Below are 57033 nucleotides of genomic sequence, written 5' to 3' on the forward strand. Positions count from 1 at the left end.
GATATCCAGGCCGACGAAGTGCATGGGGTGGAAGCGCTGGTACGCTGGCAGCACCCGCGTCGCGGTTTCCTGCCGCCGGGCGAGTTCATTCCCCGCGCCGAACGCGCCGGGCTCATGCACGACCTGTCGAAATGGGTCCTGCGGCGCGCCTTGGAATACAACGCCGCCTTGCGCAAGGAAGGCTGGTCGATCGGCGTGTCGGTGAATCTGTCGGCGCGCTCACTGCTCGATCCGGAGTTCCCGGACGTGTTGGCGGCCCTGCTGGCCGAATACGATGTGCCCTCGGAAGTGCTCACCATCGAGATTACCGAAGATACGCTGATGTCCGATCAGCGCCGTACCATGGATGTGGTCACCCGCGTCTCGAATATGGGCATCCATATTTCGATCGACGATTTCGGCACAGGCTATTCGCAGCTGACCTATCTCAAACGTCTGCCGGCCAGCGAGATCAAGATCGATCGCTCGTTCGTGACCGACATGCTCGAGTCCGATACGGACCTGGCCATCGTCAAGGGCACGATCGAACTCGGCCATGCGCTGGGTCTGCGTGCGGTTGCCGAGGGCATCGAGCACGAAAACCAGAGCGTGCGTCTGCGTGAGCTGGGCTGCGACATCATCCAGGGCTACTACATGGGCCGGCCGATGCCTATCGACAAGCTGCGCGAATGGCTCGCCGAGTGGCAACTGCATCATCAATCGCGGGCGGTAGCGATCGGCGAGTCATCGCACAGCCGGTAAGCGCCGGGCGGCCCGGGGCCAGGCGGCGGGCCTTGCCGGCTGGCTAGCCGGTCTTATGCGCGACGGGCGCGATGGCCAAGGCCTGGCCGAATGTCGGGACGATAAAACGGTCTGTGTTCAGCCCGGCCGCATCGCGGGCGCGCGCCAGTGCTCGGGCCGGTTCTGCCTGGCCCTCGTCGGTCAGCTTGAAGGTGGCAAAGTGAATGCCGATGCTCTGTTGAGCGTCCAGAATCTGATGGGCGTCGACCGCATCGGCAGGATTCATATGTTGTTGTGCCATGAACCAGCGAGGCTCATAGGCGCCGATCGGCAACAGGGCGACGCGCGGTGCACCCAGGCGTTCACGAATGGTGCCGAAATGCGGCCCCATGCCGGTATCGCCGGCGAAATAGACGGCGCCGGCCGGCGTATCGAACCAGAAGCCTGCCCACAAGCTCCGGTTGCGATCGAGCAGGCCGCGCCGTGACCAGTGTTGGGCTGGCGTGACGGTCAGGCGCAGCCGATCGTTCAATTCGACATCCTGCCACCAGTCGCCGCAGGTAATCCGTTGCGCGCCGAAACGCGCGAGATAGCCATCCACACCCAGCGGCACGACGAAATGCGGATCAAAACGCGCGACCAGGCGGGCCACTGACGCGCGGTCGAGATGATCGTAATGGGCGTGACTGATGGCCACGATATCGATGGGCGGCAGATCGTTGAACGCAACGCCCGGTGGGTGATAGCGGCGCGGGCCGGCCCAGGACAGCGGGCTGGCGCGCTCGGAAAAGATCGGGTCCGCGAGCAGGTTCAGGCCAGCCGTCTGGATAAGTACGGTGGCGTGGTTGATCCAGGTAATGCGTAGACCGTCATCGACCCGCTGCGGCGGTGCGGGCGGCGGCGCGAAGTGCTCAACGCGTTGCCAGGGCTGGTTTTCGCGATTGCGCCACCAGCGCAACAGATCGCCCGCGCTGTGGGTGCTCGGGCGTGCATTGTGAAAACGCCGGCCGTCGAAATGATCACTCACCCGGCCGCGATAGCCGCCCGCGATTCGGTCGATCAGTCGATTGGTTAACGTAAGAAGCGGCTGTTTCATGGCATGCCCGTAGTGAAAACTAGGCGCGTTGCCGACGCGTGACGACCACGATCAGCGCGGCACAGATCACCGACGCCGCTCCGAGCGCGCTCAACAAATCGGGCGTTTCCTGCCAGAAGATCCAGCCGATCAGGGCCGCGAACAGCACCGTCGTATAGATTAAGGCGCCGATATGGGCCGCCGGCGCCAGGCTATAGGCTCGGGTCAGCAGCAGCTGGCCAGCCGTTGCGATACTGCCGGCGCCCGCCAGCGCCAGCCACTGCGTGGTTGTAGGCGTCTGCCAGGCCAGGGCCGCCGGTATGGCCGATACGAGGGTGCCGAGCACGCTGAAATACATCACGATACGTACCGTCGGCTCGGTATCCGACATGCGCCGGATCGCGGCCATGGATGTGGCCGCGAGAATGCCGGCCGCCAGGCCCGCGAGCCCGGCCGGCCCCTGCCAGCCCAGACCGGGCTTGAGGATGAGCAGAACCCCGATAAAGCCGATCAGCACCGCCGGAAAGATACGCGCCGCCGGCCGCTCGCCCAGCCACAGGCAGGCAATGAACGGTAGAAACAGCGGCTGGCTGTAATTGAGCAACACCGCGCTGGCCAATGGCATCTGCGACAGGGCATAGAAAAAGCAATACATCGCGCCGAGCCCGGTTGCTGCCCGTAGCAGGTGCATGCCCGGGCGCGCGGTACGCATCGACACCGCGCTCGGCCCACGCCGCGCCAGCCAGGGCAATAACACGACCAGGGCGAACAGGTTGCGAAAGAACACCACCACGGGATTGGGCAGATCGCCGCCGACAAGCTTTACACAGGCGCTGACCACGGCAAACGCACCCGCGCCGGCGACGGCAAGGAGTGCACCGCGGCGCAGATCGGTGGCGGCGGTGGTCATGGCAATGGCGCTACGCGCCAGGGCTGCGTGCGTTTGCGCACGGGCCTCGCATCGGCCACGCGCTAGCGGCTGTCGTTGACGGGGGTATCGGTGGCATTGCCCCAGTCAGACCAGGCTCCGGGGTAGCCACGGACCTTGTCGAAGCCGAGGTATTTGAGCACCAGATAGGTATAGGACGAGCGCATATGGCTCTGGCAATAATTGACGATATCGCGCTCGCTTTCGATATCGTGATCGGCGATGAGTTGTAGCAGTTCGCTACGTGGGCGCAGCCGCCCGTCATCGCCCTTGAGCAGGTTCCAGTCGAGATTGATCGCGCCCGGGATATGGCCGCCGCGCGCGCTGCGCACATCCGCCCCGGCGTATTCTGCGGCGCTGCGCACGTCGAGAAACGCCACGTCGTCGTCATCCAGATGCGACATGATCCATTCACGATCGGCAATACGATCAGCCTGGCGCTCGACGGCGAATGAACTCGCGCCCGCCTGGGGTGGGCCGGCATCGAGCGCCAGGCCGGCCTGGTGCCAGGCGGCCAGGCCACCATCGAGCAGCGAGATCGCGCCATGGCCCATGGCATCCAGCGTATAGAGCAGGCGTGCGGCCTGGGCATCGCCGGCCCGATCGTAGGCCACGATATGGGCGTCGTTACGCAGGCCGGCGTCGGAAAAGACCTCGGCCAGGCGTTCGCTGTCCGGCAACAAGCCGGCGACTGGCGGCGCGCTGGCGATGAAGTCGCTCGCCGCGATCTGTAGCGCGCCCGGAATATGCGCCTGGGCATAATCGCGGGCGCTGTCGACCGCCACAATCTGGATGTCCGGTTCGTCGATGACCGCACGCAGGTCCTCGGCATCGACGAACAACGGCAGTTTGGCGGTCATGCAATCTCCTCGAAGCGGCTGACAGGCGTGCGACTAGACGCTTTCGCCGGCCAGATACAACCAGGTGCTGACCACGGTATCCGGATTCAGTGACATGCTTTCGATCTGCTGTTCGAGTAGCCATTTGGCCAGATCCGGATAATCGGACGGGCCCTGGCCACAGATGCCCACGTATTTGTTGTTGCGTTTGCAGGCCGCGATCGCTTTTTCCAGCATCACCTTGACCGCCGGGTCGCGCTCGTCGAACAAATGCGAGATCAGTCCCGAGTCGCGATCCAGGCCCAGCGACAGCTGGGTCATGTCGTTGGAGCCGATCGAGAAGCCGTCGAAATACTCGAGGAACTGATCGGCCAGAATCGCGTTCGAGGGCAGCTCGCACATCATGATGATCTTGAGCTCGTCTTCGCCGCGCTTGAGGCCGTGCTGGGCCAGCAGATCGGTCACGCCCTTGGCTTCGCCGAGCGTACGTACGAACGGGATCATGATCTGGACGTTCTTCAGACCCATGTCCTCGCGTACGCGCTTGACCGCAGCCAGTTCGAGTTCGAAGCAGGGGGTGAAATCCTCGGCCAGATAGCGCGAGGCGCCGCGCCAGCCGATCATCGGATTTTCCTCGTCCGGCTCGAAGCGTTCGCCGCCGATCAGGTTGGCGTATTCGTTGGACTTGAAGTCCGACAGGCGCACGATCACCGGCTTGGGCGCGAAGGCCGCGGCGATCGTGGCAATGCCTTCCACCAGACGATCGATATAGAACTCCACCGGGCTGGCATAGCCGGCGATATGCGCATCGATGGTCTTTTTCAGATCGTCGGGCTGCTCGTCGTATTCGAGCAGCGCGCGCGGATGCACGCCGATCTGGCGGTTGATGATGAATTCCAGCCGGGCCAGGCCCACGCCGGCATTCGGGGTCATGGCGAAGTCGAAGGCGCGCTCGGGGTTGCCCACGTTCATCATGATCTTCGTCGCGATCTCGGGCATCTTGTCGAGCGAGACCTCGTCGACGTTGAAGTCGATCTCGCCGTCATAGACATAGCCCGTATCGCCTTCGGCGCAGGAGACGGTCACGGCCATGCCGTCGCTGAGCTTCTCGGTGGCATTGCCCGAGCCAACCACGGCCGGAATACCCAGCTCGCGGGCGATGATCGCCGCGTGACAGGTACGCCCGCCGCGGTTGGTCACGATCGCCGAGGCGCGTTTCATGACCGGCTCCCAGTCCGGATCGGTCATGTCGGTGACCAGGATATCGCCGGCCTGGACCTTGTTCATTTCCTTGATGGACTTGACGTTGCGTACCTTGCCGGCACCCACGCGCTGGCCGATCGAACGGCCTTCGACGAGCACCTCGCGCCCGGCGGAATCCAGCTGATAGCGTTCCAGCGTGCCGCCGCTATTCGACTTCACCGTCTCTGGGCGGGCCTGCAGGATATACAGTTCGCCGGTTTCGCCGTCCTTGCCCCATTCGATATCCATCGGGCGCCCGTAATGGCGCTCGATGATCAACGCCTGGGCCGCCAGGGCCTCGGCATCGGCATCGGTAATCGAGAACCTGGCCTGATCGGCGGCCTCGACATCGACGAATTCAGTCGTCTTGCCGTGGCTGCGATCGGCGGTATAGACCATCTTTACGGCCTTGCCGCCGTTCACCCGGCGCAGGATCGCCGGGCGCTTGGCGTCCACGTTCGGCTTGTAGACATAGAATTCGTCCGGGTTGACTGCGCCCTGGACCACGGCTTCGCCGAGGCCCCAGGAGCTGGTGATGAAGACCACCTGGTCGAAGCCGGATTCGGTATCGATGGTGAACATCACGCCCGACGCGCCCGTATCTGAACGCACCATGCGCTGGATGCCGGCCGAGAGTGCGACCTGGCTGTGCTCGAAGCCCTTGTGTACGCGATAGGAGATCGCGCGGTCGTTGAACAGCGAGGCGAATACGTCCTTGATGGCGAGCATGACGTTGTCGAGCCCGCGCACATTGAGAAAGGTTTCCTGCTGGCCCGCGAACGAGGCATCCGGCAAATCCTCGGCGGTCGCCGACGAGCGCACGGCCACCGAAATGTCCGGGTTGTCGCCCGACAGCGTTTCGAACGATTCGCGGATCGCGGCTTCGAGTTCGGGCGGGAAGGGGTGGTCGATCACCCAGTTACGGATCTTCTCGCCGGTTTCGGCGAGTGCATCCACATCCTCCACGTCGAGCGCGTCGAGCGCGGCGTTGATGCGATCCGCCAGGCCGTCATGGGCAAGAAACTGGCGATAGGCATCGGCGGTGGTGGCGAAGCCGTCCGGCACATTCACGCCGGCATCGGCCAGATGGCTGATCATTTCGCCCAGCGATGCGTTCTTGCCGCCGACGGTTTCGACGTCGTTCATTCCCAGCTGGCTGAACCAGAGCACGTGCTCGCTTTGCAAGATGGAGTCCTCGCAGGTAAACGTTCGAAAGCGCGATTTTACACATTCGAACACGCGGCCGGGTCGAAAAACGCATTGCGCACAATCTGGCGGCACGACCCACCACCACTAGGCGTGGCTGCGACGCTCGTGCACGATAGCGCTCATGACCACGAACGATGCCCCCAAACGCTCCATATTCTTCCTGTCGGATCGCACCGGCATTACCGCCGAAACCCTTGGCGCGACGTTGCTCACCCAGTTCGATGAAGGCTCTTTCCGCCAGTCCACACTGCCGTTCGTCAACACGCCCGACAAGGCGCGATCGGCGCTGGACTACATGGAGCACACCGGTGCCGCGAGCGGACTCAAACCCATCGTGTTCTCGACCACGGTCAGCGAACAGGTGCGCGAGATTCTGCGCGAAGGCAACGTGGTCTTCCTGGACCTGTTCGATCAGTTCGTGCCGGCCCTGGAAGGCGCGCTGGACACCAAGTCCACCCATCGCGAAGGCCGTGCCCATGGCATCGCCGACGAAGATATCTACGAATCGCGTATCGATGCGATGAACTATGCGCTCACTCACGATGACGGTGTGGGCGAGAACGGCTACCGCAAGGCCCAGGTGATCCTCATCGCCCCGTCGCGCTGCGGCAAGACGCCGGTGTGTATCTATCTGGCCATGCAGCACGGCGTGTACGCGGCCAACTATCCGCTCACCGAAGAGGATCTGGAGCGGCGCACGCTGCCGCCGGCGCTCGCCGAACATAAGGACAAGCTCTACGGCCTGTGGATCGACGCCGAACGCCTGCATCAGATTCGTAGCGAACGCCGCAAGGGTAGCCAGTACGCGGCCTTGCCGCAGGTGTCCTATGAACTGCGCCAGGCCGAAAGCCTGTACAAGCGCCACGGCTTGTCGTACTCGGAAACGACCAACAAGTCGATCGAAGAGATCGCCACCATGATCATGCAGGACAAGAATATCCGGCGCCGTTCCTTCTAAGCCGCGCACGCGCATGCCGCGCCCCGATTTGAAAAGCGCCATGCCTGCCGTATAGTCCGACAGATGCCCACACTTCAACGCAATCACTGGCTGGCTTCGGCGCAGCCGCGCAGCTTTACGGGCCTGATGGGCCTCTACGAAAGCAATTATCGGCGCTTCGAGCGGCTGGTTCCGGAGCTGGACCTGCCTTTCGAGTCGGCCGAATCGCGCGGCGCCGACGCAACGTTGTATCTGCGCGTGGTCGAGCGTTGCCGCTACACGACCACGGTGCATCTGACCTACTGGTTCGGCGAAGGCGAGGACCTGCATGCCGACCCCGATTTGCTGCTGCGTGTCTATCAGGACGCCCAGCTGGCCGAGGCCATTTCCTGCGATGCGCGCTCGCGCTATGTCGCGCTCGCCGGCGTGCCCGAAATCGACGAAGACGTGCTCGCCACGCAATGGCCGCGCAATCTGTTGCTCAACAAGTGGCTGGCCTACTGCCTGGCCCAGGGGCACGGGTTCGGCGGCGCTCATCGGCCGCGCCAGCCGCACGACTGAGCTATACCAAACCGCAGCGCGCGACCTTGCCCGCCGCCCGCACACTTGTGCAGTCGTGAGGCCTTAACGGCCCTTGGCGGGTGGTGCGCTGGGTCGGCGCTTGGCCGACTTCGGCTCGGTTTCGGCTTCGCTGTCGTCGTGTAGCTGCAGACCCACGGTTTCGATGATGCCCGCGTGCAGCGAACGCACCGTCAGGCGCAGCCCGTCGACATCGACCACATCGCCTTCCACCGGACGACGCTTGAGCCGACGGCGCATATAGTCGGCGATCGACAGCTCCCAGTGATGCTCGGACAGGCCAAGGTTGTAGACGACGGCCAGCTCCGACATCGCGGCATCGCCACGCAGCGTGAAGCTGCCGAAAAAACGGCGCGCTTCGGGCGCATGCTTGGTGTCGCCGCGAAAAAGTTTGCCGAGTTCGTCGCTGTGTTTGGCGGGCGTGACCAGGTAGAGCAGATCGCCCACGGCATATACGAAATGCGCCTTGGGAAAGAGTAAATGGGCCGATCGCGTCACCGCAATACAGCGTAGCCCCTCGAAGCGTTGCAAGGCCTCCCCCTGGGTGGCGGCCAGACTCGAAGCCGGCTGGATACGAAATGCCAGCAGTACATAGCTGTGTCCGCGCCGGCCCAGAAAGCCGAAGCTCGCCGCCGGGCCGGGCTCCTGGGGCACCTGTAGCTTGAGCTGGCGCGCCGTCCAGGCCAGCGAACTGCCCTGAACGATCAGCGAAACCAGTACCACCGCGAACGTGATGTCGAACAGGAACTGTGCGCCTTCGAGTTCGGCCATCAACGGAAACAGCGACAGCACGATCGGCACCGCGCCGCGCAGGCCGACCCAGGAAATGAACCCCAGTTCGCGGGACGGAAAATTGAAGGGCAACAGGCTCAGCCATACCGCCAGTGGACGGGCGACGAACATCAGGAACAGGGCCACCAGCGCGGCCGAGCCGGCATGCGACCACAGCTGATGCGGGTTTACCAACAGCCCGAGCACCAAAAACATCCCGGCCTGGGCCAGCCATGCCAGCCCGTCCATGACGCGAAAAACATGCTCGGTGGCCGGGTTGCGCCGATTGCCCACGACCAGGCCAACCAGATAAATCCCCAGAAAGCCGCTGCCCCCGAGCTGGTTGATCGCGGTGAACGCCATCAAACCGCCGGAGGCCACCAGCAGGGCATAGAGTCCTTCCACCAGTTGCATGCGCGCAGCCAGAAACGACAGGGCGTAGCCCAGCAGCAGGCCGCCGGCAATGCCGATACCGAACTGGGCCGCGATCTCGCTGAAGATGCTCGAGGCCGAAAACGCCTTGCTCGCATCGATGGTAGCCAGCAAAAACGTGACCAGGAAAATGGCCATCGGATCGTTCGTGCCGGATTCGATCTCCAGTGTCGCGCTCACACGCTGGTTGAGCGTGACCCCGGAATTGCGCAGCTGCGAGAACACTGCGGCCGCGTCGGTGCTGGCCACGATCGAACCCAGCAGCAAGCCGTAGCGCCAGTCCAGATCCAGCCAGAACGCGATGAACGCGCCGGCCAGCGAGGCCGATATCAATACCCCGACGGTCGCCAGCGATAGCGCCGGCCACAGGGCCACCCGAAATGTCTGCAAATGGGTGCGCAGCCCGCCGTCGAGCAGGATGATGGCCAGGGCCAGATTGGCGATGAAAAACGCCAGTGGCACGTTGTTGAAATCGATCTGGCCGGGGCCGTCCTGGCCGGCCAGCATGCCGACCATCAGAAAGATAAGCAGCAACGGTGGACCGAACCGCGACAGCGAACTCGCGACCACGCTCAGAAAAAGCAGCAGGCCGACAAAAAAGAGAATGACGTTGGTATCGGTCATCGAATCCGGGAAAGGTCGTTTGACGAACGGCGTGCTTGGGGCCCGTGCCGGCAACCAGACAACACGGGCGAAGCCTAACTATGCCATGCCCATAGGTCATGTCCGCGAAACGCCGTGGTGAAGACATCGCTTTACCTAGGCTCTTCGGCAGGCCCCACAGGAACGCATAAACCGGCCACGCTCGGCCCATCGTGTTGCGTTCAGCCGGGCGTAAATATCGAGCGCGGGGTTTAGTGCGTTCAGCGCGGGCATAGGATATCGAGCGGCCCGTTGGCGTCGATCAAGTGAAAGGATTACATTTAGCTTTCGGGGCGGTGTGACGCCGGCTTCGAGATGACAAGCGAGACGGTGCGGGCGTCGGCGCGAACCCCTTGCGCGATAAGCGCGCAACCGGCGGGACAGCTCGACAACTCGAATTTCAGCGAGAGGCAGGGCGTATGAAAGATCCTGGATCTCGGCCGCCGTACATGCGGCTTGCCGCCAACGCGGGCAGCAGGCGTGTCGGCGGTCTTTGCGCCGAACGGCTCGCCCAAGCGAAGCGGTTCCGGCGCCACGCGGTAAGTCGTGTGGCGTGGCGCGATCGTCTGCAGCGGTGTGGCCCCGCGTCGGTGCGCATGCCGTTCGGCAACCTATTGACGCCAGGGCCGAGCGCGGACTCTGGCATTTCATTCGACCGCCGCGTTCGCCGTACCCGCGGCGATCGCGGTAGTGGCGTAACGTGGGCAGGCCCGCCGAGGGTCTGTGGATTTTAGCGGGGCTGCCGTCGCCCGGGTGCGAACCCTATAGACGGACACGGATTAGTCGGCGAGTGCCGTGCGTGACAAAACCCCGACGGCCGGCAGCGGTATTCAAGCCCACGGGCATCTCCTAGCCGCGTGGCCGGCAAGCCCGCCATGGTGCGCATGGTGGGCTTTTTGCGTGGTGGCCCGGCGCGCTATCAATCCGGCGCCAAAACATGCTTGGGGCAGCTGTTTTCAACGCAGCCGCTGGCTACGCAGGCATGGTTTCACCGAAAACGAACAGGCCGTCTCGGTGGCAGACGCCGGGCAAGAAAAAGGGCAGACCATTCGGTCTGCCCTGCATGCCTGATTTAACAGGCGTATTGGTGGAGGCGGCGGGAATCGAACCCGCGTCCGCGGATTCTCGACCCTCGGGTCTACATGCTTATTTCGTCTTTGATTGTCGGCGCGAGGTTACCCGACGAAAAGGGAAAACCTGCGCGTATCTTCGTTTGCTCTTAACGGGTCGGCCCGAAGCGGGGCCTTGCCGCGAGTCTGTAAGAGTCGATACCCGGGTCCGGAAGTACAGACACTTGCCGGTCGGGCACTAGCAGGCTTTTAAGCTGCTAGAGCGTAGTTGTCGTCGTTCGCAACTAGCTTAGGTTGCAAATTGATTAACGAGGTTGATTTGCGACCTCGGCATGCACCTCGGGTTTTGACATCCGCGTCGAAGCCATGTCGCCCCCGAAAAGGCAGATAGATTGTAACAGCAAACGAAGTGCGGGCGCTGCCTGAAAATTCAAGCCGGCTGTTATCAGGTGCGCAGAATCTGGGCCTTGCGCCGATTCCAGTCGGCTTCTTTCTTGGTTTGGCGCTTGTCGTAGTTGGCCTTGCCCTTGGCCAGCGCAATCTCGAGCTTGGCCTTGCCGCGCTTCCAGTACATTGCCAGCGGCACGACCGTGTAGCCTTTTTGTTCGGTCGCGCCGATGAGCGTGGCCAGTTCGCGGTCGTGCAGCAGCAGCTTGCGCGTGCGTGTCGCATCCACCACCACATGCGTCGAGGCCGATTCCAGCGGCTGGATATGACTGCCGAGCAGAAACGCCTCGCCGTCCTTGATCAGCACATAGGCTTCGGTGATGCGCCCCTTGCCGGCGCGCAGTGCCTTGACCTCCCAACCTTCGAGCACGAGTCCGGCTTCCAGGCGTTCTTCCAGGAAGTAGTCGTGACGCGCGCGCTTGTTGAGCGCGATGGTCGAACTGGGCTGTTTGCTGTTTTTTTGCTTTGCCATGGCCTTAGTATAGCGGGCCAGGGCAAGCAGGTAACCGGGGGACGATTTGCCAGCCGATCATTCATTGCACACACGCGTCTCAAAGTTAGCGCCATTGCGGGATAGCCTGCACGGCAGGTATGGGTACGGTGTGCGCACCACCATCGCGGCGGTGCGCCCGAGCGAAGGCGCCGCGCACTGATGGCGGCGTTGGCCCAGCGCACGCAGTGGTCGTCGTCGCCCCGTTTCGTGATCGCGATGATCGCGGCGGTGGTGAGTCTGAGTAATCTCTGGCGGTTGCCGTATCTGTTGTCGGACTACGGCGCGGGCGCATTTTTGCTGGTGTATGTGGGCGCGTTGTTGAGCATGGGGCTGCCGCTGTTTTCAGGGCAGCTGCTCATGGCGCGGGGCACGCGTGCAGATGTGCCCGGGGTGATCGCCGCCTGGACACGCAATACGCCGCATTCGCGGGTATGGATCTGGAGCGGTTATCTCGCGGTATTCGGGGCCGGCCTGCTGCTGGCGGCCTACAGCGTGGTTGCGGCCTGGAGTCTGGCCTACAGTCTGCGCGGCGTGACCGGCATGCTCGATGGCAGTTCGGTGGCCGCGGCGAATGCCCAGTTCGTGACCTTCGCCCGCGATTCGGAAAGGGGCTTTGGCTGGCTGCTGTTGTTTTTCGCGCTGATCACGGCAACCGCGGCCCGCGGTCTGCGCCGCGGCGTGGAGCCGGTCATGCGCACGCTGGCGTTCTGCATGCTCATGGCACTGACCGCGCTGGTGGTGTCGTCGCTCATGGACGCGCGTGCATCGTCAGCCTTGCATGCGGTATTCGCCGTGGATTTCGCGGCGCTGAGTTGGCGCGGCGTGTTCGAAGCGCTCTATCAGGCGTTTTTCACCCTGAGCCTGGGTACCGGCGTGGTGGTGTGTTTTGGCAGCTATCTGCCCAGCGATACGCCGGTGGTACGTCTGTCGCTGCTCATTCTGTTGATTGATCTGGCGGTTTCGCTGGCCTGCGCGTTCATGCTGGCGGTGTTCGTCGGCGACAGCGGGGCCAATCTGGATGTGGGCATTCAGAGCCTGTTCGAAACGTTGCCGGTAGCGCTGGCTGGCAGCTGGCAGGCGCCGATCATGTTCGTATTGGTCGCGCTGGTGAGTCTATCGACCGCGATCGGGCTGTTCGAGCCGGTCGTACAGCTGGTCCAGCATCGGTCGGGCTACAGCCGCCTGCGCTCGGCGCTGTATGCGGGCGTCGCACTGGCATTGCTGGGGCTGGTAGCGCTGTTGTCCTTCGGCATGCTGCATCGGCTGACCGTGTTCGGCTACAACCTGTTCGGCTGGCTGATGCTGGCCACCGCCCAGCTGATCGGACCATTGACGGGCTTGTTGCTGTGTATCCTCATGGGGCGGGTACTGGCCCGCAAGCGTCTGGTCGACGCCTGGCAGCACGCCGGCGAATACAGCCGGGCGACCGGCTTTGCCATCTGGCATGCGCTGCTGCGCTATCCCACCCGGATCGTGCTGGTTCTGGTGCTCGCCTATGCGCTGGGCGCGCTGCGACTGATCGAAATCGTGTGGTTCCCGTGAGCGAAACGGTGGCAATCGAGGTCGTGCTGGCGTTGCCGGGTGAATGCCTGCGCAAGACCGTGCACCTGACAGCGCCGGCCACTGCCGAACAGGCCTTGCGCGCGAGCGGGCTGGATCGGGTGTATCGCGAGCGTGTGGGCCACCCGTTGCCGGCGCTGGGCGTGTACGGGCGCAAGATCAAGGCCGAACAGACCCTCAAGCATGGGGATCGGCTCGAGCTCTATCGCCCGCTCACGGCCGATCCGCGCCAGCGTCGGCGTGCGAAGGTGGATGCCCGCCGGCGCGGCGAGCGCAGCGACTAGGGCGCTTCAGGTGCCGGGTAGCGGCGCGCTCAGCGGCTGATCTTCCGAGCGATCCGGATCATCCGCGCCGGGCAGATCGTTGTCCGGGCCGGGGGTCACGCTCGACGGTACGGGCTCGTCGTCCATGATCTGCGTGGTGTATTCCTCGTCGCCATCGATTTCGGCGAGCTTGTCGTCGACGAAATACAGGTTCAACTCGCTCTGGCGCACATGCGCACGCGGATCGCGGTAATAGAACACGTAGTCCCAGCGGTCCTTTTCGAAGTTGCTGTCGATCAGCGATGTACCCATCACGTATTCGACCTGACGCTTGGTCATGCCGAGTTCGAGCTGGTTGACGTTCTTGGCCGTCACCACATTGCCTTGCACCACCGGCACACGAAAGAAAACCGGTAGGCTGCATGCGCTGAGCATGAGCAGCATGACGAGCACGGCGACTGTTCTCATAGACTTGGACCCGTAGTTGGCGAGGGGCATCATACGGCAGCGCTTTTGCAGCTGCCAAACGCGGGCAGGGTCGATACGCGCAACAGCGCGCGCTGCACGTTGAGTACGCCCATTCAAGCGCGCGCCCGTTCGATCATGTCGGCGGCATGCGCTCGGGTCTGGGCGGTGAGTTCCACGCCGCCGAGCATGCGTGCGACTTCCTCGACCCGCGTGTCGGCATCGAGATAGGTGATACGCGTGGACGTGTGCCCGTTGCGCACCTGTTTGGCTACATGCAGATGGTGGGCGGCCTGGGCAGCGACCTGGGGTAGATGGGTTACGCACAGCGACTGCCCGGCCGCGCCCAGCGCGCGCAGCTGGCGGCCCACGATCTCGGCGACACCGCCGCCGATGCCGGTATCGACCTCGTCGAACACCAGCGTGGGCACGCGGGTACGCGTGGCCGCGACCACCTCGATCGCCAGGCTGATGCGCGACAACTCGCCGCCGGAAGCCACGCGTTCGAGCGGGCGCGCGCTCTGCCCCGGATTGGCCGCGATCAGGAATTCGATCTCGTCTGTGCCCTCGGCACTGATGCGCGTATGCGCACGCGGGGCCACGCGCACGCTGAACTCGCCCTCGGGCATGCCCAGCGAGCGGATGATGTCGGTAATGGCCTTGCCCAACTGCTTGGCGGCGGCAACGCGTTTCTTGCTGAGCGCGGCAGCGGCTTCGTGATAGGCCTCGGTCTGGCGGGCTTCGTCTTTCTTGAGCGTTTCCAGACGCGCGCCGGCACCCTCGAGCGCGTCGAGTTCCTCGGCCAGGCGGGTGGCCAGCGCCGGCAGATCGGCGGGCGCACAATGATGCTTGCGGGCCAGGTCCTGGATGCTGGCCAGACGTTGTTCGACTTCCTGAAAACGTTGCGGATCGATATCGAGGGTGTCGACATGATGGCGCAGCGCATCGACCGCCTCCTGCGCCTGGATGCGGGCACTGGCGACCAGTTCGAGGATGGGCGCAAAGCCGTCGTCGATTTCGGCCAGGTCGCCCACCAGGCGCTCGGCGCTGCCGAGCTGGTCCATCGCCGCGCCTTCTTCGGCTTCGTAGAGCAGGGTCAGCGCGCGCTGGCCATCGCCGATGAGCCGCTCGGCGCTGGCCAGACGGCGGTGTTCGGCTTCCAGTTCGTCGAGTTCGTCCGCGCCCAGATCCAGCGCTTCGAGTTCGCTGACCTGGTAGCGCAACAGATCGATACGCATGGCGCCGGCATCGTCGACCTGTTCGATGGCCGCGATCGCTGCGCGCGTTTCGCGCAGTTTGTCGGAGGCCTCGGCCACGGCGGCGAGTACGTTGGCGTGCTCGCCGTATTCATCGAGCAGATCGCGCTGCGCGCTTCGCCGCAACAGCGACTGATGCGCATGCTGGCCGTGGATATCGACCAGGCGTTCGCCAAGCTCGCGCAGCTCGCGTGCGGGCATGGGCGTGCCGTTGATCCAGCAGCGGCTGCGGCCTTCGCTGGCGACCACGCGCCGGATCAGGCATTCGTTGTCGTCGTCGAGCTCGTGTTCGGCCAGCCACGCACGCGCGGTCGGGGCATCGTCGAGCACGAAGCGCGCGCTCACCTCGGCGCGTTCGGCGCCTTCGCGTACCGCCTGGGCATCGGCGCGATCGCCAAGAATCAGATTGAGCGCATCCACCAGAATCGATTTGCCGGCGCCGGTTTCGCCGGACAGCACGGTCATGCCGGTATCAAACTCCACATCCAGCCGGTCGATGATCGCGAAATTGCGAATGGTGATTTCAGCCAGCATCAGGAATACGCCAGTTTCTGACCGCGGCCCCACTGCAGCTTGTTGCGCAGGATATTGAAGTAATCGTAGCCGCGCGGATGGATCAGCTTGAGATCGTGTTCGCCACGCCGGATATGCACGCAATCGCCCGCGCCCAGCGGCTGGCTGACCTGGCCGTCGCTGGTGAACAGCGCCGCGCCGTCGAGCGTATCGGCCACGCGCACTTCGATTTCGTGATCGGCATCGACGATCAGCGGCCGATCGGAGAGCGTATGCGGACAAATAGGGACCAGCGCCAGCGCATTGAGCGCGGGATGCAGCACCGGCCCGCCGCCGGATAGCGCATAGGCGGTCGAGCCGGTGGGCGTGGCCACGACCATGCCGTCGGCTCGGTGGTGGCTGATGAAGGCGCCGTTCATATAGGTGTCGAAATCCAGCACGCGGGCAAAGGCCTGGTTGCGGATCACGCATTCGTTGATGGCCGGATACAGATCGGGCTGCAACTGGCCATCCGCGCGCTCGATTTGCGCTGCAAGCATGAGGCGGGATTCGGCGATGTACTCGCCGGCAAAGATCTCGTCGAGCGTGGCGCTCATGTCGGCCGGCAGTACGTCGACCATGAAGCCCAGGCGGCCGAGGTTGACGCCCAGAAGCGGCGTGCCGGACGCAGCGGCCGCTCGCCCGGCATCCAGCAGCGTGCCGTCGCCACCGACCACCACCACCAGATCGCAGCGTTCGCCGAGCTGGTCGCGCGGGCAGGTTTCCACCTGTTCATGTGCGCTGGCGTGGCTGTCGTCCAGCAGCACGCGCTTATCGCGCGCCTGCAGATCGGCGATCAGATTTTTCAGGGTCTGGCGTACGCCATCGTCGTGTTTCTTGGCCAGGATGCCGACGGTTTCGAACTGTTGCGCCATGCGCTTGCCTGCGGCCTGCCGGGAAGTCGATCGCGTAAGCATTCACGCCTTGCACGACAATTTCAACGAAAACCGGCGACATCGCACGCTTGAAATGGCGCCAGCCAGCCCAATGGTGAGGGCAGTCACGCCGGCGCAGGGCGTATCTGGCCGGCACCGTCCAACAAGCGGGGATTTGCAACACATGAGCCAGGACGAAAAACACAGTACACCGCACGGCGAAACGGATTCCGCGGCCGAAAACACGCCGCAGCCGGATGTGGAAGCAGTGCAGACCGGTAGCGAAGACTTTGTCGATGCCGGCGAGACCACGGCCGACAGCATTTCGGAAACCGATGAGCTGCAGGCCGAACTCGACCAGGCACGCGCCGAAGCCGAGCAGTATCGCGATCAGGCAGTGCGTGCGCATGCGGAAATGGAAAACGTGCGCAAACGCGCCCAGCGCGACGTGGAATCGGCGCGCAAGTTCGCGATCGAGAAGTTCGCTTCCGAGCTGCTGGGCGTACGCGACAGCCTCGAGCTGGGGCTGAAGGCCGCCGAGGAACAAAGCGGCGATTACGACAAGCTCAAGGAAGGCATGGATATGACCGTGCGCATGCTGGCCTCGAGCATGGAAAAAGTCGGTATCGAAGCCATCGACCCGAAGGGTGAGGCCTTCAACCCGGAATATCACGAGGCGGTTTCGACCCAGCCCAGTGAAGAGCTGGCGCCCAATACCGTCGCCGAGGTGATGCAGAAGGGCTACACGCTCAACGGCCGGGTGTTGCGTGCGGCGATGGTGGTCGTGGCCAAGCCCGCCGGTGGCGATTCATAAGCGGGCAAAAATCCGGCGCATAAAGGGGCGGGGCGCTTGAAAAGATTCGCATCGCGCCCCAAATCGATTGTCAAGTCAAGTTTTAAAGACGCTGCCAATGCAGTGCGAAGTAGAGGGAATTAAACATGGGTAAGATTATCGGTATCGACCTCGGCACCACGAACTCCTGTGTGGCCGTGCTCGAAGGCGACCAGCCTAAAGTGATCGAGAACGCGGAAGGCGAGCGCACCACGCCGTCGGTCGTCGCGTTCACCGACGACGACCAGACGCTGGTCGGTCGCCCGGCCAAGCGCCAAGCGGTCACCAACCCCAACGATACGCTGTATGCGATCAAGCGCCTGATCGGTCGTACCTTCGACGATCCGACCACGCAGAAGGACATCGACGCGGTGCCCTACAAGATCGTCAAGGCCGACAACGGCGATGCGTGGGTTGAAGCCCGTGGCCAGAAGATGGCGCCGCCGGAAGTTTCGGCCAAGGTCCTGCAGAAGATGAAGGCCACCGCCGAAGACTATCTCGGCGAAAAGGTCACCGAAGCCGTAATCACCGTGCCGGCCTACTTCAACGACGCCCAGCGTCAGGCCACCAAGGACGCCGGTCGTATTGCCGGTCTCGACGTCAAGCGCATCATCAACGAGCCGACCGCGGCCGCGCTGGCCTACGGCATGGACAAGAAGGGCGGCGACAAGAAGATCGCGGTCTATGACCTGGGCGGCGGTACCTTCGATATCTCCATCATCGAAGTGGCCGAAGTCGACGGCGAGCACCAGTTCGAAGTGCATGCCACCAACGGCGACACCTTCCTGGGTGGTGAAGACTTCGACAACGCCATCATCGAGCACATCGCGGCCGAGTTCCAGAAGGAACAGGGCGTGGATCTGCGCAAGGACAAGCTGGCCCTGCAGCGCCTGAAAGAGGCCGCCGAGAAGGCCAAGATCGAGCTGTCCTCCACGCAGCAGACCGAAATCAACCTGCCGTATGTCACGGCCGATCAGTCGGGTCCGAAGCATCTGAACATGAAGATGACCCGCGCCAAGCTGGAAAGCCTGGTCGAGGATCTGGTCGCCCGTACGATCGACCCGTGCCGGACCGCGCTCAAGGATGCGGGCATGAAGGCCTCGGATATCGACGACGTGATTCTGGTCGGCGGCCAGACGCGCATGCCGGCCGTGCAGGAAGCAGTGAAGAGCTTCTTCGGCAAGGAAGCGCGCAAGGACGTGAACCCGGACGAAGCCGTGGCCGTGGGTGCCGCCATCCAAGGCTCGGTGCTTTCGGGCGACACCAAGGACGTGCTGCTGCTTGACGTCACACCGCTGTCGCTGGGTATCGAAACCCTGGGCGGCAAGATGACCAAGCTCATCGACAAGAACACCACCATTCCGACCCGCAAGTCGGAAGTGTTCTCCACCGCCGAGGACAACCAGCCGGCCGTAACGGTGCATGTGCTCCAGGGTGAGCGCGAGCAGGCCAGCGCCAACAAGTCGCTGGGCCGCTTCGACCTGTCGGATATTCCGCCGGCACCGCGCGGTACGCCGCAGATCGAGGTCACCTTCGATATCGACGCCAACGGCATCCTGAACGTGTCGGCCAAGGACAAGGCCACCGGCAAGGAACAGTCGATCGTCATCAAGGCCTCCTCCGGTCTGTCCGACGAAGAGATCGACAAGATGGTCGCTGATGCCGAAGCGCACGCCGAGGAAGACGCCAAGTTCAACGAACTGATCACGGCGCGCAACCAGGCGGACGGCCTGATCCACGGCATCGAGAAAGCCATGCGCGATCTCGGTGACAAGGTCAGCGAAGACGAGAAGAAGCCGATCGACGATGCGATCGCCGAGCTTCGTACCGCGCTCGAAGGCGACGACAAGGACGAAATCGACGCCAAGACGCAGAAGCTCTCCGAGGCGTCCGCTCCGGTCATGGAAAAGGCCTACAGCGACGGCCAGGGTGACGAAGCCGCCGCTGGCGAAGGCCAGGCCCAGAGCGAGGGCGGCTCGAACGACGATGTCGTCGATGCCGACTTCGAGGAAGTCAAGGACGACGACAAGAAGTCCGGCACCAACTCGTAATCCGCTCGATCGGATAGTCCTACTGCCGGGGCAGCGCCAGTCGTTGCCCCGGCGTTTTTGGTTGTAAAGGTCAAGGATTCATGGCGAACCGCGATTACTACGAAATCCTCGGCGTGTCGAAGAGCGCGTCGAAGGACGAAATCAAGAAAGCCTATCGCCGGCTGGCGATGAAGAACCATCCGGACCGCAACCCGGATGACGCCGATGCCGAAGCGCGTTTCAAGGAGGCCTCGGAAGCCTACGAAGTGCTCTCCGACGACCAGAAGCGCCAGACGTATGACCAGTTCGGTCATGCCGGGCTCGGCGGCGCTGCGGGCGGCGGCGGCGGCTTCGGTGGCGCGGGCGCTGGCGGTTTCGGCGATATCTTTGGCGATATCTTTTCCGACATCTTCGGCGGCGGCATGGGCGGCGGCCGTCAGCGTGCCTCGCGCGGCGCCGATCTTCGCTACGATCTGGATCTGGATCTGGAAACCGCCATCGGCGGCGACACGGTCGAAATCCGGATTCCCACGCTCGAGCAGTGCGACGCCTGCGACGGCAGCGGTGCGGAGAAGGATTCGCCGGTCGATACCTGCCCGACCTGCCAAGGCGTCGGTCAGGTGCGTATTCAGCAAGGATTTCTGTCGATCCAGCAAAGCTGCCCGGATTGCCACGGCAGCGGCAAGAAGATCCGCAATCCCTGTCGTAAGTGCGGCGGCGAAGGCCGGGTGCAGTCGTCCAAGACGCTGTCGGTCAAGGTACCGCCGGGCGTGGACAACGGCGATCGCATCCGCTTGTCCGGCGAAGGCGAAGCCGGCGAAATGGGTGGGCCGTCGGGCGATCTGTACGTACAGATCAACGTCAAGCCGCATGAGTTTTTCGAGCGCGACGGCAACAACCTGCACGCCAATGTGCCCGTCGATATGATCACGGCCGCGCTCGGCGGCGAAATCGACGTGCCCACGCTGGATGGCAAGGTCAGCCTGCGTATCCCGGCCGAAACCCAGTCGGGCAAGACGTTCCGTCTGCGCGGCAAGGGGGTGCAGTCGGTACGTACCTCCGCGCCGGGCGATCTGCTGTGCAAGGTATCGGTGGAGACGCCGGTCAACCTCAATGCCAAGCAGAAGAAATTGCTTGAAGAGCTGCGCGAAAGCCTGGAAACCAGCGGTCGCAGCCATAGCCCGGCGACCAGCTCCTGGCTGGACAAGGCCAAGCGTTTCTTTAACGAACACCTCGGCTGAGGCGGTCGAGCGAAAAGGAGGGTGACGTCATGACCACACGTGTGGCGATTAACGGCGCCGCCGGGCGCATGGGCCGGGAACTGATCATTGCCTGTCAGCGCAATGATGCGCTGACCCTGGCGGCGGCTTTCGAAGCACCCGACAGCCCGGCGATCGGCCAGGATGCCGGGCGCCTGGCCACGGGCGAAGACCTCGGCGTGGCGATTGCCAGCGCCGATGATCGCGATGCCTCGGCATTCGATGTGCTGGTCGACTTCACCCGGCCCGAGCCCTGTCTGGCGGCACTCGCCGACTGTGTAGCGGGCAATGCGGCCATGGTCATCGGCACCACCGGTTTTGATGACAGCCAGCTTGCCCAGCTCGACGAGGCGGCCTCCAAGATCGCGCTCGTATTCGCGCCCAACTTCAGTGCCGGCGTGAACTTGACGCTGAAACTCCTTGAAACGGCAGCGAAAGCACTGGGCGACGATTTCGATATCGAAGTCATCGAGGCCCATCATCGCCACAAGGTCGATGCCCCCTCGGGTACCGCACTGCGAATGGGCGAAGTGCTCGCCGATGCCACCGGGCGCGATCTTGACGATTGCGCGGTGTACGCACGTCAGGGCCATACCGGCGAGCGCGAGCGTGGCAGCATCGGTTTTCAGACCATTCGCGGCGGCGACATCGTCGGCGAGCATACGGTGCTGTTTGCCGGCGAGGGCGAGCGCGTCGAGATCACCCACAAGGCCTCGTCGCGTCAGACATTCGCCGGCGGGGCAATGCGCGCGGCCGCCTGGGTCGCCCAGCAGCCGGCCGGGCGCTATGACATGAACGACGTGCTGGGGCTGTCTGCCGACTAAGGAAACTGGCCGCGGGCCATTCAAGCGGCTATAATCCGGCGCCGCCTGCGCCCGACTTCGTTTCGCGAATACCGGTGCGTCCCGAATCCACGAATCCTGGAGGCCCTGTTGCGCCCCAAAGCTGTGCTCGCGCTCGAAGACGGTAGCCTGTTTCACGGTCGTGCAATCGGTGCTCTCGGCACCACGGTGGGTGAGGTCGTATTCAATACGGCCATGACCGGCTACCAGGAGATCCTCACCGATCCCTCCTATCGTCAGCAGATGGTCACGCTGACGTATCCGCATATCGGCAATACCGGTGCCAACCCCGAAGACATCGAGTCCGACCGCGTACAGGCGGCCGGTCTGATCATCCGCGAAGTGCCGCGCGCCCAAAGCAACTGGCGCGCGCGCAGTGGTCTGATCGAATATCTCGAAGACAACGGCGTGGTGGGGATCGGCGATATCGATACCCGTCGCCTGACCCGCGTGCTGCGCGAAAAAGGCGCACAGAACGGTTGTATCGTCGCCGGTGACGATATCGATGTAGACGAAGCGATCGCCCAGGCGCGCGCGTTCGCCGGCCTGAAGGGCGCGGACCTCGCGGCCGATGCCGGCACCACCGAAATCTACGAATGGCGCGAGCCCAGCTGGGTCGGCCCCAACGATTCGCACGCGCCGGCGCCGCCTGCCTACCATGTCGCGGTCTACGACTATGGGGTGAAATACAACATCCTACGCCGGCTGGTGGATTGCGGTGCGAAGGTCACCGTGGTGCCGCCGCGTACGCCGGTGGCCGAGGTGTTGGATATGGGCGTGGACGGCGTGCTGCTGGCCAATGGCCCCGGCGATCCGGAGCCGCTGGATTACGCGATCGCGACCTGTCGTGAGCTTATCGAGCGGGGCTTTCCCACGCTGGGTATCTGTCTGGGCCACCAGATCCTGGGGCTGGCCGCCGGTGGCAAGAGCCTGAAGATGAAGTTCGGCCATCACGGCGCCAACCATCCGGTTCAGGATATCGACACCGGCGAAGTGCTCATTACCAGCCAGAACCACGGCTTTGCCATCGATGAGGCCAGCCTGCCCGAATCCGCGCGGGTCACCCATCGCTCGTTGTTCGACGGCTCTCTACAGGGCATCGAAATTGTCGGCAAGCCGGTGTTTTCGTTCCAGGGCCATCCGGAAGCCAGCCCCGGCCCGCACGACGTGGCACCCATTTTCGATCGCTTCATGCGGGCGATGGGTCAAGGCAAGTCCGACCGCGAATGAACGCGAATGCACGCAAATGAAGAAAGCCTATCGAAACGCGTGATCGGTTGTGCGTTCGAGGTCAGTAATCGATTGGGCGCCGGTTTCTTCGAAAACGCTTATGAAAATGCGCTGGCGGTCGAATTTCGGGCGCAGCGCATCGGCTACGAAAAACAAAAACGATTGGTCGTGACGTACCGCGACGAGATCGTTGGTGAGTATGTAGCGGATATGGTTGTCGACAATCGCTTGATCATCGAGATCAAGGCAGTGAGTTCGATAACGACGGTTCATGAGGCGCAACTCATGAATTATCTCAAGGCGACGCGAATGCCCGTCGGGTTGCTGCTCAATTTTGGAAAGCCCAGGGTTTCGGTAAAAAGACTGGTCAATGACTACGACCCGGGCGCTGCCATATGAATTTTGTCTTATTCGCGTTAATTCGCGTTCATTTGCGGACAGAAACTAGCCATGCCTAAACGCACAGACCTGAAAAGCATCCTCGTTATCGGCGCCGGCCCGATCGTGATCGGCCAAGCCTGCGAGTTCGACTACTCGGGCATGCAGGCCTGCAAGGCGCTCAAGGACGAGGGCTTTCGCGTCATCCTGGTGAACTCGAATCCGGCCACGATCATGACTGACCCGGAAACGGCGGACGCGGTCTATATCGAGCCGATTACCTGCGCCACGGTCGAGCGCATCATCGAAGCCGAAAAGCCCGATGCATTGCTGCCCACGATGGGTGGCCAGACCGCGCTCAACTGCGCGCTGGATCTGTATAACGCCGGGGTGCTCGCCAAGCACGGCATCGAAATGATCGGCGCCACTCAGGAAGCCATCGACATGGCCGAAGATCGCAGCGCCTTCCGGCGCGCGATGACCGAAATCGGTCTGGCCACGCCCGAATCCGCGGTCGTGCATACGATGGACGAAGGCATCGAGGTGCAGGCCCGCATCGGTTTCCCGATCATCATGCGGCCGTCCTTCACCCTGGGCGGCACCGGGGGCGGTATCGCCTACAACCGCGAGGAGTTCGAAGATCTGCTCTCGCGCGGGCTGGAACTGTCGCCGACCAACGAAGTGCTGCTCGAACAGAGCGTGCTCGGCTGGAAGGAATACGAGATGGAGGTGGTGCGCGATCACGCGGACAACTGCATCATCATCTGTGCGATCGAGAACCTCGACGCGATGGGTGTCCACACCGGCGACTCGATCACCGTCGCCCCCGCCCAGACGCTGACCGATCGCGAATACCAGGTCATGCGCGACGCCTCGCTGGCCTGTCTGCGCAAGATCGGTGTGGATACCGGCGGCTCGAACGTGCAGTTCGCAATCAATCCGGCCGACGGCAAGATGATCATCATCGAGATGAATCCGCGCGTATCGCGCTCGTCGGCACTGGCCTCCAAGGCCACCGGCTTTCCCATTGCCAAGATCGCGGCCAAGCTCGCAGTGGGCTATACGCTCGACGAGCTGGATAACGAAATCACCGGCGGTGCCACGCCGGCCTCGTTCGAGCCGTCGATCGACTATGTCGTCACCAAGATGCCGCGCTTCACCTTCGAGAAGTTTCCGGCCGCCGACAACCGTCTGACCACGCAGATGAAATCCGTGGGCGAGGCGATGGCGATCGGGCGCAGCTTTCAGGAGTCGCTGCAGAAGGCCATGCGCAGCCTGGAAATCGGTTCGGACGGCTTCGAACCCAAGCTCGAGGATCTGGCCAGTGATGCGGCCAAGGACACGCTGCGCGCCGAGCTGTCGACCCCGCGTGCCGAGCGGCTGTGGTATGTCGGCGATGCCTTCCGGGCGGGCTTCAGCCTGGACGAAGTCCATCGTCTGACCCATATCGACCCCTGGTTCCTCGACCAGATCGAAGAGCTGATCGCCATGGAAGGCGCGCTGGCGCAATCCACGCTGGGCGATCTCGATGCCGATACGCTGCGTGCCTACAAGCGCAAGGGCTTTTCCGACCTGCGTCTGGCCACGCTGCTGGGCTGTGATGAATTCGCGGTACGTCGCGCGCGGCTGAAGAACAATATCGTGCCGGTCTACAAGCGGGTCGATTCCTGTGCGGCGGAATTCCCCACCGCGACCGCCTATCAATACTCCTCCTACGACGAGGAGTGCGAGGCCAACCCCTCGAATCGCGACAAGATCATGGTGCTCGGCGGCGGGCCCAACCGGATTGGTCAGGGCATCGAGTTCGATTACTGCTGCGTGCACGCGGCGCTTGCCATGCGCGAAGACGGCTACGAGACCATCATGGTCAACTGCAATCCGGAAACCGTCTCCACCGACTACGACACCTCGGACCGGCTCTATTTCGAGCCGCTGACCTTCGAGGACGTGATGTCGATCATCGATGTCGAGCAGCCCAAGGGCGTGATCGTGCAGTACGGCGGTCAGACGCCCTTGAAACTTGCGCGTCGCCTGGAAGCCGCGGGCGCGCCGATCATCGGCACCACCCCGGATTCGATCGACCTGGCCGAGGATCGCGATCGCTTTCTCAACCTGGTCAACAAGCTCGGCCTCAAGCAGCCCGCCAACCGCAGTGCGCGCTCCGAAGCCGAGGCCATGCGTTTGGCCGAGGAAGTGGGCTTTCCCATGGTCGTACGCCCGTCGTACGTGTTGGGTGGCCGGGCGATGGAAATCGTCTACGAGCCGGAGGATCTGCAGCGCTATATGACCGCCGCGGTCAAGGTCTCGCCGGATTCGCCGGTATTGCTGGATCGCTTCCTGGAAGACGCGATCGAGCTGGATGTGGATGCCATCTGTGACGGCACCGATGTGTTCATCGGCGGCATCATGGAACATATCGAGCAGGCCGGCGTGCATTCCGGCGACTCGGCCTGTTCGCTGCCGCCGTACAGTCTCGGCGCCGAGGTGCTCGACGAAGTACGCCGTCAGACCGCCGCGCTCGCGCGCGGGTTGTCGGTGGTCGGCCTGATGAACGTCCAGTTCGCCATTCGCGGCGGCGAGGTCTATCTGCTGGAGGTCAATCCGCGCGCCTCGCGCACGGTGCCGTTCGTGTCCAAGGCCACGGGCGTGCCGCTGGCCAAGATTGCGGCGCGTTGCATGGCCGGACAGACGCTGGCCGAGCAGAAGATCGGCGCCGAGCGCAAGATCACGCATTTCGCGGTCAAGGAAGCGGTGTTCCCGTTCTCCAAGTTTCCGACCGTCGACCCCTTGCTCGGCCCGGAAATGAAATCCACCGGCGAGGTCATGGGCGTGGGCCGGACCTTTGGCGAGGCTTTTGCCAAGTCGCAGCTGGCCGGCGGCGTGGGCCTGCCGGAAAGCGGCACCGCGCTGATTACAGTGCGTGACGGCGACAAGCCGCATGCGGTCAAGCTCGCGCGCGAGCTCGCCGAGGCCGGCTTTGGCATCGTCGCCACGCGCGGCACGGCGAGTGCGATCAGCGAAGCGGGCGTGGCTTGCACGGTGGCCAACAAGGTCAAGGAAGGCCGCCCGCATATCGTCGACATGATAAAGAACGGCGAAATCCAGCTGGTGGTCAATACCACCGAGGGCAAGCGCGCGATCGAGGAATCACGCTCGATCCGGATCACGGCCTTGCGCTACAAGGTGGCCTACTTCACCACCATCGCCGGCGCCCAGGCCAGCTGTACCGCGCTCACCGACGGGCGCGCGGCTCAGGTGTATTCGCTGCAATCGATTCAGGCCGCGATCCCGGCGTAACTCAGGCGCGGCGCGCGTGTTCGCGTGTTGCGCCGCCTTTTCAGGCCTCGGCGATCTTGCGGCGATCGGGCGATCGACTGGGCGCAGGCCGGGGCGGGCCGAAAAAAATCGGCGAACCCGTTATAATGCGCACAAACCAAAACTCTGACTGAAGCCATTAGCGACCAAAATTCTGCAAACGACGTCCGGTTTCGTCCGCCTCGCAAGGAAGACGGTGCCGGTATTCTTCGCCTCGTGCACGATCTCGGCGTGCTCGATGTCAATTCGGCCTACGCCTATATGCTTATCGGCGAACACCACGCCGATACCAGCGTAGTCGCCGAGATCGACGGCGAACTGGTCGGGTTCATCACCGCCTATATCCTGCCGGCGCACCCCGACATCGTATTCGTCTGGCAGGTGGGTGTGGCCGAAGCCGGTCGCGGACGCGGTCTGGCTACGCGCATGCTCTTCGAGATCCTCGCGCGTGACGCTTGCCAGAACGTGCGCTATCTCGATACCACCATCGGGCCCAGCAACGATCCCTCGATTGCCTTGTTCCGCGGTCTGGCCCGTCGTCTGGAAACCGACGTTGCCGAAAACGAGCTGTTTTCCAGCGAGATGTTCGGCGATTTCGACGACGAGCCCCACGAGCCCGAGATCCTGTTTCGGATCGGCCCGTTCGACCGCGCCCGCGTGATCGCGCACCACAGCGAATAAGATCGCCAGGCCGCTTGCCATACGGCCGCCGCTCACCGATTATCCGAGCAAAAGCTCAGGAGCAGTTATGGAAATCATCAATCGTCTTGAATCCGAAGTCCGCGGCTATGTCCGTTCCTTTCCCAAGGTATTCACCTGGGCCAAAGGCAACCGCATGAAAGCCGAGGACGGCAGCGAGTATCTCGACTTCTTCTCCGGCGCTGGCGCGCTCAACTATGGTCACAACGACGAGACCATGAAGGCCGCGCTGATCGAATACATCCAGTCGGACGGTGTGACCCACGGTCTGGACATGGCCACCGCCGAGAAGATCCGGTTCCTCGAAACCTTCGAGAACGTGATCATGAAACCGCGCGGCATGGAGTACAAAATCCAGTTCCCGGGGCCGACCGGCACCAACGCAGTGGAAGCCGCGCTCAAGATCGCGCGCAAGGTCAAGAAGCGCCCGGGCGTGCTGTTCTTCACCAACGGCTATCACGGCATGACACTGGGCGCCCTGTCGGTCACCGGTAACGCCTCCAAGCGTGGCGGCGCGGGTGTTGCCATGCCTGGCACCACCCCGTTGCCTTACTGCGGCTATTTCGGTGAAGACCGTGATACCGCCGACGACCTCAAGGCCCTGCTGGAAAACAGCTCCAGCGGTCTGGAAAAGCCCGCGGCGGTGATCGTGGAAACGGTACAGGGCGAGGGCGGCATCAACGTCGCCAGCTTCGAATGGCTCAAGAAGATCGAACAGCTCTGCCACGAGCACGACATGCTGTTCATCGTCGACGATATTCAGGCGGGCGTGGGCCGTACCGGTCCGTTCTTCTCCTTCGAGCCGGCCGGCATCAAGCCGGACATCATCACCGTGTCCAAATCGCTGTCGGGCTACGGCCTGCCGCTGGCGATCACCATGATCCGTCCGGACCTGGATATCTGGAGCCCGGGCGAGCACAACGGCACCTTCCGCGGCTTCAATCATGCGTTCGCGACCGCGATCGCCGCGCTGGAAACCTACTGGAGCGACGACCAGCTCGAAAAGGAAACCCTGCGCAAGAGCGAAATCATCAAGCAGCGTCTTAACGCGATGGTGGATGCACAGCCGTCCTTCGAGGCCGAAATTCGCGGGCGCGGGTTCTTCATCGGCATGGATTGTGCCCAGGCCGAGCTGGCTGACGAGATTGCCGGCGAGTGTTTCGAGAACGGCCTGATCCTGGAAACGGCCGGTGCCGACGACAATGTCATGAAAGTCATGCCGCCGTTGATCAGCAGCGACGAAGACATCGCCGAAGGCCTGGATATCATCGAAAAGGCCCTGGCCACGGTGCTCGAACGCCACGGCCTGCTCAACAGCGCGGCCTGATCATTCGTTTGCCCTGCAATCTGCAGTCTATGCTGTAGGATGCAGGGGTGTAGATCATCACAAGACGCAAGGAGTCTTATATGAAGATTGTGCGTACCGAAGACCTGCGTGGCACCGACCGCGAAGTCATCAGCCCGGACGGCTGGACCAGCGTGCGCTGGTTGCTCAAGAGCGACGGCATGGGGTTTTCGTTCCACGAAACCACCTTCCCGCCGGGCCTGGAATTCGACATGTGGTACAAGTACCACCTCGAAGCGGTGTTCTGCTACAAGGGCGAGGGCACGATCGTCAATCGCGATACCGGCGAAGAACACAAGATCGAGCCGGGTACCGTGTATGCGCTGGATAACCACGACAAGCATACGCTCAAGGCCAAGACCGAAATGAAGCTGGTCTGTGCCTTCAACCCGCCGGTCACCGGTCGTGAGATCCACGACGAAGACGGCGCCTACGTGCCGCCGGAAGACTGATCGCAGCGCCTTTTCATCTGCGATGAATGAAAAAAGCCCCGGTCGCCAGACCGGGGCTTTTTTGTGCCCATTCGCTGCGCGCGCCCGGGTTTACACGGTCAGGCCACCGATCAGCGCGCCGAGCAGCAGCGGCAGACTCTGCACCACGATCAGAATGAATAACCCGGCGCTGGCGATCATGCCGATGATGGGCAAACCGATCAGCGCGCCGGAAAGCCCCACCAGCACGAAGCACAACACCGCAGCGGGCAACAGCGCTGCCAGCAGTCCGCGCGAGGCGCTGCCTGCCGTACGCCCGCCGACGAAACCGGCGACCAGCGGCCCCACCAATGGTAGCCAGAACAGTAGTAGGGAGAGAACGGCCATCCAGATCATGGCCATGACGATACTGCCTTGTTTCATGCGCTTCTTTTTCCTTTCCTTGATGGACGCGTGCCGGTCAAAACCGGACAATGACGCCGATTATCGCATTTGAGCGCCAATCGCCATGAATCGTTATAGCCTCGACAACTACGAGCGCCCTGAACTCGAGCCGCCGCAAAGCGACGAGAAGCTGCTCATGCATTCCTGCTGCGCGCCCTGTGCCGGCGAAGTGCTGGCTGCGGTCAAGGCCTCCGGCATCGATGTCACGGTGTATTTCTACAACCCGAATATCCATCCGGTGCAGGAATACGAGATGCGCAAGGCCGAGGACATGCGCTACTGCGAACAGCTCGGCATCCCCCATATCGATGGTGATTACGATACCGACAACTGGTTCGACCGTATTCGCGGGCTGGAAAACGAGCCCGAACGCGGTCGCCGGTGTACGGTGTGTTTCGACATGCGCTTCGAACGCACCGCCTTGTATGCCGCCGAACACGGCTATGGCCTGGTGTCGAGCACGCTGGGCATTTCGCGCTGGAAGAACATGGCCCAGATCAACGAAGCCGGCGTACGTGCGGCCAACCGCTACGACGGTGTGACCTACTGGACACTGAACTGGCGCAAGCAGGGCGGGGCCGCGCGCATGATCGAGATCGCCAAGCGCGAGGCCTTCTATCAGCAGGAATACTGCGGCTGTGTGTATAGCCTGCGCGATACCAACCGCCACCGCACGGCAAGTGGTCGTCCGCGTATTCAGAAAGGCATCAAGTTCTACGGTCGCGAGGCCATTCGCAGCGCGAATGTGCCCGGCCGCGGAGAATATCCGACCCTCGACCGGGGCTCGGACTGATGACCCGGTTCTGGCGGCGCCGATGCGCGATGCCATGCTCCGATCGAAGCCGTTAGAGGCGATTATAATCACGCCATGAGTCGCCCCCACGTGCATTCCGCCGCTGCGCACCGCCAGGCGCGTTCGGATTTCAGCGCCAAGCGCCGTGCGACGATCGTCGGCGCGTTGGTCAATCTGCCGTTGGCGCTGATCAAGATCGTGGTCGGCGTGATCGGCCATTCGCAATCGCTGATTGCCGACGGCGTGCATTCGGCGGCCGATCTGATCAGCGACGCGGTGGTGCTCGGCGCGGTGCAGATGGGCATGCAGCAAGCTGATCGCGACCATCCGTATGGACATGCGCGCATGGAAACGGCTGCCACATCGCTGGTGTCGCTGTTTCTCCTGCTGACCGCGGGAGCGCTCGCCTACGACGGTATTCGCCATCTGGCCAGCGAGCAGGCCGGCACACCGCCCGGCATGCTCGCGCTGGCGGTCGCGTTGTTATCGCTGGTGCTCAAGGAGGCGCTGTTCTGGTACACGCTGCGTATCGCACGCCGGGCCAAGTCGCAGCTGATCGAGGCCAACGCCTGGCATCATCGTAGCGACGCGCTGTCGTCGATCGCGGCACTTGTGGCCATCGGCGGCGCGATGCTGGGCTACCCGGCCCTGGATGCGCTGGGCGCGATTCTCATCGGCCTGATGCTTGCGTTCATCGGCGTACGTTATGGCTGGCAGAGTTTTCGCGAACTGGTGGATACCGGGCTCAAGGCAGACCGTATTCAGGTGGTACGCGATCAGATCGCGACCGTACCCGGGGTGCGGCACATGCGGCGCCTGCGTACGCGCACAATGGGCGGGCATGACGCGTTTGCCGATGTCGGCGTGTTTGTCGATCCGTACGTGAGCCTGACCGAGGCCCATCGCATCAGCGAGGCGATTACCTCACGGCTGGTACGCCATGTCGACGAGATCGCGGATATCTGCGTACATATCGAGCCGGACGGCCATGCCGATTCCGACGCAGCGCATGCACTGCCACTGCGCGAACAGATCCTGCCGGAACTGGAAAGCGCCTGGGCGGACTTGCCCGCAGCGGGCGAAATCCAGCGTGTGACGCTGCATTACCTGGACGACGTGATCGAGGTCGAGATTCAGCTACCGCTGGCACGTGTGCCGTTTCACGAACGCGACCAAGCGGCCTTCGATACGGTCGCCCGCGATATGCCCGCGATTGCGGAAATCCGGCTGCTCTACGGTGCACCGCAGCGTACGCCGCGCCGCGAGTGATCGCGCCAGGAAGATGACGTCCGCGAATGAACGCAAATAAACGCAAATAAGGCAGGAACACAGGGCGCGGACGGTCGCGAGGTGCGCGGCGAGCGCTCAAGCCTTATGTTGATTTTTGTCCATAATCAAGCGTAACGCAGCCGCTGTGGTGAAATAGCCCGCTGCACAAACCGTCTTGCATTCGCGTTTATTGGCGTTCATTTGCGGACCGTTTTACTTCCTTGAAAACAAGAACCGCAGGTTACACAGCGGGCGTTTGGTGTCCCGACGCTAATAGGCGAATTCGGTGAACACCGGGTCGACCGATTCATTCCATCGGCCGGCATACAGATCGAGCAGTGTTTCGGCAGGCGTTACGCCGGTTTCGGCGATTTCGGCCAGCTGGTCGAGATACATGCGTTCGTCGCGGTCCTGGCTATCCAGGCGCGCTCGGCGTTCGAGCCCGCCTTGGGCGATGGCGACGACTTCGCGGGCGATATCCTGCAACGTGCCGTCGCGAAACGGCGTTTTTAGCCCGTAGACGGGGGCGTCGCGGCGCAGACGGTTGCGTTCTTCCGCAGTGAAATCGCAACACAGCTGCCAGGCAGCATCCAGGGCTTCGCTGTCGTAACACAGCCCGGCCCAGAGCGCGGGCAGCGCGCACAGCCGGCGCCAGGGCCCGCCATCCGCGCCACGCATTTCCATGAAACGCTTGAGTCGCACCTCGGGGAACAGCGTGGTCAGATGATCATCCCAGTCGGACAAAGTCGGCAATTCGCCAGGCAGGGCGGGCAGCTTGCCGGCCAGAAAATCCCGGAAGGACTGGCCGGAGGCGTCGATATAACGCCCGTCGCGATAGACGAAATACATGGGCACGTCGAGCGCATATTCGATATAGCGCTCGAAGCCCATATCGTCGTCGAACACCCAGTCGAGCATACCGGAGCGATCGTTATCGGTATCGGTCCAGATCTGGCTGCGATACGACACGAAACCGTTGGGCTTGCCTTCGGTAAACGGCGAGTTGGCGAACAATGCCGTAGCCACCGGTTGCAAGGCCAGGCCGACCCGGAATTTCTGCACCATATCGGCTTCCGAGCCGTAGTCGATATTCACCTGTACGGTGGATGTGCGCAGCATCATGTCCAGGCCGAGCGTGCCGACCTTGGGCATATAGGCTTTCATGATCTCGTAGCGCTGCTTGGGCATCCACGGACAATCCGCGCGTGCCCATTTCGGCTGAAAACCCAGGCCGAGCAGGCCGACGTTCATTTCCGCGGCGACTTCCTTGACCTGTTTCAGGTGCACATGAATTTCGTCGCAGGTTTCGTGCACGGTATCCAGCGGCGCGCCGGCGAGTTCGAGCTGGCCGCCGGGTTCGAGCGTGATATGGCAACGCCCGAGTTCAAGCGCCACGAGCTTGTCGTTTTCGGTCATCGGCTGCCAGCCGAAGCGTTGCAGTTTTTCCAGGAAGGTCTGGATGCCGCGCTCGCCTTCATAGGGCAGGGGCCGGAGCGTGTCGCGGTCGAACACGAATTTCTCGTGCTCGGTGCCCAGGCGCCAACGGCTCGGCGGCTTACAGGCGTTTTCGAAATATTCGATGAGCTGGCGACGATCCGTGATCGTCGCGCCGCCGGATTGCGAAGGCGCCGACATGGACTCTCCAATCGGTCATGAGCGCGGCCAGAACACGCGCTTCATGCTGCAGTCTGAATTTGGCGCATGGTAACGTTAAAAGCCGCGTTCCGGGATAGTTGGCGAATGCAATCAATACATGGCCTGCGTTGGCGCGCATGGCGGCGTGTGCTCGCGCCGGTTTCCTGCGCGTATCCGCGCGTCGCCGCGAGGAGTTCACGATGAGTACGGCGATCCTGAAATCCAGCCATATCGAGGCGCTGTTTCGGCTCACCCGTCTGCACAAGCCGATCGGTATCTTCCTGGTGGTCTGGCCCATGCTCTGGGCGCTGTGGCTGGCGGCGGGTGGCGTGCCCGATCTGTGGGTGTTGTGCGTTTTCGTGCTCGGCGCGATTCTCATGCGCTCGGCCGGTTGTGTCATCAACGATTTCGCTGATCGCAAGATCGACGGTCACGTAAAACGCACGCGCGAGCGGCCGTTGGCCACCGGCGAGATCAGTTCACGCGAGGCGCTCGTCCTGTTTGCCGTGCTGTGTCTGGCCGCCTTCGCGCTGGTGCTTACGCTCAATGGTCTGACCATCGCCATGGCGTTCGTGGGCGCGGGGCTGGCCGTGCTGTACCCGTTCACCAAACGCATGACCCACTGGCCGCAGATGTTTCTGGGCGCGGCCTTTGGCTGGGCCGTGCCCATGGCATTCGCGGCTCAGGCCGGCGGCGTGCCGTGGGGTGGCTGGCTGCTGTTCGTGGCCACGCTTATCTGGGCGCTGGTCTACGACACCTTCTATGCCATGGTCGATCGCGACGACGATCTCAAGATCGGGGTGAAATCCACCGCCATTCTCTGGGGCCGCTACGACCGCGCGGTGATCGGCGTGTTCCAGCTACTGTTTTTCGCGCTGCTGGTTGGCGTGGGGCGGGCGTTCGAGCTGGGCGCGCTGTACTACCTGGGGCTGGCCTGTGGCGCGCTGATGGCGGTCTACCATCAATGGCTTGCGCGTAATCGTGGTCGCGACGCCTGTTTTCGTGTGTTCATGCAGCACAACATTCTCGGCGGCGTCATTTTCGCCGGCGTTGTAGCGGATCTGGCCATCCGCTAGGGTGCGAAACGCATCCCGGCGCAGTCGGCGCTGACGATAAGCGCTGTTACTGGCGTCTCGTCGTCACGCGCGCCTGAGCCTCAGACGCTCGAACTTGTCGACCCATTCACCGAATCCGACCGGAACCTGCTATGAGCAACGCCGAGCTGATTGCGCGCGATTTGAACGTCGTGTGGCATCCCTGTACCCAGATGAAGGATACCGAGGCCATGCCACCGGTCCCGATCAAGCGCGGCGAGGGCGTCTGGCTGGAGGATTTCGACGGTAATCGCTATATCGACGCGGTGAGTTCGTGGTGGGTCAATATCTTCGGCCATGCCAACCCGGCCATCAACGACCGCATCAAGACGCAACTGGATACGCTCGAACACGTCATGCTCGCCGGGTTCTCGCACGAACCGGCCGTCGAACTGGCCGAACGCCTGGTCGCGCTCACGCCGGCCGGCTTGACCCGTGCCTTCTATGCCGACAACGGCTCGGCGGCGGTCGAGGTCGCGCTCAAGATGAGCTTTCATTACTGGCGCAATACCGGCCACGGCGAAAAGACGCGCTTCATCAATCTGTCCAACAGCTATCACGGCGAAACGCTGGGCGCGCTCGCGGTCGGCGATGTCGATCTCTATAAAAAGACCTACGAGCCGCTATTGCTCAAACCGCTGACTGCACGCTCGCCGGATTGCTACGAGCGGGAACCGGGCGTGAGCTGGGAAGCACACAGCCGCGCCGTGTTTGCCGACATGGAAGCGCTGTTGGCCGAGCACGCGCACGAAACCTGTGCGGTGATCGTCGAGCCGCTGTTGCAGTGCGCCGGCCATATGCGCATGTATCACCCGGTCTATCTGGAATTGTTACGCGAGGCCTGTACGCGCTACGGCGTGCATCTGATTGCCGACGAGATCGCGGTCGGTTTCGGGCGTACGGGCACGCTGTTTGCCTGCGAACAGGCCGGCGAGGCCGGGATTTCGCCGGATTTCATGTGTCTGTCCAAGGGGTTGACCGCAGGCTATCTGCCGCTGTCGATCACCATGACCACCGACGATATCTACAACGCCTTCTACGACGACTACGCCAACCTGACCGCGTTTTTGCACTCGCATTCCTATACCGGCAACCCGCTGGCCTGCGCGGCGGCACTGGCCACACTCGACGAATTCGAACGCCGCGACCAGATCGCGGTCAACCGCGGGCTGGCCGAGCATATGGCCGCGGCCGTCGCGCCACTGGTCGATCATCCCAATGTGGCCGAGGTTCGCCAGACCGGTATGGTGCTGGCCATTGAAATGGTGGCCGACAAGGCCACGAAAACGCCGTTCGACTGGCGCGAACGCCGCGGCATTCAGGTTTATCGGCATGCGTTGAGCCAGGGCGCGCTGCTGCGACCGCTGGGCGATGTGATCTATTTCATGCCGCCCTACGTGATCACGCCGGAACAGATCGCGCATCTAGGCACGGTCGCTGCACAAGGCATCGAACGCGCCGTCTCGACTTGAGCCGAAAGCGCTGCTAGCCTGACCCTATCCGGTTTATACCGGCCCAGACACAACCGATTCTTGCATCCGCAACAGAAACGGTCGCCGAAACGGCGGCCGTTTTGTTTTCGGGTGTGCTGTTTTCCAAGGTGGAGTGATGGACAAGACACCGCTGACGCAGAACGGCGCCGACGCGCTGCGCGACGAACTCAAGCGACTCAAGAAAACCGAGCGGCCGCGCATTGTGGCCGCGATCGAGGAAGCGCGCGCGCATGGCGATCTCAAGGAGAACGCCGAGTACCACGCGGCCAAGGAAGAGCAGGGCTTCAACGAAGGCCGGATCAACGAAATCGAATCCAAGCTCGCCACCGCGCAGATCATCGATGTGGCCCGCGTGGGTGCACAGGCGAATGGGCGCGTGGTTTTTGGTGCAACGCTCGACCTGGCCGACGAGGACAGTGGCGAGGAATTCACCTATCAGATCGTTGGCGAGGACGAGGCCGATATCAAGAAAGGCCTGCTGTCGTTCGCCTCGCCGATCGCGCGGGCGCTGATCGGCAAGACCGAGGGCGACGTGGTGGATATCGATGTGCCCGGCGGCCGCCGTACACTCGAAATCGTCGAGGTTCGTTATATCTGATCGGCCGCGCCGATACGGCCCGCCCGCCGGTTGGATGACCCGCGGGCGGGGTTTGCGACGGCGTAGGGACTACGCTTTCTCGGGATTGGGGCGATACAGTGTCGCGGTGCGCCCGATCTGTTGGACACAGGCGGCGTCCAGGCGCTGGCAGACCTGTTCGACTTCACCGCGCCGATCCTGTTTGTCGTCGGTGGCCAGCTTGATCTTGACCAGTTCGTGATCGAACAGGGCGCGGTCGATTTCGGCCAGCACCGGCTCGCTCAAACCGGCCGCGCCGGTTTGCACCACCGGCTTGAGATGATGGGCCTGTTTCTTGAGTGCGCGCCGCTCGGCGGCATCGAGATCTGGGGACATTGGCGGTTTCACGATCGCTGGCTTGAAAACAGCGCAACAGTATACGACCCATGAGCAAGCGCAGCGATACACGCCGATGGCTGGACAAGCACCGCAACGACCCGTACGTGCGGGCTGCGCAAAAGGATAACTACCGTTCGCGCGCGGTCTACAAGCTGGCCGAGGTCGACGAACGCGATTCCCTGCTCAAGTCCAAGCACTGTATTGTCGACCTGGGCGCGGCGCCGGGCGGATGGAGCCAGTATTGTCGGCGGCAGCGCCCGCAGGCGCGGGTCGTCGCACTGGACCGCCTGGACATGGATCCGATCGACGGCGTGGATTTTCTGAAGGTCGATTTTGCCGAGCAGGCCGGGGTGGATACGCTGCTGGATACGCTGGGCAGCGACCGTGTCGATCTTGTACTTTCGGACATGGCCCCCAATTTGACAGGGATCATGGTGGCCGACCAGGCCGGTGTGATGCAGTTGGCCGAACTCGCACTGGATCTGTGCGCGTCGGTACTCGATGCCGATGGCGATCTGTTCATCAAGGTGTTTCAGGGCGAGGGCTTCGATGAAATGCTGGTCGACATGCGAAAACGCTTTCGGCGTGTGGCGGTGCGCAAGCCCAAGGCTTCGCGCGATGCCAGCCGCGAAATGTATCTGCTGGGCCAGGGCTGGCGTATATAGGCACTGGGTAAAGCAGCGGGCCGACAGGCCGATTGTTTATACTGTTCGGCAGAACACGCCGGACGCCAATCATACGACCGCCGGATCGCGGTCGAGGATGTAGATCTTGAACGAACTAGCTAAGAATCTGCTGTTGTGGGTCGTGATCGCACTCGTGCTCATGAGTGTGTTTTCGAGCTTCGCGCCATCGGCATCGAGCGCCAACGAGGTGTCGTACTCGCATTTTCTCGATCAGGTCGAGAATGGCAGCGTTTCGCAGGTCCATATCGAGGATCAGCGGATTCGTGGTCAGCTCAAGTCCGGGCAGAAGTTCGCGACCTACAGTCCGGAGTCCGATAACAAGGCCATGATCGGCACGCTGCGCGAGCATGACGTAGAGATCGTCGGTGAACCGGAGGACCAGGGCTCGTTCCTCAAGCAGATCCTCATTTCCTGGTTCCCCTTCCTGCTGTTGATCGGCGTCTGGATCTATTTCATGCGCCAGATGCAGGGCGGCGGTGGTGGCCGCGGCGCGATGTCCTTCGGCAAGTCCAAGGCGCGCATGATGCAGGCCGACCAGGTCAAGATCACCTTCGCTGACGTCGCCGGCGTGGAAGAAGCCAAGTCCGAGGTGCAGGAGTTGGTGGAATTTTTGTCCGAGCCGGGCAAGTTCCAGCGCGTGGGCGGCAAGATCCCGCGTGGCGTGCTCATGGTCGGCTCGCCGGGTACCGGTAAGACGCTGCTGGCCAAGGCAATCGCCGGCGAGGCGGGCGTGCCGTTCTTCTCGATCTCGGGTTCCGACTTCGTGGAAATGTTCGTGGGCGTGGGCGCGTCGCGTGTTCGTGACATGTTCGAACAGGCCAAGAAGCAGTCGCCCTGCATCATCTTCATCGACGAAATCGACGCGGTCGGCCGCCAGCGTGGTGCCGGCCTGGGCGGCGGCCACGACGAGCGTGAACAGACGCTCAACCAGCTGCTGGTCGAAATGGACGGTTTCGAAGGCAGCGAAGGCGTGATCGTGATCGCGGCCACCAACCGGCCCGACGTGCTCGACCCCGCGCTGCTGCGCCCCGGTCGTTTCGACCGTCAGGTGGTGGTGCCGCTGCCGGACGTGCGCGGGCGCGAGCAGATCCTGAAAGTGCACATGAAGAATGTGCCCATTCACGACAACGTGAAGGCATCGGTGATCGCGCGTGGTTGCCCGGGCTTTTCCGGTGCGGATCTGGCCAACCTCGTCAACGAGGCCGCGCTGTTCGCCGCGCGTGCGAACAAGAAGCTGGTGGTCCAGGAGGATTTCGAGCGCGCCAAGGACAAGATCATGATGGGCGCCGAGCGCAAATCCATGGTCATGACCGAGGACGAAAAACGCCTGACCGCCTATCACGAGGCCGGCCACGCCATCATCGGCCTGACCGTGCCCCAGCACGATCCGGTGCACAAGGTCACCATCGTGCCGCGCGGCCGGGCGCTGGGCGTGACCATGTTCCTGCCGGAAGAGGATCGCTACAGCTATTCCAAGCAGCGTTTGATCAGCCAGATCTGCACGCTCTACGGCGGCCGTCTGGCCGAGGAGATCATCTTCGGCAAGGAAGCGGTCACCACGGGGGCCTCGAACGATATCGAGCGTGTGACCGAAATCGCCCGCAACATGGTCACGAAGTGGGGTCTGTCCGATCGTCTCGGGCCGATCGCCTACGATACGGAAGACAATCAGCCGTTTCTGGGCAAGGCCGCGACGCAGTCGAGCGGTATCTCCGACGAAACGGCGCATGCCATCGACAAGGAAATCCGTTCCATCATCGACGGCTGCTACGAGCGCGCCAAGCAGATCCTCGAAGATCATATGGACAAGCTGCATCTGATGTCGGATGCGCTCATGAAGTATGAAACCATCGATCGCAAGCAGATCGACGAGATCATGCAGGGCCGCGAGCCCGGCCCGCCGGAGAGTTGGGACGATTCGGATACGCCGAATTCCGGCGGCGGCAATGCGCCGACGGCGAGCAGCCCCGATTCGGGCAAGTCTTCCGACAGTCAGGACAGCGACGACAAGGGTGTGCCGAGCCCGGCCCACCATCGCGAGTCCTGATCGCGGGCTTTAACTGGACGGGCCGGCAGTCTGCATCTGCCGGCCTTTCTGTTTAGAATCAGATAAATGCTTTGTATTTCTCATCGCCTTTGTCACGCTGCGCGGGTGTCGTCGTGCAGTTGAGTGGCCGCGATCGAACGCTGGATCTGACCCGGCCCGCGGTGATGGGCATTCTCAATGTCACGCCGGATTCGTTTTCCGATGGCGGCGCCTATGTGGAAACCGATCGCGCGATCGCTCATGCCCTGGCCATGGCCGGGCAGGGGGCTGCCATTATCGATATTGGCGGCGAGTCCACGCGCCCCGGCGCGGCGCCGGTCGACGAGGACGAGGAGCTCGCACGCGTGCTACCGGTCATCGAAGGCCTGCGTGCGCAAAGCGACGTCTTCATTTCCGTGGATACGATCAAGGCGCGGGTAATGCGCGAAGCCTGTGCGGCCGGCGCCGACATGATCAACGATGTCATGGCCTTGCAGGCGCCAGGGGCGATCGAGGCGGCACGCGACAGCGGTGCGGCGGTGTGTCTGATGCATATGCAGGGCGAGCCGCGCACCATGCAGTCCGCGCCCGCGTATGGCGATGTGGTCGCCGAGGTGCGTGACTTCTTGCAGGCCCGTGTCGAAGCCTGCCAGGCGGCCGGAATCGACAGGAATCGAATCTGTCTGGACCCCGGTTTCGGCTTTGGCAAGACGCTCGAACACAATCTCGAGCTCATGCGCCGTCTGAATGCCTTTGTCGCGTGCGACCTGCCGGTACTCGTGGGCGTGTCGCGCAAGTCCATGTTCGTGAAGCTGCATGGGCATGACGATATGGATAGTCGTATTCATGCCAGCGTCACCGCGGCCTTCTGGGCCGTGACCCAGGGCGCGCGTATCATTCGCAGCCACGACGTGGCGCGAACAGTCGAGGCGCTGACGCTTGCCTCGGCGCTGACCGATAGCCCGTAAATCAAGAAAGGAAGACGCGATCGTGGCGCAGCGATATTTTGGAACGGACGGTATTCGCGGTGAGGTGGGCGAGTCGCCGCTGACACCGGATTTCGCGCTCAAACTGGGCTGGGCTGCCGGGCGCGTACTCGTGCGCCGACTCGGCGAACGCGGCGTGCCGGAAAGCGCCGGTGAGCGCGCCCAGGTGTTGATCGGCAAGGACACCCGCCTGTCTGGCTATATGTTCGAATCCGCCCTCGAGGCGGGTTTTGCCGCCGCGGGCGTGGATGTGCTGCTGGTGGGACCGTTGCCCACGCCGGCGATCGCCTATCTGGCGCGCACCTTTCGTGCGGGCGCGGGCGTGGTCATCAGCGCGTCTCACAACCCTTTTTCCGATAACGGTTTCAAGTTCTTTTCGCACTACGGCCAGAAGCTGGCGGACGAAGTGGAGGCGGAAATCGAAGCCGAGCTCGACCAGCCGTTGGTCTGTGTGGATTCCGATCGGCTGGGGCGCGCGCGGCGCGTGGAAAGTGCGCCGGGGCGCTATATCGAATTCTGCAAATCCACGGCACGCTTCGAAAACGGCGGCCTGTCGGGTCTGAAGCTCGTGATCGACTGTGCCCACGGGGCAACCTATCACGTTGCGCCCGATGTGTTTCGCGAACTCGGCGCCCAGGTCAGCGTGATCGGCGCTGCCCCGGATGGGCTCAACATCAATCGCGATGTCGGCTCGACCCATCCCAAAGGCCTGTCGGAGGCCGTGCGTGCGCATGGCGCCGATGTCGGCATCGCGCTCGACGGCGACGGCGACCGCTGCATCATGATCGATCACGAGGGCAATATCGTCGACGGCGACCAATTGCTGTACGTGATCGCGAACGCGCGCCGTGAGGCTGGCGAACTCCAGGGCGCGGTCGTCGGTACGCTCATGAGCAATCTGGGGCTTGCGCTGGCGTTTAAGCGCGACGGCGTCGAATTCGAGCGCGCGAAAGTGGGCGATCGCTACGTTTTCGAGCGACTCAAGGCACTGGGCGCGAATATCGGCGGCGAGTCGTCGGGCCATATTCTGTGCCTGGATCGCGCGACCACGGGCGACGGCATTGTCTCGGCGTTGCAGGTGCTCGCAGCGATGGTCGCCAGCGGCGAGAGTCTGCAAACGCTGGTGCAGCCCGTCGACAAGTGCCCGCAGACACTGATCAACGTGCGTATTAACCGGGGCAGCGCGGATACGCTCATGCAGGACGCGCAGGTGGTCGCGGCCGTGCACGACGTCGAAAGTGCGTTGGGCGAGGAAGGTCGCGTATTATTGCGCCCCTCGGGCACCGAGCCGTTGCTGCGCGTGATGGTCGAAGGTACCGACGCGGCCGCGGTCGAGGACTGCGCCAACCGGCTCGCCGACAGCGTGCGCCAGGCGGCAGCTGCGGCCTGAGCGCAGCGGATACGACAACAAATGAAGGATACCCAATGAGCCGTACGATGCTGATCGCAGGCAACTGGAAAATGAATGGCGACGCGGCACAGGTGGATGCGTTCGCCCGCGACGTCGCGGCCGGCGCGGCGAACATTTCTGCCGACATGCTCGTGTGTGTGCCGTTCGTCTATATCGAGCGCCTGGCGGCGGGTCTGGGCGGCGCCTCGGTGGCGGTGGGTGCACAGAACGTGGCGGCCGAGGTCGAAGCCGGCGCCTTCACCGGCGAGGTCAACGGCGCGATGCTTGCGGATATCGGTTGTCGTTATGCCATCGTCGGCCATTCCGAGCGGCGCGCCCTCTACGGCGAAACCGATGCCGTGGTGGCCGCCAAGACCGATGCAGCGGTCGCCGCCGGGCTCACGCCGATCGTATGCGTTGGCGAAACGCTGGAACAGCGCGAAGCCGACCAGACCGAAGCGGTGCTCGCCGCGCAGATCGATGCGCTGTTTGCGCAGTGTGATGCGCGCACGCTCTCCGCGGTGGTGATTGCCTATGAACCGATTTGGGCGATCGGTACGGGGCGTTCTGCCTCGCCGGAACAGGCTCAGGCGGTTCATGCATTCCTGCGCGGACAAATCGCTGACAAGGATGCTACAATTGCCGAATCGGTTCTGCTGCTTTACGGCGGCAGCGTAAAGCCGGACAATGCCGCGGCGTTATTCGCCGGGGCGGACGTCGACGGCGCGCTGATTGGCGGCGCTTCGCTCAAGGCCGATTCATTCTTGGACATTGCGCGCGCGGCCGGTTAGGCTCGCGCACGTTCACAGGCTCTGGCATGGTTTATACAATACTGGTCGTCATCCAGGTCGTGGTTGCGTTGGCCCTGATTGGGCTGATCCTTGTGCAGCACGGCAAGGGTGCGGACGCGGGCGCTGCCTTTGGCAGCGGTGCATCGGGCACGGTTTTCGGGGCCAAGGGCTCGGCAAACTTCATGACCCGTGCGACCGGCGCGCTGGCTACGGTATTCTTTGCCATCAGTCTGACACTGGCCTATCTGATCAATGGTGCCAGCACGCCCACGGGCAGTGTCACCGATCAGGTTCAACAGCAGGCGCCGGGTTCGTCGCTGCTGTCGGATGGCAACAACAATGGCGTGGCCGGCGACGAAGTCGTCACCGGCGACACCACGGCGCCCGCCGCCGAAGATACGAACAAGGGCGCGTCGGCCGAACAGGGCTCGACGTCGCCGCAAGTACCGGCCGACAACGGTGATGACGCCGATGCGGCCGAACCCAGTGCGCAGGTGCCCGAGTAGGGCGCGTACGGGTTCACGCTCATGCCGACGTGGTGGAATTGGTAGACACGCTGTCTTGAGGGGGCAGTAGCGAGAGCTGTGCCGGTTCGAGTCCGGCCGTCGGCACCATACAATTTGTCAGCGACGTGAGAGGCACGCCAGCGGCGACATGCGAGTCACGATCAAGAAAGGTCTGGATCTGCCGATCGGCGGTGCGCCCAGGCAGGTCATTCAGGATGCGTCGCCGGTCAGCCGCGTCGCGGTTGTCGGCACCGACTACCACGGCATGAAGCCGACCATGGCGGTTGCCGAAGGCGATCGGGTCAAACTCGGCCAGCCGCTGTTCGAGGACAAGAAGACACCCGGGGTCATTTATACCGCCCCGGGCGCTGGCGAGGTGGTTGCGATCAATCGCGGCGCCAAGCGGATGCTGCAGTCGGTGGTCATTCGTCTGGACGCCGACGCCAGCGCCGACGACGAAATCACCTTCGATACCCATACCCCCGAGAAGCTCGGCGAGCTCGATCCCGCGCGTGTTGAGCGCACGCTGATCGAGTCTGGGTTCTGGACGGCGCTTCGTACACGCCCGTTCAGCAAGGTTCCGGCGCCGGGTACACGCCCGCGCTCGATCTTCGTAACCGCGATCGACACCAACCCGCTGGCCGCCGACCCGGGCGTGATCGTCAATCAGCGCCGGTCGGATTTCGTCAACGGTCTGCGCGTGCTGTCCCGGCTTACCGACGGTTCGGTCTATATCTGTAAAGCGCCCGGGGCGGATATTCCCCAGCCCGGTGGCAGCCAGTTCGTAACCGCCGAATTCGAAGGCAAGCACCCGGCCGGGTTGGTCGGCACGCATGTGCATTTTCTCGACCCGGTGGGCGTGGACAGCTGTGTATGGCATCTGGGCTATCAGGATGTCATGGCCATTGGCGCGTTGTTCATCACCGGGCGTATTAACGTCGAACGGGTCGTTGCGCTTTGTGGCCCCGCGGCATCGAATCCGCGCCTGCTTCGTACGCGTATGGGTGCGAGTACCGACGAGTTGTTGCACGACGAGATCGAGGGCGATGAAGTGCGCGCGATTTCGGGTTCGGTTCTATCCGGGCGGCGCGCGGCGGAGTGGGGCTCTTTCATGGGTCGCTACGACACCCAGCTCACATTGTTACCGGAAAGCCGCGAGCGGCCCTTCATGGGTTGGCTGATGCCTGGGCGTGATCGCTTTTCCAAGATCAACGTATTCCTGTCGAGCCTGCTCAAGCCGGCGAGCTACAAGTTCAATACGTCACAAAACGGCAGTGCCCGTGCCATGGTGCCGATCGGCAACTACGAAGAAGTGATGCCGCTGGATATTCTGCCCACGCAGCTGCTGCGCGCATTGCTGGTGCGCGATACCGACAGCGCACAGGCACTGGGCGCGACAGAACTCGACGAAGAGGATCTGGCGCTGCTGAGTTTCGTCGACGTCGCCAAATACGATTTCGGGCCGCACCTGCGTGCGAACCTCGACATCATCGAACGCGAGGGTTGATGCCATGGCGGGTTTGAGAGAAAGGCTGGATCGCTTGCATCCGCTGTTCGCCAAGGGCGGGCGGCTCGAGCGTTTCTATGCGCTGTACGAAATGGTGGATACGTTCCTCTATTCGCCGGCGGATACCACCCGCACCGCGCCGCATGTGCGCGACGGGATCGACCTCAAGCGGGTCATGATCTATGTGTGGCTGGCGACCTTCCCCTGTATCTTCATGGCCTGCTGGAACACCGGTTTCCAGGCTAATCTCGCGATGGCGCAAATGGGCGTCGACAGCGTCGACAACTGGCGCCAGGTGCCGTTGCATCTGTTCGGCGTCAGCCACGACCCGGACAGTTTCTGGGATAACTTCGTTCTCGGTTTCTGGTATTTCGCGCCGGTGTATTTCGTTACCTTCGTGGTCGGCGGGATCTGGGAGGCGCTGTTCGCCGCGGTACGCAATCACGAAATCAACGAAGGGTTCTTCGCGACCTCGATTCTCTACACCCTGACGCTGCCGCCCGCGATCCCGCTATGGCAGGCCGCGCTGGGTATTACCTTCGGCATCGTGGTCGGCAAGGAAGTCTTCGGCGGTACCGGTAAGAACTTTCTCAACCCTGCGCTGACCGGGCGCGCCTTCCTGTTCTTCGCCTTTCCGGCCTACATGTCCGGCGATAGCGTATGGACAGCGGTCGACGGCTGGTCTGCGGCCACGCCGCTGGGCTTGGGCGCCAGCGACGGCATGAGTGCAATCACCAGCCAGATCACCTGGTGGGATGCATTCGCAGGCGATATTCAGGGCTCGCTGGGTTCGACCTCCACGCTTGCGATTTTTCTGGGCGCGGCGTTCCTGCTTTATACGCGGGTGGCGTCCTGGCGCATCATGGCCGGCTGCGTGGGTGGTCTGGTCGGTATTACCGTGCTGTTCAATCTTATCGGCAGCGATACCAACGCGATGTTCGCCATGCCGTGGTACTGGCATCTGGTGATTGGCGGGTTTGCCTTCGGCGCGGTCTTCATGGCGACCGACCCGGTCAGTGCGTCGATGACCAATACGGGCCGGTTGATCTACGGCGCGCTGATCGGTGTGATGACCGGCCTCGTGCGCGTGGTCAATCCCGCGTTCCCGGAAGGCATCATGCTGGCGATTCTGTTTGGCAACATTTTTGCACCGCTTATCGACTATTTTGTCGTACAGGCCAACGTGCGTCGGCGCCAGAAACGCCTGGCCGGGGCCAACGGCAGCCGCAACGCCAAGTCGGCCGAAACGGTCGCCGCGGAGTAGATCATGGTAGGTATTGTCGGATTTTCGCGCGATGGGGTCGGCTACGTAGTCGCGGTCGCGCTCGCGGTCTGTCTGGTGTGTTCGGTTCTGGTCGCCTCGGCGGCGACTTTTCTCAAGCCCATGCAGACGGTGAATGCCAAGGCTGATCGGCGCAGCAACATTCTCGAGGTTGCCGGCTTGCCGAGCGGCCCCGATGTCGACGTGAATCAGGTCTTCAAGGATCGCATCGAAGCGCGCGTGGTAGATCTGTCCACTGGCGAGTATGTGCCGGACATGGAATCGGCCGAGTTCGATCAGCGTCGTGCGGCCTCCGATCCCGACACCAGCATCAAGATTCCGCGTTCGCAGGATATCGCCGATATCAAGCAACGCTCGAAATATGCCGAGGTCTATCTGGTCAACGACGAGCAGGGCAAACTCCAGACCATCGTGCTGCCGATCCATGGCTATGGTCTGTGGTCGACGATGTACGGCTTTCTCGCGCTCAAGCCGGACGCGAACACCGTCGAAGGCATCAAGTATTATGAACAGGGTGAAACGCCGGGCCTCGGTGCCGAAGTGGAGAACCCGCGCTGGCGCGCCAAATGGGACGGCAAGAAAGTCTACGGTGACGATGGCAACGTGGAGCTGAGCGTGATCAAGGGCAGCGTCGGCAGCAACACGCCGAATGCCCAGTACAAGGTCGACGGGCTGTCCGGCGCGACGCTGACCAGCCGCGGCGTATCCAATACCATCCACTACTGGCTGGGCGAAAACGGCTTCGAGCCGTACCTCGACAAGCTTCGCAGCGGCAAACTCTCGGCAGAGGGATAGACATGGCACAGAGTCAGGCTATGAAGGTGTTGACCGAACCGTTGGTCAACAACAATCCGATCGCGCTGCAGATTCTGGGCATATGCAGTGCGCTGGCGGTGACCAATCAGGTCGCCACCGCATTGCTCATGTGTGTGGCGCTGACTGCGGTCACGGCCTGTTCGAACTTCTCGATCAGTCTGATCCGTAATCATATCCCCTCGAGTATTCGTATCATCGTACAGATGACGATCATCGCCTCGCTGGTGATCGTGGTCGACCAGGTGCTCAAGGCCTTTGCCTATGACCTGGCCAAGTCGATGTCCGTGTTTGTCGGCCTGATCATTACCAACTGCATCGTCATGGGGCGTGCCGAAGCCTTTGCCATGAAAGAGCCGCCGGGTCTGGCGTTTCTCGATGGCCTGGGCAACGGCCTGGGCTACAGCCTGATTCTGTTGCTGGTGGGCACGATTCGCGAACTGCTGGGTTCGGGGTCGCTGCTGGGTTATCAGATTCTGCCCCTGGCCAGCGCGGGCGGCTGGTATGTGCCGCTGGGCATCATGCTGCTGCCGCCGAGTGCGTTCTTTATCATCGGCTTTCTCATCTGGGGCCTGCGCAGCTGGAAGCCGGAACAGAACGAAGAAGCCGATTACCAGATCCACCAGGTGCATCGCACCGAAATCGTCTAAGAGCGGATCGACGAGGCATAGGACGTGGAAAACTATCTCAGTATCCTGATCAAATCGGTCTTCATCGAGAATCTGGCCTTGGCCTTCTTTCTCGGGATGTGCACCTTTCTGGCGCTGTCGAAGAAAATCTCGACCGCGATCGGCCTGGGCGTGGCGGTTATCGTCGTGCAAGGCCTGACCGTGCCGGTCAACAACCTCATCTACCAGCACCTGCTCAAGGAAGGCGCGCTGGCCTGGGCCGGTCTGCCGAATACCGATCTGAGCTTTCTCGGGCTGATCAGCTATATCGGCGTGATCGCCGCCATCGTACAGATACTGGAAATGTTTCTGGATCGGTTCGTGCCGGCGCTGTATGCGGCCCTGGGTATCTTTCTGCCGCTGATTACCGTGAACTGCGCGATCATGGGCGGTTCGCTGTTCATGGTCGAGCGCGACTACGGCTTCGGCGAAAGTGTGACCTATGGTCTGGGCAGTGGCATCGGCTGGGCGCTGGCGATTGCGGCCCTGGCCGGCGTACGCGAAAAGCTCAAGTATTCCGATGTGCCGGACGGCCTTCAGGGGCTGGGCATCACCTTCATCACTGTGGGTCTGATGTCGCTTGGCTTCATGGCCTTTTCCGGTATCCAGCTCTAGACAGGCGGCTTTGCGAGAACGTGAGAACTCATGGGTGAACTAGCGCAAATCAGTCTCGGTGTCGCCGTCTTTACCGGCGTCGTCCTGTTTCTCGTGGTGGTGATTCTGCTGGCGAAGTCGCGGCTTGTTGCCAGCGGTAACGTCAATATCGAGATTAACGGCGAGAAGACGATCAAGGCCGCGGTGGGCACCAAATTGCTGGGCGCACTGGCCGATTCCAAGCTCTATGTGTCGTCGGCCTGCGGTGGCGGCGGCACCTGCGCCCAGTGCCGGGTGAAAGTGCTCGAAGGCGGCGGCGCGATCCTGCCCACCGAGGAAAGCCATATCAACAAGCGCGAAGCGCGCGAAGGGGATCGGCTGTCCTGTCAGGTGACCGTCAAGCAGGACATGAAGATCAAGGTTCCCGAGGAGGTCTTCGGCGTCAAGCAGTGGAAGTGCAAGGTGCGCTCCAATGACAACGTCGCCACCTTCATCAAGGAATTGGTGCTGGAACTGCCCGAGGGCGAGCACGTCAATTTCCGCGCCGGTGGTTATATCCAGATCACCTGTCCGCCGCACGAGGTGGCTTACAAGGACTTCGTGATCGACGAGCGCTTCCACGAGGACTGGGATACCCATAACCTGTGGCGCTATGTCTCGAAGGTCGACGAAACGGTAACGCGCGCGTACTCGATGGCCAACTATCCGGAAGAGAAGGGCATCATCATGCTCAACGTCCGTATTGCCACGCCGCCGCCGCGCAATCCGGACGTCAAGCCGGGCGAAATGAGCTCCTATATCTTCTCGCTCAAGCCGGGCGATGAAGTACTCATTTCCGGACCGTTCGGCGAATTCTTTGCCAAGGATACCGACGCCGAGATGGTGTTCGTGGGCGGTGGCGCCGGCATGGCGCCGATGCGTTCGCACATCTTCGATCAACTCGGGCGGATCAAGACCAACCGCAAGATGTCGTTCTGGTACGGCGCGCGTTCCAAGCGTGAGATGTTCTATGTGAACGACTTCGACACGCTCGCGCAGGAGAACGACAACTTCACCTGGACCGTGGCCCTGTCCGACGCCAAGGAAGAGGATGAATGGACCGGCGAGACCGGCTTCATTCATAACGTGCTCTATGAGCGCTACCTCAAGGATCACCCCGCGCCGGAAGATTGCGAATACTATCTTTGCGGGCCGCCGATCATGAATGCGTCGGTGATCAGCATGCTCGAAGACCTCGGCGTGGAGCCGGAAAACATCATGCTGGACGACTTCGGCGGCTAGGGTCGGCCTATGCGCGCCGCCGGCTTCGCATTCGCCTGCAGAGCTCGCCGTGGTGCGCAGGTTGCCCGTAACCGTCATTCGACCCCGCGTCCGGCTTAGCCAGCGCGGGGTTTTTACGTTGAGCGCGCCGCAGCCGCCGATGACGGGCTGACAAGCGCGCTGTCGATAACGCGCAGGAACCCCTATGCATCGCAAACTTCGTGATTTCGGCCCGGCGCGGGCGGCCAGTGGCGTGTTCTTCGCGCTCGCGTTCGCGCTCGTGCTAGCCGCCTGTACCGGTGAGCAGCGCGAGCCGGTGCGCGTGGAGGGGCCGGCTCAGGGCACCACCTATAGCGTGACGGTCATGAATCCGCCGGCCGACCTCGACGAGGCCGGCCTGAAGGACGCCATGGGCACGGTTATCGCACGCATCGACGCCCAGATGTCGACGTGGCGCGACGATTCCGAGATCGTGCGTTTCAATGCCGCGCCATCCGGCGAATGGGTCTCGGTATCACCCGAGCTTGCCGAGTTGAGTGCGCAGGCCTTGGCCATTGGCAAGGAGACCGGGGGCGCGTTTGACGTAACTCTGGGCCCGATTCTCAAGGTCTGGGGGTTCGGTGCCGACGCCGATGCACCCAGCCATCTGCCGACCGCCGACGAACTGGCCGCCGCGCGCGAAAAGACCGGCATCGGCCTCATCGACGTGCGACAGGACCCGCCAGCACTGCGCAAGCGCTCGCCCAACGTCACGCTCGATCTTGCCGGTCTGGCCCAGGGCTATACCGTCGATCTGATGGCCGCGCGCCTCGATTCCCTGGGCGCGAAGCGCTATCTCGTAGAGCTCGGCGGCGAGCTCTACGCCAAGGGCAACAAGCGCGGCCGTTCGCCCTGGCGTATCGGTATCGAAAAACCCAAGGCCGGTACCCGGGAGATCGAGCGCGTGGTGGGGCTGGCCAATGCCGGTATGACCACCTCGGGCGATTATCGCGACTATTTCGAGCTCGACGGTCGGCGTTTTTCGCATACCATCGACCCGCGCACGGGGCGCCCGGTGGCCCACGATTTGCGCGCGGTCACGGTCATTGCGCCGGACGCGACCACCGCCGATGCGATGGCGACCGCGCTTTTGGTCATGGGCCCCGAAGCCGGACTGCGCTATGCCAACGAACATCAACTGGCCGCGCTGTTCGTGAGTGGCGAGGCACCCGCGTATACTGAAAGCTACTCCAAGGCATTCGAACCCTATATCGAGGACTCGAAATGACACAGCTCGTAATACTCACGCTGGTGGCCTTCGCGGTCATGGCGCTGGTCGTCGCCGGCATGGCCGTCGGGGTCATGGTGACCGGACGCGAGATCAAGGGTAGCTGCGGCGGCGTCGGTGGCGGCGATTGTGCCTGTAGCAAGGGCGGCAGTTGTCCGACGGACGACAAGGCCGGCTCGCACTGATGTCGGCCCCGTCGCTGCTCATAAAGGATCATATGCGCGAGGTCATGGTGACCTTTCGCGCCGATACCGACGTCTTGCGTGCGGTACATCTATTGCTCGAAAACGGGGTGTCCGGCGCGCCGGTCACCGACCGCCTGGGCAATATCATCGGCTTTCTGTCGGAGAAGGATGTGATGGGCATCGCCCTCGAGGCGGGCTATTACGCCGACACCGCGGGCACCATCGAACGCCTGATGTCGAAAAAAGTCGTGACAGTGGACGCAGAAGATAGTATTGTTAGCGCCGCTCGGATATTCCGGGACTCGTCGATGAAGACGCTGCCGGTGATGCTCAATGGGCGTCTGGCCGGTATGCTGACCCGTCGCGACGTGCTCCGGGCATTCGAGCGGCAACGCTAGTCGAACGCTGTATTTCAGGTAGGTGTTCGGCAGCCGATTTTGTAGAAGCTGTATTGGCGAATCAGGCCCTTGCATTATGAAGGCCAAGTCATTATAGTTTCGCGCCATCGGGTGCGGGGTGGAGCAGTCTGGCAGCTCGTCGGGCTCATAACCCGAAGGTCGCAGGTTCGAATCCTGCCCCCGCTACCACATCTTGGTTGGATTAAAAGCCCCCGATGCGGGGCTTTTTTTATTGGCGCTTTATGTCGCAACGTCTTCACGAACTGCTCGAGCCGATCGTCACTGATCTGGGTTACGAGCTCTGGCATCTCGAATCCGTGGGTGCGGGGCGCAGCCGTGTGCTGCGTCTGTATATCGACTCGCCGGACGGTATCGCGCTCGAGGACTGCGAAGCAGTCAGTCACGAGGTGAGTGCCGCGCTGGATGTCGAAGACGAAGGCAGCGGTGAATACCAGCTGGAAGTCTCGTCGCCCGGCCTGGATCGGCCGCTGATTATCGGCGAACATTTTCGCCGTTTTATCGGCCATCGCGCCCGCGTGAACATGTTCGCGCCGGTCGGCGGCAAGCGCAAACTGCGCGGCACGATTCTCGCCGTTAACGGCGACACGGTTGATTTGGGCTGTGACGACCAGACATACAGCTTGGCGACAGGTGATATGGCAAAAGCCCGACTGGAGCCCGTTTTTGAAGAATAGAGGCCTTGTCGAGGCGGTTTTGCCGGTCAAACGCAACACGAACGATTTCGGGTGGCAGCGATGAACAAGAATGTCCTATTGGTCGCCGAGGCGGTTTCCAACGAAAAAGGCGTCGATCGAGAGATCATTTTCGAAGCGATCGAAGCCGCGCTGGCCTCGGCGACGCGCAAGAAGCACGGCGGCGAGATTGCTGTGCGTGTCGCGGTCGACCGCAAGACCGGCCACTACGAAACCTTCCGCCGCTGGCAAGTCATCGAGCCGGGTGCCGAAGGCGAGGATGGCGAGCCGGTGTTCATCGAAGCGCCCGAGCGCGAAATCTCGCTCGAAGCCGCCCGCGAAAACCACCCGGATATCCAGGCCGGCGAGTTCATCGAAGAGCCGATGGAATCGGTCGAATTCGGCCGTATCGCCGCCCAAGCCGCCAAGCAGGTCATCGTGCAGAAGGTGCGCGAAGCTGAACGCGCCCAGATCGTGGATCAGTACAAGCATCGCGTTGGCGAGCTGATTACGGGGCTGGTCAAGCGCATGGAGCGCGGCGCGGTGATTCTGGATCTGGGCGGCAATGCCGAGGCCATTATCCCGCGCGATCAGATGATTCCGCGCGAGCCGATGCGCCCGGGCGATCGCGTACGTGGCTATCTCTACGACGTGCGCCCCGAACAACGCGGCCCGCAGCTGTTCGTGTCGCGCACCAAGCCGGAATTTCTGCTTGAGCTGTTCAAGCTGGAAGTCCCGGAAGTCGGTCAGGGCCTGATCGAACTGCGCGGTGCGGCGCGCGATCCGGGTCTGCGCGCCAAGATATCGGTGCTCGCCAAGGATCGGCGTATCGATCCCGTGGGTGCCTGTGTGGGCATGCGCGGTTCGCGCGTACAGAGCGTGTCGAACGAGCTCGCCGGCGAACGCATCGACATCATCATGTGGAACGAAAACCCGGCCCAGTTCGTGATTAACGCGATGGCGCCGGCTGAGGTCGAGTCGATCGTACTCGACGAAGATTCGAACAGCATGGATCTGGCGGTCGCCGAAGACGTGCTCGCCAAGGCGATTGGTCGTGGCGGGCAGAATATCCGTCTGGCCTCGGAGCTGACCGGCTGGAAGCTCAACGTGATGACCGTCGAAGATGCCGACGCCAAGAGCGAAGCCGAAGGCGAGGCCTTGCAGGCGATGTTCCGCGATCAGCTGGATGTCGACGACGAAGTGGCGGTCATCCTGGTGCAGGAAGGCTTTACCACGACCGAAGAAATCGCCTACGTGCCGCTTGACGAGCTCGCCGAGATCGAGGAATTCGACGAGGATATCGTCGAGGAACTGCGTAATCGCGCCCGCGATTATCTGCTCTCGAAGGCGATTTCCAGCGTCGAAGGCGGCGACGAACCCGAAGATGATCTCTACGAGGTCGAGGGTGTCGATGAAGAACTGGCCGCACGGCTTGCGGAAAACGGTATCCTCTCGCGCGACGATCTGGCTGAACTGGGTGCAGATGAACTCGTCGAGATGGTCGATATGGATGAGGCACGTGCCGGCGAGCTGATTATGGCTGCGCGGGCGCACTGGTTTGCTGACGAGCAGGCCGACGCCGAATAGAATTGTCCTGAATAAACGGACGCCCGGCGCGGCGACGCACCAGCGCGGGCCCCATGGAGTAAGCAGAATATGGCGCAAACGACAGTCAAACAGCTGGCATCGGAAGTCGGTATTCCGGTGGAGCGACTGATCACGCGCTTGGCCGAAGCCGGTGTCTCCGCTTCTACGGAGAGCGACGGCATTAGCGACGACGACAAGCTCAAGTTGCTGCGGCATCTTCGCGACAGCGGTAGCACGTCTCGTTCCGGTGGCAAGCTTGGTACCCGCAAAAGCGGTGTGTCGCTACGGCGGCGCTCGACCTCCGAGCTGAAGGTGAATACCGGCCGGGGCGCGACCTCAGGTCGTACGGTGAGCGTGGAAGTGCGCAAGCGTCGCACCTACGTCAACCGTCAGGAGCAGGCCGAGCAACAGGCGCGTGACCAGGAAGACCAGGCGCGGGCCGAGGCCGAACGCGCAGAACAGGATCGCGTGGCCCAGGAGGCGGCCGAACAGGCACGCCGCGAAGAGGCCGAGCGCGCCGAAGCCGAGGCCAAGGCCCAGCGCGAGCAGGAAGAAGCGCTGCGTCAGCAGGCCGAGGAACGGGCCAAGCGCGAAGCCGAGATCAACGCGCAGCGCGAGGCCAAGGAAAAGGCCGATCGCGAAGCGCTGGAAAAAGAGCGGGCCAAGCGCACGGTCAAGGTCGACGATGCGCGCTCGCGTGCACAGGAAAACCTGCGCCGTGCTGCACAGAGCCACGGTCGCACGGAAGAAGACGTCGAGCGCGAAAAGAATCGCGGCAAGCGCAAGGAGCTGCATGTCGCCGAAGGCAAGCAGGGTCGGCGCAAGAGCAAGAAAAAGCGGGTCACGCGCAGCGCCAGCAAGGTCAATGTCGCAACCGAACACGGTTTCGAGCGGCCGACCGCGCCGGTCGTACGCGATGTGGAAATCCCGGAACTGATCACCGTAGCCGAGCTCGCCCAGCGTATGGCGGTCAAGGGCGGCGATCTGCTCAAGCGCATGATGAAGCTGGGCGTGATGGCCACCATCAACCAGACCGTCGATCAGGATACGGCGTATCTGCTGGTTGAGGAGATGGGCCACAATCCCAAGCCGGTGAAGTCGGAGAGCGCCGAAGAGACGCTCATCGACGAAGTCCGTGCCGAGGAAGAAGAGGTCGAAGGTGTCACCCGGGCGCCGGTGGTCACGATCATGGGCCATGTCGACCACGGCAAGACCTCGCTACTGGACTATATCCGTCGTACCAAGGTGCAGGCGGGCGAAGCCGGCGGTATTACCCAGCATATCGGCGCCTACCACGTGAAACACGACAAGGGCGCGATCACGTTCATCGATACGCCCGGCCATGCGGCGTTCACGCGCATGCGTGCCCGCGGTGCCGAGATCACCGATATCGCGATTCTCATCGTGGCCGCGGACGACGGCGTGATGCCGCAGACCAAGGAATCGATCCAGCACGCGCGTGCCGCGGGTGTGCCGATCGTGGTCGCGGTCACCAAGATGGACGTGCCGGCCGCGGATATCGACAAGGTCAAGAGCGGGCTGTCGGCGGAAGACATCATTCCGGAAGACTGGGGCGGCGATACCATGGTGGTGCCGGTGTCCTCGCATACCGGTGAAGGCATCGACGATCTGCTGGATGCGATTCTGCTGCAGGCCGAGGTCGCCGAGTTCAAGGCACCGATCGACGTGCCGGCGCGCGGTACGGTGATCGAATCCAGCCTCGAGAAGGGTCGCGGCCCGGTGGCCACGATTCTGGTCAAGGCCGGTACGCTCAAGCGCGGTGATGCCATTCTGGCGGGGCCGTATTTCGGACGTGTACGTGCCATGTTCAACGAACTGGGCGAGCAGGTTAAATCCGCGGGACCGTCGATTCCGGTCGAGGTGCTGGGTCTGTCCGGCACGCCGGAAGCCGGTGACGATGCGTTTGTGGTGGCCAACGAGAAGCGGGCCAAGGAAATCGCCGCTCAGCGCGACGAGCGCGAGCGCGAGAACAAGCTGGCTCAGCAGCAGGCCGCACGTCTGGAAGAAGTGTTCTCGGCGATCGGCGAAAACGGTCCGTCGGAAACCAAGGATCTCAACCTGCTCATCAAGGGCGACGTGCAGGGCAGTGTGGAAGCGCTGGTCGAGTCGCTGGGCAAGATCCCGTCGGAAGAGGTCAAGATCCGGATCATCTCCAGCGGCGTGGGTGGCATCAGCGAGTCCGATGTCGAACTGGCCCTGGCGTCCAAGGCGATCATCATTGGCTTTAACGTGCGTGCCGACGCCAAGGCTCGCAAGGTGATCCAGGAATCGGGCGTAGACGTGCGCTATTACAGCGTCATCTACGAAGCGATCCAGGACGTCACCGACGCGGTCAGCGGTCTGTTGGGCACGGAAGTGCGCGAAGAAATCATCGGCCTGGCCGAGGTACGCGACGTGTTCCGTTCTTCCAAGCTCGGTGCGATCGCGGGTTGTCTGGTTGCCGATGGTAACGTCGTGCGCGGCCAGCCGATTCGTGTACTGCGCGACAACGTGGTCGTCTACGAAGGCGAGCTGGAATCGCTGCGTCGTCACAAGGACGACGTCAATCGTGTACCGGCTGGTACCGAGTGCGGTATTGGTGTCAAGAACTACAACGACATCAAGCCGGGCGACCAGATCGAGGTCTACGAGCGTACCGAAGTCCAGCGCGCGGTCCAGACAGCCGAGCCGGCTTAAGCCGGCTCGGGAGCCGAAACCATGGCACGCGAATTTTCGCGCAAGCACCGGGTGGCCGAGGAGCTCAAGCGCGAGCTGGGCGTGCTCATCACCACCGAGGTGAAAGACCCGCGGGTACGCCTGGTCGCGATCACGTCGGTGGAAGTCTCGGCCGATCTGAAGTACGCCAAGGTATTCGTGGGCAGTTTCGATGTCACCGCCCCCGTGGGGCAGTCGAACGAGGCCATCGAGGGCCTGACGGCAGCGCGTGGTTTTCTCAAGCGCGCGCTGGGCAAGCGTTTGCATCTGCGCGTCATGCCGGATCTGCGCTTTATCGAGGACACCACCGAGCGTGATGCCCAGCATCTGCGCCAGGTGATCAACTCGGCCGTCGCCGAAGACCGTCGTCATGGCGATCCCATGGCCGATGACGGTGACGACGCGGGCGATAGCGAGGCGCATGGGGCGTCGTAAGCGTGGGCAGGATATCGACGGCGTCATCCTGCTCGACAAGCCGCTCGGTTGCTCGTCGAACGCCGCCTTGCAGCGTGTGCGGCGCGCGTTCGATGCCCGCAAGGCTGGTCATACCGGCAGTCTCGATCCGCTGGCCAGCGGGCTGTTGCCAGTCTGTCTGGGCGAGGCGACCAAGGTATCGTCGTATCTGCTCGCGGCGGACAAGCGCTATCGTGTAACCGCGATTCATGGCACCCAGACCGCGACCGGCGATCGGGAGGGCGAGATCGTTGCCTCCAGCGAACTCGCCATGCCCGAGACAGAAGAGCTGGAACGGATCCTCACCCGGTTTCTGGGCGCTCAGCACCAGATTCCGCCGATGTATTCGGCGCTCAAGAAAGACGGCAAGCGGTTGTACGAACATGCGCGTGCCGGGGAAACGGTCGAGCGCGCGCCGCGCCCGATTACCGTGCATGAACTCGAGCTGATCGCCTGCGACGCCGACACGTTCACTCTTGATGCGCGCGTATCCAGCGGAACCTATATCCGTACGTTGGTCGAGGATATCGCCGCTGCCTGGGGTAGTGTGGCCCATGTCGGCGCGCTGCGCCGGACCGCGATCGGGCGCCTGGGCGCCGAGCTCGGCATGGTCCCGCTCGCCGACATCGAAGCCCGCGCGGAGTCCGGCCAGTCGATGGCCGATTGGCTGTTGCCAGTGTCGGTCGCGGTGGCCAACTGGCCGCGGGCGGTACTTGGCCCGGAAGATGCCGCGGCCATGGGCCACGGACGCGCGGTCGACTGCCCGATCGAAGTCGATGCCGAAACGACGCTTTGTATCCAGGATGAGAGCGGTTTGCTGCTCGGCCT

52 protein-coding genes, 2 tRNA genes and 1 other RNA gene (2 of these 55 only partly in view) are annotated in these 57033 nt (G+C 62.8%); 42 read left to right on the top strand and 13 right to left on the bottom strand.

All coding sequences use genetic code 11. The features are described from left to right. Positions 1–741, top strand: the 3' end of a protein-coding gene (locus S4A8_RS13405; RefSeq protein WP_353220523.1) for a putative bifunctional diguanylate cyclase/phosphodiesterase. Its footprint begins 936 nt before the window's first position; only the last 741 of its 1677 coding nucleotides appear in the window; its start codon lies beyond the left edge, outside the window; it ends in the stop codon at positions 739–741. 43 nt (positions 742–784) lie between these two features. Here the strand turns inward: S4A8_RS13405 and S4A8_RS13410 are convergent, their stop codons facing one another. From S4A8_RS13410 to ppsA, 4 genes are all read right to left on the bottom strand, one after another. Further along, positions 785–1816, bottom strand: coding sequence for an MBL fold metallo-hydrolase (locus tag S4A8_RS13410; RefSeq protein WP_353220524.1), 1032 nt, complete (start codon positions 1814–1816; stop codon positions 785–787). A 19-nt stretch (positions 1817–1835) separates the two neighbouring features. Next, complete coding sequence (locus S4A8_RS13415) at positions 1836–2705, bottom strand: DMT family transporter (RefSeq protein ID WP_353220525.1); 870 nt, start codon at positions 2703–2705, stop codon at positions 1836–1838. Between the two features lie 62 nt (positions 2706–2767). Next, complete coding sequence (locus tag S4A8_RS13420; RefSeq protein WP_353177849.1) at positions 2768–3583, bottom strand: sulfurtransferase; 816 nt, start codon at positions 3581–3583, stop codon at positions 2768–2770. Between the two features lie 33 nt (positions 3584–3616). Next, positions 3617–5989 carry a phosphoenolpyruvate synthase gene (gene ppsA / locus S4A8_RS13425; RefSeq protein ID WP_353220526.1) on the bottom strand — a complete coding sequence of 791 codons (2373 nt, stop codon included), beginning with the start codon at positions 5987–5989 and terminating at the stop codon, positions 3617–3619. A 145-nt stretch (positions 5990–6134) separates the two neighbouring features. Here ppsA and ppsR point away from each other — a divergent pair, with 145 nt between their 5' ends. Together ppsR and S4A8_RS13435 are read left to right on the top strand one after the other, a co-directional pair. After that, complete coding sequence (gene ppsR, locus S4A8_RS13430) at positions 6135–6971, top strand: posphoenolpyruvate synthetase regulatory kinase/phosphorylase PpsR (RefSeq protein WP_353177852.1); 837 nt, start codon at positions 6135–6137, stop codon at positions 6969–6971. Between the two features lie 63 nt (positions 6972–7034). Next, entirely contained in the window at positions 7035–7511 is a 477-nt protein-coding gene (locus tag S4A8_RS13435; RefSeq protein WP_353177854.1) for a DUF1249 domain-containing protein, read from the top strand. A 63-nt stretch (positions 7512–7574) separates the two neighbouring features. Here the strand turns inward: S4A8_RS13435 and S4A8_RS13440 are convergent, their stop codons facing one another. From S4A8_RS13440 to smpB, 3 genes are all read right to left on the bottom strand, one after another. Beyond that, complete coding sequence (locus tag S4A8_RS13440; RefSeq protein ID WP_353220527.1) at positions 7575–9356, bottom strand: potassium/proton antiporter; 1782 nt, start codon at positions 9354–9356, stop codon at positions 7575–7577. Positions 9357–10459: 1103 nt separating this feature from the next. After that, positions 10460–10821: a transfer-messenger RNA gene (gene ssrA, locus S4A8_RS13445) on the bottom strand. A gap of 68 nt (positions 10822–10889) precedes the next feature. Continuing rightward, the gene (smpB, locus tag S4A8_RS13450; protein WP_353177857.1) at positions 10890–11363 is read right to left on the bottom strand and encodes an SsrA-binding protein SmpB; all 474 of its coding nucleotides are present in this window, start codon (positions 11361–11363) and stop codon (positions 10890–10892) included. Between the two features lie 180 nt (positions 11364–11543). Between smpB and S4A8_RS13455 the strand changes: the two genes are divergently transcribed. Together S4A8_RS13455 and S4A8_RS13460 are read left to right on the top strand one after the other, a co-directional pair. Then, entirely contained in the window at positions 11544–12926 is a 1383-nt protein-coding gene (locus S4A8_RS13455) for a sodium-dependent transporter (RefSeq protein ID WP_353220528.1), read from the top strand. Next, on the top strand, positions 12923–13228 hold the full coding sequence (locus S4A8_RS13460; protein ID WP_353220529.1) for an RnfH family protein: 306 nt from the start codon (positions 12923–12925) through the stop codon (positions 13226–13228). The genes S4A8_RS13455 and S4A8_RS13460 overlap by 4 nt, the downstream gene beginning before the upstream one ends. 6 nt (positions 13229–13234) lie before the next feature. Here the strand turns inward: S4A8_RS13460 and S4A8_RS13465 are convergent, their stop codons facing one another. From S4A8_RS13465 to S4A8_RS13475, 3 genes are all read right to left on the bottom strand, one after another. After that, positions 13235–13675 (bottom strand): outer membrane protein assembly factor BamE, encoded by a 441-nt coding sequence (locus S4A8_RS13465; protein ID WP_353220530.1) that lies wholly within the window; start codon positions 13673–13675, stop codon positions 13235–13237. A 113-nt stretch (positions 13676–13788) separates the two neighbouring features. Further along, a complete protein-coding gene (gene recN / locus S4A8_RS13470; protein ID WP_353220531.1) occupies positions 13789–15462 on the bottom strand; it encodes a DNA repair protein RecN in 1674 nt (557 codons plus the stop codon). Then, positions 15462–16355 carry an NAD(+) kinase gene (locus S4A8_RS13475; protein ID WP_353220532.1) on the bottom strand — a complete coding sequence of 298 codons (894 nt, stop codon included), beginning with the start codon at positions 16353–16355 and terminating at the stop codon, positions 15462–15464. Before S4A8_RS13475 ends, recN begins: the two co-directional genes overlap by 1 nt. Before the next feature lie 184 nt (positions 16356–16539). Between S4A8_RS13475 and grpE the strand changes: the two genes are divergently transcribed. From grpE to S4A8_RS13525, 10 genes are all read left to right on the top strand, one after another. Then, positions 16540–17169, top strand: a complete 630-nt coding sequence (grpE, locus tag S4A8_RS13480; protein WP_353220533.1) for a nucleotide exchange factor GrpE — start codon at positions 16540–16542, stop codon at positions 17167–17169. 125 nt (positions 17170–17294) lie between these two features. Continuing rightward, positions 17295–19238 carry a molecular chaperone DnaK gene (dnaK, locus tag S4A8_RS13485; protein ID WP_353220534.1) on the top strand — a complete coding sequence of 648 codons (1944 nt, stop codon included), beginning with the start codon at positions 17295–17297 and terminating at the stop codon, positions 19236–19238. Between the two features lie 80 nt (positions 19239–19318). Then, positions 19319–20458, top strand: coding sequence for a molecular chaperone DnaJ (dnaJ, locus tag S4A8_RS13490; protein WP_353220535.1), 1140 nt, complete (start codon positions 19319–19321; stop codon positions 20456–20458). 29 nt (positions 20459–20487) lie between these two features. Further along, positions 20488–21300 carry a 4-hydroxy-tetrahydrodipicolinate reductase gene (dapB, locus tag S4A8_RS13495; protein WP_353220536.1) on the top strand — a complete coding sequence of 271 codons (813 nt, stop codon included), beginning with the start codon at positions 20488–20490 and terminating at the stop codon, positions 21298–21300. Positions 21301–21408: 108 nt separating this feature from the next. Further along, complete coding sequence (gene carA, locus S4A8_RS13500) at positions 21409–22548, top strand: glutamine-hydrolyzing carbamoyl-phosphate synthase small subunit (protein ID WP_353220537.1); 1140 nt, start codon at positions 21409–21411, stop codon at positions 22546–22548. Positions 22549–22554: 6 nt separating this feature from the next. Further along, positions 22555–22947 (top strand): GxxExxY protein, encoded by a 393-nt coding sequence (locus S4A8_RS13505; protein WP_353220538.1) that lies wholly within the window; start codon positions 22555–22557, stop codon positions 22945–22947. Between the two features lie 51 nt (positions 22948–22998). Next, complete coding sequence (gene carB / locus S4A8_RS13510) at positions 22999–26223, top strand: carbamoyl-phosphate synthase large subunit (protein WP_353220539.1); 3225 nt, start codon at positions 22999–23001, stop codon at positions 26221–26223. Positions 26224–26379: 156 nt separating this feature from the next. Further along, positions 26380–26922 (top strand): diaminobutyrate acetyltransferase, encoded by a 543-nt coding sequence (gene ectA, locus S4A8_RS13515; RefSeq protein ID WP_353220556.1) that lies wholly within the window; start codon positions 26380–26382, stop codon positions 26920–26922. Between the two features lie 67 nt (positions 26923–26989). Next, positions 26990–28267 carry a diaminobutyrate--2-oxoglutarate transaminase gene (ectB, locus tag S4A8_RS13520; protein WP_353220540.1) on the top strand — a complete coding sequence of 426 codons (1278 nt, stop codon included), beginning with the start codon at positions 26990–26992 and terminating at the stop codon, positions 28265–28267. Between the two features lie 80 nt (positions 28268–28347). After that, a complete protein-coding gene (locus tag S4A8_RS13525; RefSeq protein ID WP_353177884.1) occupies positions 28348–28737 on the top strand; it encodes an ectoine synthase in 390 nt (129 codons plus the stop codon). Between the two features lie 90 nt (positions 28738–28827). Here S4A8_RS13525 and S4A8_RS13530 read toward each other — a convergent pair whose 3' ends face one another. Then, on the bottom strand, positions 28828–29139 hold the full coding sequence (locus S4A8_RS13530) for a hypothetical protein (protein ID WP_353177885.1): 312 nt from the start codon (positions 29137–29139) through the stop codon (positions 28828–28830). Between the two features lie 85 nt (positions 29140–29224). On the opposite strand from S4A8_RS13530, the gene S4A8_RS13535 reads away from it, so the two are divergent. Together S4A8_RS13535 and S4A8_RS13540 are read left to right on the top strand one after the other, a co-directional pair. Further along, complete coding sequence (locus S4A8_RS13535) at positions 29225–29953, top strand: epoxyqueuosine reductase QueH (protein WP_353220541.1); 729 nt, start codon at positions 29225–29227, stop codon at positions 29951–29953. A gap of 75 nt (positions 29954–30028) precedes the next feature. Then, positions 30029–31222 (top strand): cation diffusion facilitator family transporter, encoded by a 1194-nt coding sequence (locus S4A8_RS13540; protein WP_353177889.1) that lies wholly within the window; start codon positions 30029–30031, stop codon positions 31220–31222. Between the two features lie 270 nt (positions 31223–31492). Here S4A8_RS13540 and S4A8_RS13545 read toward each other — a convergent pair whose 3' ends face one another. After that, positions 31493–32857, bottom strand: coding sequence for a glutamate--cysteine ligase (locus tag S4A8_RS13545; protein WP_353220542.1), 1365 nt, complete (start codon positions 32855–32857; stop codon positions 31493–31495). 200 nt (positions 32858–33057) lie between these two features. Here S4A8_RS13545 and ubiA point away from each other — a divergent pair, with 200 nt between their 5' ends. The 3 genes from ubiA (at position 33058) to greA (ending at position 36042) form a co-directional block, all read left to right on the top strand. After that, a complete protein-coding gene (gene ubiA, locus S4A8_RS13550) occupies positions 33058–33933 on the top strand; it encodes a 4-hydroxybenzoate octaprenyltransferase (protein WP_353220543.1) in 876 nt (291 codons plus the stop codon). A gap of 131 nt (positions 33934–34064) precedes the next feature. Beyond that, the gene (locus S4A8_RS13555) at positions 34065–35423 is read left to right on the top strand and encodes an adenosylmethionine--8-amino-7-oxononanoate transaminase (protein WP_353220544.1); all 1359 of its coding nucleotides are present in this window, start codon (positions 34065–34067) and stop codon (positions 35421–35423) included. Positions 35424–35559: 136 nt separating this feature from the next. Beyond that, a complete protein-coding gene (gene greA, locus S4A8_RS13560) occupies positions 35560–36042 on the top strand; it encodes a transcription elongation factor GreA (RefSeq protein ID WP_353177896.1) in 483 nt (160 codons plus the stop codon). Between the two features lie 69 nt (positions 36043–36111). Here the strand turns inward: greA and yhbY are convergent, their stop codons facing one another. Then, positions 36112–36396 (bottom strand): ribosome assembly RNA-binding protein YhbY, encoded by a 285-nt coding sequence (yhbY, locus tag S4A8_RS13565; protein WP_353177898.1) that lies wholly within the window; start codon positions 36394–36396, stop codon positions 36112–36114. 50 nt (positions 36397–36446) lie between these two features. On the opposite strand from yhbY, the gene S4A8_RS13570 reads away from it, so the two are divergent. The 22 genes from S4A8_RS13570 to truB all read left to right on the top strand — a co-directional run. Continuing rightward, positions 36447–37064 (top strand): RlmE family RNA methyltransferase, encoded by a 618-nt coding sequence (locus S4A8_RS13570; RefSeq protein ID WP_353177899.1) that lies wholly within the window; start codon positions 36447–36449, stop codon positions 37062–37064. Positions 37065–37170: 106 nt separating this feature from the next. Further along, complete coding sequence (gene ftsH / locus S4A8_RS13575) at positions 37171–39132, top strand: ATP-dependent zinc metalloprotease FtsH (RefSeq protein WP_353177901.1); 1962 nt, start codon at positions 37171–37173, stop codon at positions 39130–39132. 113 nt (positions 39133–39245) lie between these two features. Then, positions 39246–40079 (top strand): dihydropteroate synthase, encoded by an 834-nt coding sequence (gene folP, locus S4A8_RS13580; RefSeq protein WP_502950740.1) that lies wholly within the window; start codon positions 39246–39248, stop codon positions 40077–40079. Positions 40080–40101: 22 nt separating this feature from the next. Continuing rightward, positions 40102–41487: a phosphoglucosamine mutase gene (glmM, locus tag S4A8_RS13585; protein WP_353177903.1), complete on the top strand. Its 1386-nt coding sequence runs from the start codon at positions 40102–40104 to the stop codon at positions 41485–41487. A gap of 35 nt (positions 41488–41522) precedes the next feature. Then, positions 41523–42278 (top strand): triose-phosphate isomerase, encoded by a 756-nt coding sequence (tpiA, locus tag S4A8_RS13590; RefSeq protein WP_353220545.1) that lies wholly within the window; start codon positions 41523–41525, stop codon positions 42276–42278. A 26-nt stretch (positions 42279–42304) separates the two neighbouring features. After that, entirely contained in the window at positions 42305–42784 is a 480-nt protein-coding gene (gene secG / locus S4A8_RS13595; protein WP_353177907.1) for a preprotein translocase subunit SecG, read from the top strand. 23 nt (positions 42785–42807) lie between these two features. Further along, a tRNA-Leu gene (locus tag S4A8_RS13600) sits at positions 42808–42892 on the top strand. A 40-nt stretch (positions 42893–42932) separates the two neighbouring features. Further along, complete coding sequence (locus tag S4A8_RS13605; RefSeq protein ID WP_353220546.1) at positions 42933–44291, top strand: Na(+)-translocating NADH-quinone reductase subunit A; 1359 nt, start codon at positions 42933–42935, stop codon at positions 44289–44291. Positions 44292–44295: 4 nt separating this feature from the next. Next, complete coding sequence (locus S4A8_RS13610; RefSeq protein ID WP_353220547.1) at positions 44296–45555, top strand: NADH:ubiquinone reductase (Na(+)-transporting) subunit B; 1260 nt, start codon at positions 44296–44298, stop codon at positions 45553–45555. 3 nt (positions 45556–45558) lie between these two features. Continuing rightward, positions 45559–46368, top strand: a complete 810-nt coding sequence (locus S4A8_RS13615; protein ID WP_353177912.1) for a Na(+)-translocating NADH-quinone reductase subunit C — start codon at positions 45559–45561, stop codon at positions 46366–46368. 2 nt (positions 46369–46370) lie between these two features. After that, positions 46371–47036 carry an NADH:ubiquinone reductase (Na(+)-transporting) subunit D gene (locus tag S4A8_RS13620; RefSeq protein WP_353220548.1) on the top strand — a complete coding sequence of 222 codons (666 nt, stop codon included), beginning with the start codon at positions 46371–46373 and terminating at the stop codon, positions 47034–47036. Between the two features lie 24 nt (positions 47037–47060). Beyond that, positions 47061–47669 (top strand): NADH:ubiquinone reductase (Na(+)-transporting) subunit E, encoded by a 609-nt coding sequence (gene nqrE, locus S4A8_RS13625; protein WP_353177916.1) that lies wholly within the window; start codon positions 47061–47063, stop codon positions 47667–47669. A gap of 30 nt (positions 47670–47699) precedes the next feature. Further along, on the top strand, positions 47700–48929 hold the full coding sequence (gene nqrF, locus S4A8_RS13630) for an NADH:ubiquinone reductase (Na(+)-transporting) subunit F (RefSeq protein ID WP_353177917.1): 1230 nt from the start codon (positions 47700–47702) through the stop codon (positions 48927–48929). Between the two features lie 184 nt (positions 48930–49113). Further along, positions 49114–50175: an FAD:protein FMN transferase gene (locus tag S4A8_RS13635; protein ID WP_353177918.1), complete on the top strand. Its 1062-nt coding sequence runs from the start codon at positions 49114–49116 to the stop codon at positions 50173–50175. Continuing rightward, on the top strand, positions 50172–50360 hold the full coding sequence (locus S4A8_RS13640; protein ID WP_353177919.1) for a hypothetical protein: 189 nt from the start codon (positions 50172–50174) through the stop codon (positions 50358–50360). The genes S4A8_RS13635 and S4A8_RS13640 overlap by 4 nt, the downstream gene beginning before the upstream one ends. Next, positions 50360–50758 (top strand): CBS domain-containing protein, encoded by a 399-nt coding sequence (locus S4A8_RS13645; RefSeq protein ID WP_353177921.1) that lies wholly within the window; start codon positions 50360–50362, stop codon positions 50756–50758. Before S4A8_RS13640 ends, S4A8_RS13645 begins: the two co-directional genes overlap by 1 nt. A 112-nt stretch (positions 50759–50870) precedes the next feature. Continuing rightward, positions 50871–50947 (top strand) — tRNA-Met (locus S4A8_RS13650). A 53-nt stretch (positions 50948–51000) separates the two neighbouring features. Then, complete coding sequence (gene rimP / locus S4A8_RS13655) at positions 51001–51453, top strand: ribosome maturation factor RimP (protein ID WP_353220549.1); 453 nt, start codon at positions 51001–51003, stop codon at positions 51451–51453. A gap of 60 nt (positions 51454–51513) precedes the next feature. Next, complete coding sequence (nusA, locus tag S4A8_RS13660; protein WP_353177925.1) at positions 51514–53037, top strand: transcription termination factor NusA; 1524 nt, start codon at positions 51514–51516, stop codon at positions 53035–53037. Positions 53038–53106: 69 nt separating this feature from the next. After that, complete coding sequence (gene infB / locus S4A8_RS13665; RefSeq protein ID WP_353177927.1) at positions 53107–55734, top strand: translation initiation factor IF-2; 2628 nt, start codon at positions 53107–53109, stop codon at positions 55732–55734. Positions 55735–55755: 21 nt separating this feature from the next. Then, a complete protein-coding gene (gene rbfA, locus S4A8_RS13670; RefSeq protein WP_353177929.1) occupies positions 55756–56187 on the top strand; it encodes a 30S ribosome-binding factor RbfA in 432 nt (143 codons plus the stop codon). Beyond that, positions 56174–57033, top strand: the 5' portion of a protein-coding gene (gene truB / locus S4A8_RS13675) for a tRNA pseudouridine(55) synthase TruB (RefSeq protein WP_353220550.1). The gene runs 64 nt beyond the window's last position; 860 of the gene's 924 nt are visible here — the first part of the coding sequence; its start codon is at positions 56174–56176; its stop codon lies beyond the right edge, outside the window. The genes rbfA and truB overlap by 14 nt, the downstream gene beginning before the upstream one ends.

Origin of the sequence: Salinisphaera sp. S4-8, from assembly GCF_040361235.1 — a bacterium.
Classification (GTDB): Bacteria; Pseudomonadota; Gammaproteobacteria; order Nevskiales; family Salinisphaeraceae; genus Salinisphaera.

What these genes read in the sequence shown, in the direction of transcription:
- S4A8_RS13505 (WP_353220538.1), top strand. Translation starts at nt 22,555, where the DNA reads ATGCACGCAAATGAAGAAAGCCTATCGAAACGCGTGATCGGTTGTGCG.
- S4A8_RS13610 (WP_353220547.1), top strand. Translation starts at nt 44,296, where the DNA reads ATGGCGGGTTTGAGAGAAAGGCTGGATCGCTTGCATCCGCTGTTCGCC.
- dapB (WP_353220536.1), top strand. Translation starts at nt 20,488, where the DNA reads ATGACCACACGTGTGGCGATTAACGGCGCCGCCGGGCGCATGGGCCGG.
- S4A8_RS13525 (WP_353177884.1), top strand. Translation starts at nt 28,348, where the DNA reads ATGAAGATTGTGCGTACCGAAGACCTGCGTGGCACCGACCGCGAAGTC.
- S4A8_RS13635 (WP_353177918.1), top strand. Translation starts at nt 49,114, where the DNA reads ATGCATCGCAAACTTCGTGATTTCGGCCCGGCGCGGGCGGCCAGTGGC.
- infB (WP_353177927.1), top strand. Translation starts at nt 53,107, where the DNA reads ATGGCGCAAACGACAGTCAAACAGCTGGCATCGGAAGTCGGTATTCCG.
- yhbY (WP_353177898.1), bottom strand. Translation starts at nt 36,396, where the DNA reads ATGTCCCCAGATCTCGATGCCGCCGAGCGGCGCGCACTCAAGAAACAG.
- S4A8_RS13640 (WP_353177919.1), top strand. Translation starts at nt 50,172, where the DNA reads ATGACACAGCTCGTAATACTCACGCTGGTGGCCTTCGCGGTCATGGCG.
- S4A8_RS13645 (WP_353177921.1), top strand. Translation starts at nt 50,360, where the DNA reads ATGTCGGCCCCGTCGCTGCTCATAAAGGATCATATGCGCGAGGTCATG.
- S4A8_RS13475 (WP_353220532.1), bottom strand. Translation starts at nt 16,355, where the DNA reads ATGGCGCAACAGTTCGAAACCGTCGGCATCCTGGCCAAGAAACACGAC.
- ectB (WP_353220540.1), top strand. Translation starts at nt 26,990, where the DNA reads ATGGAAATCATCAATCGTCTTGAATCCGAAGTCCGCGGCTATGTCCGT.
- S4A8_RS13535 (WP_353220541.1), top strand. Translation starts at nt 29,225, where the DNA reads ATGAATCGTTATAGCCTCGACAACTACGAGCGCCCTGAACTCGAGCCG.
- S4A8_RS13570 (WP_353177899.1), top strand. Translation starts at nt 36,447, where the DNA reads ATGAGCAAGCGCAGCGATACACGCCGATGGCTGGACAAGCACCGCAAC.
- S4A8_RS13415 (WP_353220525.1), bottom strand. Translation starts at nt 2,705, where the DNA reads ATGACCACCGCCGCCACCGATCTGCGCCGCGGTGCACTCCTTGCCGTC.
- S4A8_RS13530 (WP_353177885.1), bottom strand. Translation starts at nt 29,139, where the DNA reads ATGAAACAAGGCAGTATCGTCATGGCCATGATCTGGATGGCCGTTCTC.
- S4A8_RS13440 (WP_353220527.1), bottom strand. Translation starts at nt 9,356, where the DNA reads ATGACCGATACCAACGTCATTCTCTTTTTTGTCGGCCTGCTGCTTTTT.
- ppsR (WP_353177852.1), top strand. Translation starts at nt 6,135, where the DNA reads ATGACCACGAACGATGCCCCCAAACGCTCCATATTCTTCCTGTCGGAT.
- S4A8_RS13465 (WP_353220530.1), bottom strand. Translation starts at nt 13,675, where the DNA reads ATGAGAACAGTCGCCGTGCTCGTCATGCTGCTCATGCTCAGCGCATGC.
- secG (WP_353177907.1), top strand. Translation starts at nt 42,305, where the DNA reads ATGGTTTATACAATACTGGTCGTCATCCAGGTCGTGGTTGCGTTGGCC.
- greA (WP_353177896.1), top strand. Translation starts at nt 35,560, where the DNA reads ATGGACAAGACACCGCTGACGCAGAACGGCGCCGACGCGCTGCGCGAC.
- smpB (WP_353177857.1), bottom strand. Translation starts at nt 11,363, where the DNA reads ATGGCAAAGCAAAAAAACAGCAAACAGCCCAGTTCGACCATCGCGCTC.
- rbfA (WP_353177929.1), top strand. Translation starts at nt 55,756, where the DNA reads ATGGCACGCGAATTTTCGCGCAAGCACCGGGTGGCCGAGGAGCTCAAG.
- S4A8_RS13555 (WP_353220544.1), top strand. Translation starts at nt 34,065, where the DNA reads ATGAGCAACGCCGAGCTGATTGCGCGCGATTTGAACGTCGTGTGGCAT.
- dnaK (WP_353220534.1), top strand. Translation starts at nt 17,295, where the DNA reads ATGGGTAAGATTATCGGTATCGACCTCGGCACCACGAACTCCTGTGTG.
- recN (WP_353220531.1), bottom strand. Translation starts at nt 15,462, where the DNA reads ATGCTGGCTGAAATCACCATTCGCAATTTCGCGATCATCGACCGGCTG.
- nqrF (WP_353177917.1), top strand. Translation starts at nt 47,700, where the DNA reads ATGGGTGAACTAGCGCAAATCAGTCTCGGTGTCGCCGTCTTTACCGGC.
- S4A8_RS13605 (WP_353220546.1), top strand. Translation starts at nt 42,933, where the DNA reads ATGCGAGTCACGATCAAGAAAGGTCTGGATCTGCCGATCGGCGGTGCG.
- S4A8_RS13420 (WP_353177849.1), bottom strand. Translation starts at nt 3,583, where the DNA reads ATGACCGCCAAACTGCCGTTGTTCGTCGATGCCGAGGACCTGCGTGCG.
- carB (WP_353220539.1), top strand. Translation starts at nt 22,999, where the DNA reads ATGCCTAAACGCACAGACCTGAAAAGCATCCTCGTTATCGGCGCCGGC.
- S4A8_RS13455 (WP_353220528.1), top strand. Translation starts at nt 11,544, where the DNA reads ATGGCGGCGTTGGCCCAGCGCACGCAGTGGTCGTCGTCGCCCCGTTTC.
- tpiA (WP_353220545.1), top strand. Translation starts at nt 41,523, where the DNA reads ATGAGCCGTACGATGCTGATCGCAGGCAACTGGAAAATGAATGGCGAC.
- S4A8_RS13620 (WP_353220548.1), top strand. Translation starts at nt 46,371, where the DNA reads ATGGCACAGAGTCAGGCTATGAAGGTGTTGACCGAACCGTTGGTCAAC.
- S4A8_RS13545 (WP_353220542.1), bottom strand. Translation starts at nt 32,857, where the DNA reads ATGTCGGCGCCTTCGCAATCCGGCGGCGCGACGATCACGGATCGTCGC.
- rimP (WP_353220549.1), top strand. Translation starts at nt 51,001, where the DNA reads ATGTCGCAACGTCTTCACGAACTGCTCGAGCCGATCGTCACTGATCTG.
- nusA (WP_353177925.1), top strand. Translation starts at nt 51,514, where the DNA reads ATGAACAAGAATGTCCTATTGGTCGCCGAGGCGGTTTCCAACGAAAAA.
- ubiA (WP_353220543.1), top strand. Translation starts at nt 33,058, where the DNA reads ATGAGTACGGCGATCCTGAAATCCAGCCATATCGAGGCGCTGTTTCGG.
- dnaJ (WP_353220535.1), top strand. Translation starts at nt 19,319, where the DNA reads ATGGCGAACCGCGATTACTACGAAATCCTCGGCGTGTCGAAGAGCGCG.
- S4A8_RS13615 (WP_353177912.1), top strand. Translation starts at nt 45,559, where the DNA reads ATGGTAGGTATTGTCGGATTTTCGCGCGATGGGGTCGGCTACGTAGTC.
- S4A8_RS13540 (WP_353177889.1), top strand. Translation starts at nt 30,029, where the DNA reads ATGAGTCGCCCCCACGTGCATTCCGCCGCTGCGCACCGCCAGGCGCGT.
- grpE (WP_353220533.1), top strand. Translation starts at nt 16,540, where the DNA reads ATGAGCCAGGACGAAAAACACAGTACACCGCACGGCGAAACGGATTCC.
- S4A8_RS13410 (WP_353220524.1), bottom strand. Translation starts at nt 1,816, where the DNA reads ATGAAACAGCCGCTTCTTACGTTAACCAATCGACTGATCGACCGAATC.
- S4A8_RS13435 (WP_353177854.1), top strand. Translation starts at nt 7,035, where the DNA reads ATGCCCACACTTCAACGCAATCACTGGCTGGCTTCGGCGCAGCCGCGC.